Annotated in this window: 53 protein-coding genes, 1 tRNA gene and 2 pseudogenes (2 of these 56 cut by a window edge); 20 read left to right on the forward strand and 36 right to left on the reverse strand. The window is 60.8% G+C overall.

All coding sequences use genetic code 11. From position 1 onward, the window contains the following. Positions 1-1,698, forward strand: the 3' portion of a protein-coding gene (locus AS026_RS27945; RefSeq protein WP_018860468.1) for a M23 family metallopeptidase. 243 nt of this gene lie to the left of the window's left edge; 1,698 of the gene's 1,941 nt are visible here — the last part of the coding sequence; its start codon lies off the left edge, out of view; the stop codon is at positions 1,696-1,698. A gap of 55 nt (positions 1,699-1,753) precedes the next feature. Here AS026_RS27945 and clpB read toward each other — a convergent pair whose 3' ends face one another. The 12 genes from clpB to AS026_RS28005 form a co-directional block, all read right to left on the reverse strand. Further along, positions 1,754-4,357, reverse strand: coding sequence for an ATP-dependent chaperone ClpB (gene clpB / locus AS026_RS27950; RefSeq protein ID WP_025661666.1), 2,604 nt, complete (start codon positions 4,355-4,357; stop codon positions 1,754-1,756). A 251-nt stretch (positions 4,358-4,608) separates the two neighbouring features. Beyond that, entirely contained in the window at positions 4,609-4,947 is a 339-nt protein-coding gene (locus AS026_RS43730) for a DUF1214 domain-containing protein (protein WP_245307661.1), read from the reverse strand. Positions 4,948-4,949: 2 nt separating this feature from the next. Further along, complete coding sequence (locus AS026_RS43735; protein ID WP_245307663.1) at positions 4,950-5,318, reverse strand: hypothetical protein; 369 nt, start codon at positions 5,316-5,318, stop codon at positions 4,950-4,952. Then, entirely contained in the window at positions 5,281-5,568 is a 288-nt protein-coding gene (locus AS026_RS43740) for a hypothetical protein (protein WP_062373509.1), read from the reverse strand. Before AS026_RS43740 ends, AS026_RS43735 begins: the two co-directional genes overlap by 38 nt. 186 nt (positions 5,569-5,754) lie before the next feature. Then, the gene (locus AS026_RS27970; protein WP_018857873.1) at positions 5,755-7,410 is read right to left on the reverse strand and encodes an arylsulfatase; all 1,656 of its coding nucleotides are present in this window, start codon (positions 7,408-7,410) and stop codon (positions 5,755-5,757) included. 218 nt (positions 7,411-7,628) lie between these two features. Further along, entirely contained in the window at positions 7,629-8,405 is a 777-nt protein-coding gene (locus AS026_RS27975; protein ID WP_062373511.1) for a DUF4167 domain-containing protein, read from the reverse strand. A gap of 344 nt (positions 8,406-8,749) precedes the next feature. Beyond that, positions 8,750-9,631 carry a peptide chain release factor N(5)-glutamine methyltransferase gene (gene prmC / locus AS026_RS27980; RefSeq protein ID WP_025661664.1) on the reverse strand — a complete coding sequence of 294 codons (882 nt, stop codon included), beginning with the start codon at positions 9,629-9,631 and terminating at the stop codon, positions 8,750-8,752. Beyond that, positions 9,628-10,707 carry a peptide chain release factor 1 gene (prfA, locus tag AS026_RS27985; RefSeq protein ID WP_018857870.1) on the reverse strand — a complete coding sequence of 360 codons (1,080 nt, stop codon included), beginning with the start codon at positions 10,705-10,707 and terminating at the stop codon, positions 9,628-9,630. Before prfA ends, prmC begins: the two co-directional genes overlap by 4 nt. A 28-nt stretch (positions 10,708-10,735) precedes the next feature. Beyond that, on the reverse strand, positions 10,736-13,003 hold the full coding sequence (ptsP, locus tag AS026_RS27990; RefSeq protein WP_018857869.1) for a phosphoenolpyruvate--protein phosphotransferase: 2,268 nt from the start codon (positions 13,001-13,003) through the stop codon (positions 10,736-10,738). A gap of 90 nt (positions 13,004-13,093) precedes the next feature. After that, entirely contained in the window at positions 13,094-14,368 is a 1,275-nt protein-coding gene (locus AS026_RS27995) for an aspartate kinase (RefSeq protein ID WP_018857868.1), read from the reverse strand. A 317-nt stretch (positions 14,369-14,685) separates the two neighbouring features. Further along, positions 14,686-15,117 (reverse strand): MarR family winged helix-turn-helix transcriptional regulator, encoded by a 432-nt coding sequence (locus AS026_RS28000; RefSeq protein WP_062373514.1) that lies wholly within the window; start codon positions 15,115-15,117, stop codon positions 14,686-14,688. Positions 15,118-15,136: 19 nt separating this feature from the next. Continuing rightward, on the reverse strand, positions 15,137-15,583 hold the full coding sequence (locus tag AS026_RS28005) for a MarR family winged helix-turn-helix transcriptional regulator (protein ID WP_167354918.1): 447 nt from the start codon (positions 15,581-15,583) through the stop codon (positions 15,137-15,139). Between the two features lie 88 nt (positions 15,584-15,671). On the opposite strand from AS026_RS28005, the gene AS026_RS28010 reads away from it, so the two are divergent. Beyond that, entirely contained in the window at positions 15,672-17,564 is a 1,893-nt protein-coding gene (locus tag AS026_RS28010) for a chloride channel protein (protein ID WP_062373523.1), read from the forward strand. A gap of 132 nt (positions 17,565-17,696) precedes the next feature. Further along, positions 17,697-19,904: a CHASE2 domain-containing protein gene (locus tag AS026_RS28015; RefSeq protein WP_025661661.1), complete on the forward strand. Its 2,208-nt coding sequence runs from the start codon at positions 17,697-17,699 to the stop codon at positions 19,902-19,904. A gap of 42 nt (positions 19,905-19,946) precedes the next feature. Here AS026_RS28015 and AS026_RS28020 read toward each other — a convergent pair whose 3' ends face one another. Then, positions 19,947-20,906, reverse strand: a complete 960-nt coding sequence (locus tag AS026_RS28020; RefSeq protein ID WP_062373528.1) for a FecR family protein — start codon at positions 20,904-20,906, stop codon at positions 19,947-19,949. Between the two features lie 188 nt (positions 20,907-21,094). On the opposite strand from AS026_RS28020, the gene ubiG reads away from it, so the two are divergent. Then, on the forward strand, positions 21,095-21,841 hold the full coding sequence (ubiG, locus tag AS026_RS28025; protein WP_025661659.1) for a bifunctional 2-polyprenyl-6-hydroxyphenol methylase/3-demethylubiquinol 3-O-methyltransferase UbiG: 747 nt from the start codon (positions 21,095-21,097) through the stop codon (positions 21,839-21,841). 15 nt (positions 21,842-21,856) lie between these two features. Here the strand turns inward: ubiG and AS026_RS28030 are convergent, their stop codons facing one another. The 6 genes from AS026_RS28030 to AS026_RS28050 all read right to left on the reverse strand — a co-directional run bounded on the left by AS026_RS28030 (position 21,857) and on the right by AS026_RS28050 (position 25,790). Then, positions 21,857-22,732 (reverse strand): SDR family NAD(P)-dependent oxidoreductase, encoded by an 876-nt coding sequence (locus AS026_RS28030; protein WP_062373533.1) that lies wholly within the window; start codon positions 22,730-22,732, stop codon positions 21,857-21,859. Continuing rightward, positions 22,729-23,514 (reverse strand): hypothetical protein, encoded by a 786-nt coding sequence (locus tag AS026_RS28035; protein WP_062373536.1) that lies wholly within the window; start codon positions 23,512-23,514, stop codon positions 22,729-22,731. The genes AS026_RS28030 and AS026_RS28035 overlap by 4 nt, the downstream gene beginning before the upstream one ends. A 10-nt stretch (positions 23,515-23,524) precedes the next feature. After that, positions 23,525-24,112: a protein-S-isoprenylcysteine O-methyltransferase gene (locus AS026_RS28040; RefSeq protein WP_025661656.1), complete on the reverse strand. Its 588-nt coding sequence runs from the start codon at positions 24,110-24,112 to the stop codon at positions 23,525-23,527. A gap of 68 nt (positions 24,113-24,180) precedes the next feature. Beyond that, on the reverse strand, positions 24,181-24,759 hold the full coding sequence (locus tag AS026_RS28045) for a hypothetical protein (RefSeq protein ID WP_018857858.1): 579 nt from the start codon (positions 24,757-24,759) through the stop codon (positions 24,181-24,183). 150 nt (positions 24,760-24,909) lie between these two features. After that, positions 24,910-25,038: a hypothetical protein gene (locus AS026_RS40625; protein WP_037075964.1), complete on the reverse strand. Its 129-nt coding sequence runs from the start codon at positions 25,036-25,038 to the stop codon at positions 24,910-24,912. A gap of 170 nt (positions 25,039-25,208) precedes the next feature. Continuing rightward, a complete protein-coding gene (locus AS026_RS28050) occupies positions 25,209-25,790 on the reverse strand; it encodes a L,D-transpeptidase (RefSeq protein WP_062373540.1) in 582 nt (193 codons plus the stop codon). Between the two features lie 295 nt (positions 25,791-26,085). On the opposite strand from AS026_RS28050, the gene AS026_RS28055 reads away from it, so the two are divergent. Beyond that, a complete protein-coding gene (locus tag AS026_RS28055) occupies positions 26,086-26,841 on the forward strand; it encodes an SDR family NAD(P)-dependent oxidoreductase (RefSeq protein ID WP_062373546.1) in 756 nt (251 codons plus the stop codon). Position 26,842: 1 nt separating this feature from the next. Here AS026_RS28055 and AS026_RS28060 read toward each other — a convergent pair whose 3' ends face one another. The 4 genes and pseudogenes from AS026_RS28060 to AS026_RS28075 all read right to left on the reverse strand — a co-directional run bounded on the left by AS026_RS28060 (position 26,843) and on the right by AS026_RS28075 (position 29,174). Further along, on the reverse strand, positions 26,843-27,271 hold the full coding sequence (locus AS026_RS28060) for a DUF1178 family protein (protein WP_018857855.1): 429 nt from the start codon (positions 27,269-27,271) through the stop codon (positions 26,843-26,845). Next, positions 27,268-28,125 (reverse strand): carbon-nitrogen hydrolase family protein, encoded by an 858-nt coding sequence (locus AS026_RS28065; protein WP_062373551.1) that lies wholly within the window; start codon positions 28,123-28,125, stop codon positions 27,268-27,270. The genes AS026_RS28060 and AS026_RS28065 overlap by 4 nt, the downstream gene beginning before the upstream one ends. 9 nt (positions 28,126-28,134) lie before the next feature. Further along, complete coding sequence (grxC, locus tag AS026_RS28070) at positions 28,135-28,392, reverse strand: glutaredoxin 3 (protein WP_018857853.1); 258 nt, start codon at positions 28,390-28,392, stop codon at positions 28,135-28,137. A 31-nt stretch (positions 28,393-28,423) separates the two neighbouring features. Then, a pseudogene (locus AS026_RS28075) lies at positions 28,424-29,174 on the reverse strand (ComF family protein). Between the two features lie 118 nt (positions 29,175-29,292). Here AS026_RS28075 and AS026_RS28080 point away from each other — a divergent pair. Beyond that, on the forward strand, positions 29,293-30,177 hold the full coding sequence (locus AS026_RS28080; protein WP_025661652.1) for a methyltransferase domain-containing protein: 885 nt from the start codon (positions 29,293-29,295) through the stop codon (positions 30,175-30,177). Between the two features lie 8 nt (positions 30,178-30,185). On the opposite strand, the gene AS026_RS28085 is transcribed toward AS026_RS28080, so the two are convergent. The 6 genes from AS026_RS28085 to AS026_RS28110 form a co-directional block, all read right to left on the reverse strand. Beyond that, positions 30,186-30,350, reverse strand: a complete 165-nt coding sequence (locus AS026_RS28085) for a Flp family type IVb pilin (protein WP_025661651.1) — start codon at positions 30,348-30,350, stop codon at positions 30,186-30,188. A 66-nt stretch (positions 30,351-30,416) separates the two neighbouring features. Further along, entirely contained in the window at positions 30,417-30,734 is a 318-nt protein-coding gene (locus tag AS026_RS28090) for a hypothetical protein (protein ID WP_018857849.1), read from the reverse strand. A 123-nt stretch (positions 30,735-30,857) separates the two neighbouring features. Then, positions 30,858-31,271 (reverse strand): 8-oxo-dGTP diphosphatase MutT, encoded by a 414-nt coding sequence (gene mutT / locus AS026_RS28095; RefSeq protein ID WP_025661650.1) that lies wholly within the window; start codon positions 31,269-31,271, stop codon positions 30,858-30,860. Further along, positions 31,268-32,089 carry a GNAT family N-acetyltransferase gene (locus AS026_RS28100; RefSeq protein ID WP_051085593.1) on the reverse strand — a complete coding sequence of 274 codons (822 nt, stop codon included), beginning with the start codon at positions 32,087-32,089 and terminating at the stop codon, positions 31,268-31,270. Before AS026_RS28100 ends, mutT begins: the two co-directional genes overlap by 4 nt. Then, entirely contained in the window at positions 32,058-33,299 is a 1,242-nt protein-coding gene (gene argJ / locus AS026_RS28105; RefSeq protein ID WP_025661648.1) for a bifunctional glutamate N-acetyltransferase/amino-acid acetyltransferase ArgJ, read from the reverse strand. Before argJ ends, AS026_RS28100 begins: the two co-directional genes overlap by 32 nt. 120 nt (positions 33,300-33,419) lie before the next feature. Further along, positions 33,420-34,307: a peptidylprolyl isomerase gene (locus tag AS026_RS28110; protein ID WP_018857845.1), complete on the reverse strand. Its 888-nt coding sequence runs from the start codon at positions 34,305-34,307 to the stop codon at positions 33,420-33,422. 246 nt (positions 34,308-34,553) lie between these two features. On the opposite strand from AS026_RS28110, the gene secA reads away from it, so the two are divergent. The 5 genes from secA (at position 34,554) to AS026_RS28135 (ending at position 42,031) form a co-directional block, all read left to right on the forward strand. Next, positions 34,554-37,268, forward strand: coding sequence for a preprotein translocase subunit SecA (gene secA / locus AS026_RS28115; RefSeq protein WP_018857844.1), 2,715 nt, complete (start codon positions 34,554-34,556; stop codon positions 37,266-37,268). Positions 37,269-37,458: 190 nt separating this feature from the next. Then, the gene (locus tag AS026_RS28120; RefSeq protein WP_062373585.1) at positions 37,459-38,079 is read left to right on the forward strand and encodes a C39 family peptidase; all 621 of its coding nucleotides are present in this window, start codon (positions 37,459-37,461) and stop codon (positions 38,077-38,079) included. 35 nt (positions 38,080-38,114) lie between these two features. Continuing rightward, a complete protein-coding gene (locus AS026_RS28125; protein WP_062373555.1) occupies positions 38,115-39,218 on the forward strand; it encodes a D-alanine--D-alanine ligase family protein in 1,104 nt (367 codons plus the stop codon). A gap of 109 nt (positions 39,219-39,327) precedes the next feature. Then, positions 39,328-40,737: a lipopolysaccharide biosynthesis protein gene (locus AS026_RS28130; protein WP_062373558.1), complete on the forward strand. Its 1,410-nt coding sequence runs from the start codon at positions 39,328-39,330 to the stop codon at positions 40,735-40,737. 4 nt (positions 40,738-40,741) lie between these two features. Next, complete coding sequence (locus AS026_RS28135; RefSeq protein WP_018857840.1) at positions 40,742-42,031, forward strand: GNAT family N-acetyltransferase; 1,290 nt, start codon at positions 40,742-40,744, stop codon at positions 42,029-42,031. Between the two features lie 21 nt (positions 42,032-42,052). Here AS026_RS28135 and AS026_RS28140 read toward each other — a convergent pair whose 3' ends face one another. Then, entirely contained in the window at positions 42,053-43,681 is a 1,629-nt protein-coding gene (locus tag AS026_RS28140; protein WP_062373563.1) for an AMP-binding protein, read from the reverse strand. Positions 43,682-43,858: 177 nt separating this feature from the next. Between AS026_RS28140 and AS026_RS28145 the strand changes: the two genes are divergently transcribed. Both AS026_RS28145 and AS026_RS28150 read left to right on the forward strand, forming a co-directional pair. After that, positions 43,859-44,839, forward strand: coding sequence for an aldo/keto reductase (locus AS026_RS28145; protein WP_018857838.1), 981 nt, complete (start codon positions 43,859-43,861; stop codon positions 44,837-44,839). Between the two features lie 75 nt (positions 44,840-44,914). Next, the gene (locus AS026_RS28150; protein WP_062373590.1) at positions 44,915-45,709 is read left to right on the forward strand and encodes a class I SAM-dependent methyltransferase; all 795 of its coding nucleotides are present in this window, start codon (positions 44,915-44,917) and stop codon (positions 45,707-45,709) included. Here AS026_RS28150 and AS026_RS28155 read toward each other — a convergent pair. Further along, positions 45,706-46,290 carry a TetR/AcrR family transcriptional regulator gene (locus AS026_RS28155; RefSeq protein WP_025661640.1) on the reverse strand — a complete coding sequence of 195 codons (585 nt, stop codon included), beginning with the start codon at positions 46,288-46,290 and terminating at the stop codon, positions 45,706-45,708. The genes AS026_RS28150 and AS026_RS28155 overlap by 4 nt on opposite strands. A 124-nt stretch (positions 46,291-46,414) precedes the next feature. Here AS026_RS28155 and AS026_RS28160 point away from each other — a divergent pair, with 124 nt between their 5' ends. Both AS026_RS28160 and AS026_RS28165 read left to right on the forward strand, forming a co-directional pair. Continuing rightward, a complete protein-coding gene (locus AS026_RS28160) occupies positions 46,415-47,713 on the forward strand; it encodes an MFS transporter (protein ID WP_025661639.1) in 1,299 nt (432 codons plus the stop codon). Positions 47,714-47,833: 120 nt separating this feature from the next. Next, a tRNA-Leu gene (locus AS026_RS28165) sits at positions 47,834-47,918 on the forward strand. A gap of 80 nt (positions 47,919-47,998) precedes the next feature. On the opposite strand, the pseudogene AS026_RS28170 reads toward AS026_RS28165, so the two are convergent. Then, positions 47,999-48,888 (reverse strand): annotated as a pseudogene (locus AS026_RS28170) (Hint domain-containing protein). 369 nt (positions 48,889-49,257) lie between these two features. Beyond that, positions 49,258-50,271 (reverse strand): glycosyltransferase family 39 protein, encoded by a 1,014-nt coding sequence (locus tag AS026_RS28175; protein ID WP_245307665.1) that lies wholly within the window; start codon positions 50,269-50,271, stop codon positions 49,258-49,260. 394 nt (positions 50,272-50,665) lie between these two features. Between AS026_RS28175 and AS026_RS28180 the strand changes: the two genes are divergently transcribed. The 3 genes from AS026_RS28180 (at position 50,666) to AS026_RS28190 (ending at position 53,670) form a co-directional block, all read left to right on the forward strand. After that, positions 50,666-52,417 (forward strand): cation:proton antiporter domain-containing protein, encoded by a 1,752-nt coding sequence (locus tag AS026_RS28180; protein ID WP_025661636.1) that lies wholly within the window; start codon positions 50,666-50,668, stop codon positions 52,415-52,417. A gap of 121 nt (positions 52,418-52,538) precedes the next feature. Continuing rightward, a complete protein-coding gene (locus tag AS026_RS28185) occupies positions 52,539-53,135 on the forward strand; it encodes a YqaA family protein (RefSeq protein WP_025661635.1) in 597 nt (198 codons plus the stop codon). A 22-nt stretch (positions 53,136-53,157) separates the two neighbouring features. Beyond that, entirely contained in the window at positions 53,158-53,670 is a 513-nt protein-coding gene (locus tag AS026_RS28190) for a disulfide bond formation protein B (protein WP_062373567.1), read from the forward strand. Positions 53,671-53,691: 21 nt separating this feature from the next. Here AS026_RS28190 and AS026_RS28195 read toward each other — a convergent pair whose 3' ends face one another. Together AS026_RS28195 and AS026_RS28200 are read right to left on the reverse strand one after the other, a co-directional pair. Further along, the gene (locus AS026_RS28195) at positions 53,692-54,249 is read right to left on the reverse strand and encodes an HNH endonuclease (RefSeq protein ID WP_007790722.1); all 558 of its coding nucleotides are present in this window, start codon (positions 54,247-54,249) and stop codon (positions 53,692-53,694) included. A 111-nt stretch (positions 54,250-54,360) separates the two neighbouring features. After that, positions 54,361-55,047: a DNA-3-methyladenine glycosylase family protein gene (locus AS026_RS28200; RefSeq protein WP_018857814.1), complete on the reverse strand. Its 687-nt coding sequence runs from the start codon at positions 55,045-55,047 to the stop codon at positions 54,361-54,363. Here AS026_RS28200 and gluQRS point away from each other — a divergent pair. After that, positions 55,046-55,927 (forward strand): tRNA glutamyl-Q(34) synthetase GluQRS, encoded by an 882-nt coding sequence (gene gluQRS / locus AS026_RS28205; RefSeq protein WP_062373570.1) that lies wholly within the window; start codon positions 55,046-55,048, stop codon positions 55,925-55,927. The two genes, AS026_RS28200 and gluQRS, sit on opposite strands and share 2 nt — an antisense overlap. Here the strand turns inward: gluQRS and AS026_RS28210 are convergent. After that, positions 55,892-56,806 (reverse strand): YihY/virulence factor BrkB family protein, encoded by a 915-nt coding sequence (locus tag AS026_RS28210; protein ID WP_018857812.1) that lies wholly within the window; start codon positions 56,804-56,806, stop codon positions 55,892-55,894. The two genes, gluQRS and AS026_RS28210, sit on opposite strands and share 36 nt — an antisense overlap. A gap of 77 nt (positions 56,807-56,883) precedes the next feature. Between AS026_RS28210 and AS026_RS28215 the strand changes: the two genes are divergently transcribed. Continuing rightward, positions 56,884-57,142, forward strand: partial view of an SDR family oxidoreductase gene (locus tag AS026_RS28215; RefSeq protein ID WP_018857811.1) — the 5' portion only. It continues 575 nt past the right edge of the window; 259 of the gene's 834 nt are visible here — the first part of the coding sequence; it begins with the start codon at positions 56,884-56,886; its stop codon lies beyond the right edge, outside the window.

Genomic DNA, 57,142 nt, shown 5'->3' on the forward strand with positions numbered 1-57,142 from the left:
GATGTAACGCGCGGCAGCCGTTTGATTGCAGCCGCGATTGCCGCCAAGCCGTCGGACCGCAAGATCATGGAAGTCTCGACCGTCGTGCACGAGGGCGACAAGGAGGTCGTCCGCCGGCAGCCCTTCGCGCGTGTGAAGATGACGCTTGCCGCCAACCACGTCGCGACCGAGGACTATCCGAGCTTCAATCCGCTGACGATCTTCTCGGCGGACGAGCCGGACGCGCAGCCGACCGTTCGCACCGGGCAGATCTACGGTTCAGACGTGGAGTCCGAAGTCAGCCTGAAGACCGTGGCCTATCCCACGACGAGATCCGATCTCCAGGTGGCGCCCGGCATGACGCTCGACGAGATCGAGGAGAATGTGCGCTCCAACGGCTCAATCCTGACCGACGGCGCCGCCCAAGTGGCAGCACTCTACTATGTCGACCCACGCCGCTTCTCCAACGACGATAACGACGTTGACCTGACAGCCGGCCTGACGGCGCGCGTCCTCGAGCAGAACATGACGGTCTCCGCACCGGAATCGATCACGCCGCAGACCGAGGAATTCGCCGACGACATCATCCCGGTGCGCCAGTCGACCTCGATCATCAAGGCGATGACGGACTCGGGCTATCCCGAACTGCAGGCCAAGGGGCTGGCAGGCTACCTCTCACCGATGATCGGATCGGACGACCTCTCCAAGGGCGATGTGTTGCGCATCGGCATCCTGCAGAAAGGCGAACAAGCAAAGATCATCCGCGCCAGCATCTATCGCGGCACGCGCCATCTTGTCACCGTGGCGCTTGACGACCACGATCGGTTCGTGGCCGGCCGTGAACCACCTGAGATCGACGCAGTCACGACCGCCTTCGACGACAATTCGACATCGGTCCCGTCCAACCAGAATCTGCCACGCGTCTATGACGGCATTTATCGTGCCGCACTGTCCTACGGCATGACCAAGGACATGACCGCCCTGATCATCAAGCTGCTGGCAAGCAGCGTCGATTTCCAGGCGGAGCTGCGGCCGACCGACACGCTGGAAGCCTTCTTTTCCGTCGCCGATTCCAGCGGTCAGGCAACGGAGGATTCCGAGCTTCTCTATGTGAACGCGCGTTTCGGCGACACACAGACCCGCTTCTACCGCTTCCAGGATGCGGAAGATGGGTCGATCGACTACTTCGATCAGGACGGCAAGAGCATTCGGCAATTCCTGCTGCGCAATCCCGTTCCGAACGGCATCTTCAAGTCAGGCTTCGGCATGCGCCGGCACCCGATCCTGGGCTTTGCCCGCATGCATACGGGCGTCGATTGGGCGGCACCGCGCGGCACGGCGATTATCGCAGTCGGCAACGGAACGGTCGAGAAGGCCGGCTGGGATTCCGGCGGTTATGGCAACCAGACCATCGTCCGCCACGCCAACGGCTACGAATCCTCCTACAATCACCAGAGCGCCATCGCCAAGGGCGTCGTTCCCGGCTCCAAGGTACGTCAGGGCCAGGTAATCGGCTGGGTTGGAACGACCGGTGAATCCACCGGTCCGCATCTGCACTACGAGATGATCGTCAACGGCACCAAGGTCGATCCGCTGCGTGTGCGCCTGCCAGGCGGCAAGTCGTTGAAGGGTGAGGCGTTGGCAAAATTCGAGGACGAGCGACAGCGCATCGACACCCTCCTCGGCAACCAGCCGCCGCCACAAGTGGCAAGCAAGTAGCGTCCATCAAAAATGGCGGCCCGGGGCCGCCATTTTCTTTCCTGCTGTCGAGGCCTTAGGCCGCTTCGTTGACCGCGGAATTCCGCGTCCCGAACAGCAGCCGATCCGTACCGCCTGTGATCTTCACCGTCGAACCATCCGGAACCTGCCCGGAAAGGATCTGTTCGGCGAGCGGATCCTGCACGTATTTCTGGATCACCCGCTTCAGCGGCCGCGCACCATAGACCGGATCGTAACCCTTGTTGGCGAGCCAATTGCGGGCATCGTCATCGAGCTCGAGCGTGATCTTGCGTTCGGCAAGCAATGCCACCAGACGCTTCAACTGGATATCGACGATCGCGCCCATTTCCTCGCGCTTCAGGCGATGGAACAGGATGATCTCATCGATGCGGTTTAGGAACTCCGGCCGGAAGTGACCGCGCACGACGTCCAGCACCTGCTCGCGGATCTCATCTGTGTCATGACCGTCGGGTAGCTCTGTCAACATCGTAGCACCGAGGTTCGACGTCATGATGATCATCGTGTTGCGGAAATCGACTGTCCGGCCCTGACCGTCGGTCAGGCGACCGTCGTCGAGCACCTGTAGCAGCACGTTGAAGACGTCAGGATGCGCCTTTTCGATCTCGTCGAAAAGAACGACCTGATACGGCCGCCGGCGAACGGCTTCCGTCAGCGAACCACCTTCCTCATAGCCGACATAGCCGGGAGGCGCGCCTATCAGCCTGGCCACCGAGTGCTTCTCCATGTACTCCGACATATCCATGCGCACCATCGCCGTTTCGTCGTCGAAGAGGAAGCGGGCAAGCGCCTTGGTCAGCTCCGTCTTGCCGACGCCGGTCGGGCCGAGGAAGATGAACGAGCCGATCGGCCGGTTCGGATCCTGCAGGCCGGCGCGGGCGCGGCGCACCGCCCGCGACACGGCCTGAACCGCATCACCCTGGCCGATCACCGATTTCGCCAGCTCGTCTTCCATACGCAGAAGCTTGTCGCGTTCGCCTTCCAGCATCTTGTCGACAGGGATACCGGTCCAGCGGGAAACGACATGCGCGATGTTGTCGGGGATGACGACCTCCTGCACCATGGCGCTGCGATCGCTGTCCTGCTGTTCGGCCTCCGTGAGCTTCTTTTCCAGTTCCGGAATGACGCCGTAGGTCAACTCGCCGGCGCGCTGAAACTCACCCTTGCGCTGGGCGATCGCCAGATCGTTGCGGGCCTCATCCAGCTGCTTCTTCAGATCGGCAGCGAGGCCGAGCTTCTGCTTTTCCGCCTGCCAGCGGGCCGTCAGGGCGTCGGCTTCTTCCTCGAGGCCAGTCAACTCGGTTTCAAGCCGCGTCAGCCGGTCGGCAGACGCCGTATCGGTTTCCTTCTTCAGCGCTTCGCGCTCGATCTTCAGCTGCATGATGCGGCGATCGAGTTCGTCCAGCTCTTCAGGCTTGGAATCCACCTGCATGCGCAGCCGCGCAGCGGCTTCGTCCATCAGGTCGATCGCCTTGTCGGGCAGGAAGCGGTCGGTGATGTAGCGGTTGGAAAGCGTCGCAGCCGCAACCAGGGCCGAATCCGAGATACGGACCTTGTGATGCTGCTCGTACTTTTCCTTCAAGCCACGCAAGATCGAAATCGTGTCCTCGACCGTCGGCTCCTCAACCATGACAGGCTGGAAGCGGCGGGCAAGGGCCGGATCTTTCTCGACGTGCTTGCGGTATTCGTCGAGCGTCGTCGCACCGACGCAGTGCAACTCGCCACGCGCAAGCGCAGGCTTCAGGAGGTTGGAGGCGTCCATCGCCCCATCCGCCTTGCCGGCACCAACCAGCGTGTGCATTTCGTCGATGAAGAGAATGATCTCGCCGTTTTCGGCCTGCACCTCGTTAAGCACGGCTTTCAGCCGCTCCTCGAACTCGCCGCGATATTTCGCGCCGGCGATCAGCGCGCCCATGTCGAGCGCCATCAACTTCTTGTCCTTGAGTGATTCAGGCACGTCGCCATTGACGATACGCAGTGCCAGGCCTTCGACAATGGCGGTCTTGCCGACGCCAGGCTCGCCGATCAGCACGGGGTTGTTCTTGGTGCGGCGGGAGAGAACCTGGATCGTGCGGCGGATTTCGTCGTCACGGCCAATGACCGGATCGAGCTTGCCCTCGCGAGCTTCGCCGGTCAGATCGCGGGCATACTTCTTCAGCGAGTCGAAGCCTTGTTCGGCGTTCGAGCTGTCAGCGGTGCGGCCCTTGCGAATTTCATTGATGACTTGGTTGAGCGCCAGCGCGGTCACACCGGCATTCTTCAGCGTCGTCGACGTCGAAGCCGAAGACTCGATCGCCAATGCCTGCAGGAGGCGCTCGACCGTGACGAAGCTGTCGCCGGCCTTCTTCGCTGCCTCTTCGGCAGTGGAAAGCACCTTGGCAAGCGGCTGCGCGAGATAGATCTGCCCGTTGCCGCCGGATACCTTCGGCAGCTTGGCAAGTGCGGCATCGTTGGCAAGGCGCGCCGCTTTGGGATCACCGCCGGCGCGCTCGATCAGCGAGGCGGCCATGCCCTGGTCGTCGTCGAGCAGCACTTTCAGTACATGTTCGGGTGTGAACTGCTGGTGTCCCTGCGCAAGCGCATAGGTTTGGGCGGACTGAATAAAACCGCGCACCCGCTCGGAGTATTTTTCGATATTCATGCTGTACCTCCATGGATCGCCCTGCCCTCATAAGGCACAGGCCGATGACTGAGATTGAGCTCCCTTAAATGGCAAGCCCATTGTTCCGCCGCGGTTGGGAATTGCGGCTGACGAACCTGGGCTGGATATGGTGGAGGATTTCAAAAGTTTAAAGAGGCGATGACGTGAAAAACCCCGGCCTTTGCGACCGGGGGTTCTCATTTCATGTCTTGTCTCCGCCGGAGCCATGTCGGCTGCCGGCAGCCATCCAATCACCTGATTTCTTGGATGTCGTTGGGCTTCCAGGAGCGCTCAAAGGCCGGCTGCGTGGGTCCGTAGATGCGGATGTAGCTGAACCAGCCACGTCCGGACTGGGTTTTGATCCAACGGCCTTCGCCATCCTTCGGCGCCGTTGGACCAAAATAGAGGTCGACCGGCTTTGACGTGTCGATGTCCTTCAACTCAAAGAGCGAGCGGAGCGCCGCCTTGTCCTGATCCGTCTGCACGTCGGAGCGAGTCTGCGCGTCATAGAGCGTCACGGACCAGAACAGCTTGCCCGGGACGGCTGGGGAATCGTCAGCTTGTAGTTCTTGCTCCGTCCAGAAACGCACCGCTAGCGTCGCGAGCACCGAGCCAATAGAGCCGAGCCCGCGCCGGCCGAACGGTGGAACATTGCGGGCGACGTGACGATCGCCTGTGCGAACCAGCGATCATGTGCCTCCAGATCGACGCCCATCGGCGTCTCGAACTGGGCAGCGTTGGGAACCAGGCCGACCCACTCCCATTTGCGGTCCGGCCACGCAAAGCGGTCCGGCCGATCGCTATCGAACGCCGATACGAGAAGCTGCTCACGACCAACCTTCGCAGCTTTTTCGAGGATGGCTTTCGTACGGGCATCAGGTGCGAACGGCTTGCCCTTTCGATACCGAGCGTCGCAAGCAGCCCTACATCGGTGTGAATTTCTCGACGAGGGGTTCCTCATCGATCATCCGCTTCAATACCTCCCAGAACTGGATGCTGTCCTCCCACTTGAGAGAAGTGCTGTCCATTGCCTTCTCGGTGGTGTCGACGATCGCGATTGGCTTCGGCTTGCTGGCCGTACTCAGAGGGTAGACCTTGATGGCGTGCAGCGCCTTCAGCGCCTTGTCCTGGTCGCCACCGACCGGCAGAGCGCGCGCGGCAAGCAGAACTTTGTAGGTGGCCGACTTCCCGACATGGTAGCCCTTTGGCACCTTGCCCTTGTAGTCCGGCGGCAGGATGAGGTGCTTTCCACCCTTTCCGCCATCCGGCCGGGGAGATTATGGTCGTTGATCAGGCCGATATAGGCGCCCGGCGGCAACTCAACCACCATCGGACCGTCCCTCTTTGGTGAGGACAGCCCGCGCCGTTTGGCCGGCGCGGGCTGTCGCGGTGTTTGCCTATTGCGGGGCAAGCCGCTCGAGTTCATTCAACCGCTTCAGTGCCGCTTGCTGGCGAAGCAGTCCGTAGTTGATGCCGCTGGCATTGAGCGAGCTGCCTTCCTGATACGGGAACTGGTCGAAGTCTGAGAAGAAGTCCTTGATCTTCCCCTGGATCGGAACGAGCAGCCACATGTTCCTTGCAAGGAACTCGATCGCTCCGCCGCCGTCCTCCATGCCACGCTCGTAGGGGTCCATTCGCAGGTTGGCGATCATAGCCCATGCTGGGACTTCACGGGTGGCCGTGGCAATGTTGCCGTGGCTCGCGATGGCAAAGCTCAGCTTCCAGTCGTTCCAGCGAAGCGCATTGAGATTGCCGCCCTGATCGAAGTAGTAGACGACATCGCGCGGGCCGCTCTGAGCCTCACCCTTCAGGAAAGGCAAAAGATCATAGCCGTCCAGGTGAACCTTGAAATCCTTGGTCCCTGACTTGAACCCGGCCTTCATCTGCTCCTTGATGTCGGATATCCCGGCGGCGCTCGCGAATGTCGGCATCCAATCCATTAGCGTAACGATCTCATTCACCTCGGTCCCGGGTTTGACGACGCCCGGCCAGCGAACCATCATCGGAATGCGGAAGCCGCCCTCCCATGTCGTGCCCTTTTCACCGTGGAACGGCGTCTGGGCACCATCAGGCCACAAGGCAAGCTCGGCGCCGTTGTCGGTCGTGTAGAGAACGATAGTGTTGTCGGCGATGCCGAGCTGATCCAGCTGCTCGAGAAGCTGGCCGACGTGACCGTCGTGCTCCACCATACCGTCGGCATGAATGCCCTTGCCGGTTTTTCCAAGCGAGTCCGGCTTCAGATGGGTGAAGACGTGCATGCGGGTCGAGTTGAACCAGCAGAAGAACGGCTTGTCAGCTTTCGCTTGCCGATCGATGAAGTTCTTGGCGGCAGCCAGGAATTCCTCATCGACCGTCTCCATACGCTTCGTGTTGAGCGCACCGGTATCTTCGATCTTGCCGTCCGCAGTTGACTTGATCACGCCACGCGGACCGAACTGCCGGCGGAACGCCGGGTCCTTCGGGTAGAAGTAGCCTTCTGGCTCTTCCTCGGCGTTGAGGTGGTAGAGGTTGCCGAAGAACTCGTCGAAGCCATGCTTGGTCGGCAGGTGCTGGTCCTGGTCGCCGAGGTGGTTCTTGCCGAACTGGCCGGTCGCATAGCCCTGCGTCTTCAGCACGTCGGCAATCGTCGGCATCCAGTCCTGAATGCCGTGCGGATCGCCGGGCATGCCGATCGTCAAGAGGCCGGTGCGGAATGGTTCTTGCCCGAGAATGAAGGAGGCGCGGCCCGCAGTGCAGCTCTGCTGGCCATAGGAATCGGTGAAGATTGCGCCTTCCCTGGCGATGCGGTCGATATTGGGCGTGCGATAGCCCATCAGCCCCATCGTGTAGGCGCTGATCTGCGGTATGCCGATGTCATCGCCGAAGATGACAAGAATATTCGGCTTCTTGCCGGATGGTGCCGCCGCCGTCTGCGCCTGGGCTGCTGCGGAACTCACCATGCTGGCGACCGTGGCGGCCCCGGCGGCAAGGGCTGTTGACCCTATCAGCAGATTACGGCGCGTGAGGTTGCTGGCGTCGGAGGAGGATGATCGTACGCTGTCGTCGCTGGCCATTTCGCGTGTCTCCCGTCAAACGTGAACTTTTGGAATGTTGTCTGGTGATGAGATGCATCGGCGCGAACCAAAGAGGCATAGCCACAGCGTAGACGTAAGTACGTTACGGTAAATACACGACACTTTAACGGTCGGAGGCGAGACGGCGGCAGAAACGAAAAAGGCCGCTCCAAAGAGCGGCCTTTTATCCATTAGCTCGGATCGTTGAAGCGATCCGGTTATTCCGAAGCGGCATCCGCCAAAACAGGCGCATCGCCGGAACCTTCACCCTCGGCCGGAGCCTCGCCTTCCGCAGCGCGGCGCGGACGACGCGGACGGCTACCGGCAGCAGTGCGGCGACGCGGCTGACGCTCGCGCGGCTGGCCTGCAGCACTTTCCTCGTCCATCGAAACCTCTGCCGGAATACCTTCGATCTCCGGCTGCGGGCCGCTGCCATCGTTCACCTCGGGCTGCGGCGCTTCAGCTGCGACAGGGGCCGGCTGCTGTTCCTGGCGACGCGGCTGGCGGTCTTCGTTGCGGCGCGGCTGCTCGTCGTTGCGACGCTGCGACTGTTCTTCCGAACGGCGCTGCTGATGCTCGTGCTGGTGACGCGGTGGCTGGACGATGACAACATCGTCATTGTCGATGGCTTCGACATCGTCACCATCGCGCTCCGCACCTTCACTGAATTCGTTGCGGTCGTCGCGCTGGAAGCGCTCCTGCATCTGCGCCTGAGCGGCTGCAATGATGCGGTTATAGTGTTCGGCGTGCTGCAGGTAGTTTTCAGCGATAACGCGATCGCCCGAACTCTGCGCGTCGCGCGCAAGTTGTGCGTACTTTTCAGCGATATGCTGCGCGGTACCACGAATCTTAACGTCTGGGCCGGAGCTGTCGTAGGTCCGCGTCAACGGGTTGCCGCCCTTGCGGTTGAAATTGTTGTTATTGTTATTTCCGCCGCCGCCGCCGTTGTTATTGCCACGCCCGCGACCGCGCTTGTTCTGCTGTCCTGGCCTCATAGATCGTTCACCTGAATTCTCTGTTTGTTGTGGAGTTATGGCACCAACGGCCGTGGCCGGTTCACCGGCTCAGAGCCCTCGTGCCGCAAGCATACTGCGCCTTCGCGCCAACCTGCCGCTTGTTCTCAAGTCAGTTTGACTGATTCACGCATTGGGTCGTATTCAACCTTTGAAGCTCTCGTTTAAAAGAGCGGACCCCCGAGGCCGAGTTAGTTTCGAACGTCTCACCGTTCTGTCCTATCTCTCCAACGCGTGGGGTCAACCTATATTGCTTCCCGTGGAAATCCAAGCCTTTTCTTCGCAATGACACCAATGTCCTGTTCAATGCTTAAAGTCGTCGCGCATCACTTGAGCGCGAACACAAGCGCCCGGTCATTCTGGCCGTAATCCTTTACGGATTCCAGAAGCTTGAAGCCTTCAGCCTCGAAAACGTCTGTCACGTCGTTTCGCTGGTCGTAGCCGATCTCAAGTCCCACAACGCCGTTCGGCTTTATGAACCTTGCCGCATCCTTGGCGATGGTTCTGTAGGCGTCAAGCCCATCCCGGCCGCCATCCAGTGCGGCATGGGGGTCAAATTTCGTCACTTCGGGAGCGAGAGTGTGAACGACCTTAGAAGCGATATAGGGCGGATTTGAGACAATCGCGTGAAACGAGCCGTGGATATTCTGAAACCAACTGGATTGAATGGCTTCGAAGCGATCCTGCAATCCGTTTCTTTCCGCGTTTGATTTCGCCGTCTTCAATGCATCAGCCGATATATCGCTGCCGACGCCTGACGCTTCCGGACATTCGCTCAACAGAGCAAGGCATATCGCCCCGGTTCCGGTTCCTAGGTCCAGAATATGGATATGGCCCTCGGTATTTGCAAGGTCGCGCAGATAAGGAAGCATCGTATCGACGAGAATTTCCGTATCAGGCCGTGGCTCAAGGGTTTCCGCAGACAAAGACAGCGGCAGGCCATAGAATTCCCGTTCGCCGAGAATGCGGTGAACAGGCTCATGCGCCAGCCGGCGTTCGATGGCTTGCTCGATCATTGCCATCTGCTCTGTGCTGACGGTTTCGCCGCCACGCGTTACGATGGCGGTCGTCGAAAGTCCAAGCAGCCCTGCGACGAGCATACGGGCATCAGCCGAAGCACTGTCGACACCGGCTTCAGTGAAACGACGGCGAGCCTCGGCCAGCATTTGGGAAACCGTAGCCTCGGCCTGTTTCCCGCTCATGCTCATTGCTGCTCGCCGAGTTGCGCCAACTGGCTTGCCTGATAGTCGGCCATCAGCGCGTCGACCACCTCGTCGATCTCGCCGATCATCATCCGGTCGAGCTTGTAGAGTGTCAGATTGATCCGGTGGTCCGTCACCCGCCCCTGTGGGAAGTTGTAGGTGCGGATGCGTTCGGAGCGATCGCCGGAACCGACCTGGCTCTTGCGATCGGCGGAACGCTCGCTTTCGGCCCGTTGACGCTCGGCGTCGTAGAGACGCGAACGCAGAACCTGCATCGCCTTGGCGCGGTTCTGATGCTGCGATTTCTCGGAACTGGTGACGACGATGCCGGTCGGCAGATGGGTGATGCGCACCGCTGAGTCGGTGGTGTTGACGTGCTGGCCGCCAGCGCCGGATGAGCGCATCGTATCGATGCGGATGTCTTCTGGCCGGATCTCGATGTCGATTTCCTCCGCCTCCGGCAGAACCGCGACGGTCGCGGCCGAAGTGTGGATGCGACCGCCGGCTTCCGTTTCCGGCACGCGCTGGACACGGTGAACACCGGATTCAAACTTCAGCTTGGCAAATACGCCCTTGCCGGTGATGGTCGCGATGATTTCCTTGAAGCCGCCCGCCTCGCCTTCGCTCGACGACAGGACTTCGACCTTCCAGCCGTGGGCGGCTGCATAGCGCTCATACATCCGGAACAAATCACCAGCAAAGAGTGCGGCTTCCGAACCGCCGGTGCCAGCGCGGATTTCCAAAATAGCGCTCTTCTCGTCTGCTGCATCCTTCGGCAGCAGCAAGATCTGGATTTCCTGCTCCAGCGCCTCCAGCCGCTCCTTCACCTCGGGCAGCTCCAGTTCGGCCAGATCGCGCATCTCACGGTCCACCGACTTGTCGTTCAGCAGGGTTTCGAGGTCCGCAAGCTCGGCAATTGCCTTCTCGAAGGCGCGGATCTTCGTGACGACGGGCTGCAACTCGGAATATTCGGAGGCGAGCTTGACGTAGACGTCAGCCGAGGGGCCAGCCGACATGCGCGCTTCGATCTCGCCAAAACGGCGTTCCAGCTCGCGCATCTTTTCAACGGGAAGCTTCGCCACCCTTCACTCCGATTCTGCTTGTCTTGACCTAAAGAGGAATATTGTGAGCTTCCGCGAAGTGGGCAAGCACATCGCGGATCGAAGTCGCCGACTTGGTGTCGTCAAGCGCCTCGTTCATCACTTTCGCCAGCGTCTCAACCTCGAGACCGAGCAGCATCGCCTTGACCGGACCGATCGATGCCGGCGACATCGAGACCGAACGGAAGCCTATGCCGAGAAGCGCCATCGCCGAGATTGGCTTGCCGGCAAGCTCGCCGCACAAGGTCACGGGCGTGTTGTTGCGCTCGCCTGCCCGCACGATGTCGCGCAGGATCCTAAGGAACGGTTTGCCAAGCGGATCGAAGCGGTCGGACACGCGCGCATTGCCGCGATCGACCGCCATCGAAAACTGGAAGAGGTCATTCGACCCGACCGAGACGAAATCGACCGCCGACATCAGCTCGTCGAGCTGCCAAAGCAGCGCCGGCACCTCCAGCATCGCCCCGAACTGCAGCTTGCGCGGCAGGCCGTGGCCGAAGCGCGAAAGGTGCTGAACCTCCTTCTGCAGCAGTTCTCGCACGGCGGCGATCTCGGAAACCTCGGTTACCATTGGCACCATCAGCTTCAGCTCGATGCCGGCCGCCGCCTTCAGCATGGCGCGCAGCTGCGTGCGCAGCAGGCCCGGACGATCGAGCGAAAGGCGGATTGCCCGCCAGCCGAGCGCCGGATTTTCTTCCTCATGGCCGCGGAAATAGGGAACGACCTTGTCGCCGCCGATATCAAGCGTGCGGAATGTCACAACTCGTCCGGCCGCCTGCTTCAGCACATTGCGATAAAACAGCTCCTGCTCTTCCGCCTTCGGCATGTTGGAGGCGATCATGAACTGCAGCTCGGTGCGGAACAGGCCAATGCCTTCAGCACCCGAGTCCGAAAGCTGCGGCAAATCGACCAGCAGCCCGGCGTTCATCATCAACGATACGCGCTGGCCGTCCCTGGTGCGCGACTCGACCGAGCGCAGCGCCCGGAACTGCTCCTGGCGGCGGGCGCGGAACCGTACCTTTTCCTCGTAGGAGCGCTGATGCTCCGGCATGGGGCGAAGGTGCACATGCCCGCCATCGCCGTCGATGATGACGGCATCGCCGTTTTCGGCGAGCGCCACCACGCCAGCGGCCTGGCCGATCACAGGAATGCCCATGGCACGCGCGACGATCACCACATGGCTCGTCACCGCACCTTCTTCCAGCACGAGCCCGCGCACATTGGCACGCGGATAGTCCAACAACTCAGCCGCACCCATGGCACGCGCCAGGATGATGGCGTCGCTTGGGAAACCGTCCCCCGCTGTGCGGCCGGTATAGCCGGTCAACTGCCGCAGCAGGCGGTTCGCGAGATCTTCGAAATCGTGCATCCGTTCCCGCAGATAGGGATCGGTCATGCGGATCATGCGCGCCTTGGTGTCGCTCTGCACCTTCTCGACGGCGGCTTCCGCGGTCAAACCGTTACGGATTGCTTCCTCGAGCTTGCGCACCCAGCCCTGGTCATGGGCGAACATGCGATAGGTTTCGAGAACCTCGCGGTGCTCGCCCTCCATCGAAACGTCGCGCTGCGACAGAAGGTCATCGATCGAGATGCGGAGCGACCCGAGCGCCTCGCCCAGGCGGCGGATTTCCTTCTCGGAATCCTCATTCAAAAGGTTGGTGACGACGATACGCGGCTCATGCAGCACGACGTAGCCGAGGCCGATGCCTTCATTATAGGTGTCGCCGTCGATGGTCACCGAACGCGTCAGGTCGAGTTCGAGCCCGGGCTTGGTGATCTTCTTGAGTTCGCCGGTGGCGATCATCTCGGCAAGCACCATCGCGGTCGTCTCGAGCGCTTCGAGCTCTTCTTCGCGGTAGGTGCGGCTCGCCTTGTTCTGCACGACCAAAACGCCGAGCGAGCGGCCGGTGCGCAGGATCGGCACGCCGAGGAACGAGTGGTAGATCTCTTCGCCGGTCTCCGGCAGGTAGCGGAACGCCGGGTGCGATTGCGCGTCGGAGAGATTGAGAGGCTGCGCCGATGCCGCGATCGTACCGACCAGACCTTGTCCCATCTTGAGCTGGGACAGGTGGACCGCTTCCTTCTTCAGACCTTCGGTTGCATAGAGCTCGAGAACGCCGTCAGCGCGCAGCACATAGACGGAGCAAACCTCCGCCACCATGTTGCCTGCAATCTGGCGAACGATCCGATCGAGACGCTCCTGCGGCTCCAGCGGCTCCGCCATCAACTCGCGCAGCCGCTTGAGCAGCACGCGCGGACCGCCGGAAAGGTCTCTCATTGCGTCTCAAGCTCCAAAACAAACATCAAAGCCTCGCGGCCGACAGCCGCGTGACTTCACAACTTGAACGCGCGGCAGACTCGTTCAGAATCAGTTCTTATCGAGACCGTAGCAGGAATGCAAAGTCCTGACAGCGAGTTCCGCATAAGGACCATCAATCAGGATCGAAATTTTGATCTCAGAGGTGGTGATCGCCTTGATGTTGATGCCCTTGTCGGCCAGCGCCTTGAAAGCGGTGGCGGCAACGCCGGCGTGGCTGCGCATGCCGATACCGATGACCGACACTTTCACCAGGCCCGCTTCGTTCTGAACGACGTCGTACCCGATCTTTTCCTTGTTCTCGCCGAGAACCTTGATCGCCTTGTCGACATCACCCGAAGGAACCGTGAAGGTCATGTCGGTCTTCGAGCCGTCTTCCGAGATGTTCTGGACGATCATGTCGACATTGATGTGGCTTTCGGCCAGCGGTCCGAAGATCGCAGCGGAAACGCCCGGCCGGTCGGCAAGACGGCGAAGCGAGATCTGAGCCTCATCCTTGGCATAGGCGATGCCGGTGACTACTTCCTGTTCCACGATTTCATCCTCGTCACAAATCAGCGTTCCGGGCGGATTCAAGAAGTCACCCATGCCCGGAGCATCGGGATCTTCGAAAGAGGAGCGCACGAAGGTACGGACCTTGTGCACCATGGCAAGCTCGACGGAGCGAACCTGCAGAACCTTGGCGCCGAGCGACGCCATTTCGAGCATTTCCTCGAAGGCGATCTTCTTCAGGCGGCGTGCCTGCGGCACGATGCGCGGATCGGTCGTGTAGACGCCATCAACGTCGGTATAGATATCGCAGCGATCGGCCTTGACCGCAGCCGCGATCGCAACTGCCGACGTATCGGAGCCGCCGCGGCCGAGCGTCGCGATGCGGTTGTCGGGCCCGAGGCCCTGGAAGCCGGCGATGACGGCAACCTGCCCCTCACCCATACGCTTGATGATGTCGGAGCCATCGATATCGAGGATGCGGGCGGCGCCATGGGCGTTGTCGGTACGGATCGGAATCTGCCAACCCTGCCAAGAGCGGGCATTGATATCCATCGCCTGCAGCGCGATCGCGAGCAAGCCGGAGGTCACCTGCTCGCCCGATGCAACAACGGCATCATATTCGCGCGCATCGTAAAAAGGTGAATTGGCGCCGACGACCTTTGGCGTGCCTTGCACCCACCCGACCAGCTCGTTGGTCTTGCCGGACATGGCGGAGACGACCACCGCCACTTCGTGGCCGGCGTCGACTTCACGTTTCACATGGCGGGCAACGTTCTTGATGCGGTCCAGATCAGCGACGGACGTTCCGCCGAATTTCATTACGATGCGTGCCATATGCCTCTACCACGACCTAGCGCCGAGAGAGACCAAAGCCAGACCCGGCATCACGAACCCTGCATGGAGCCGCATGGCCGAAGAGCCCGGAATTGGGAGTTTCTGGAACCCTTCTAGAGCCTTGCACCCCAAGGGCCCAAGTTGCCGCGTCTCTTAGCGAGTTTGTGGGGGGGTGGCAAGGTGTGGAAAGGAGAATGCGACACCCTGGAACTGGCGGGTAAAAGTGGCAGCTGCCACCCCGGCTAGGCCTCCTCAGCCTCGAGGGCGTTGGGCAGCGGAGCAGAGGAGAGAAATCTGCCGGAGGTCTGAGACTCCCTTCAACGCTCGATTTCGTCCTGCAGCTTCCTGAGGATGTCAATCAGCTGCGGCGCCATCTCCCGGATTTCCGTCAGATGGATAGCAGTCAGGCGCTTCAACACACCCTCTGCCTTGTCGGTGAGCTCCAATGTCTGCCGGCGCTTGTCGTTCGGATCCGTGCGACGCGACACGTAGCCGGCTGTGACCAGACGTCCAACGAGCTCCGTTGCCGAATGGGGCGCGATCAGCAGCCGTTCAGCAAGCATTCCGATCGTCATCGAGTCTTCGCCGCGATGGCCCTTGATCGACAGCAATGCCTGATGCTGTTGCGTTGGGAGCCCCTCCTCTTGTGCCGCGGACGTGCTGAAATCCATGAAGCGGCGCAAGGTGTAGCGCAGATTGGACAAGGCCTCATAGTCGGCGTCGGTCAGTCGTTCTCCGGGTGTCCTCAATGCAGATCCCTCGTGGCCATCATTGCATCCATGCGGCGACTTCCATTCTTCGATGATCCTGGAGCACGCGCAACGAAAGCATGAGTTCGGGAGCCATCTCCCGGATCTCGTAAAGATGCGCAGGCGTCAGCCGTCGCAATATCTCTTCCGCCTTGTCTGTCAACCGCACAATAGTCCGGCGCCTCTGCTTCACTTCGATAGTGACATAGCCACGTCCCTCAAGCGAGCGCGTAAGTTCGGCTGCAGATGCAGCCGGGACGAAGAGTCGCGCCGCCAAGGTTGAAACGCTCATCTGTTCTCCGCTTCCCAGTCCCTTGATCGCGAGTAGTGCCTGATGCTGTTGCGGCGATAGACCGAGCTTCTCCGCCGCCTTGGTGCTGCGCTGGCGAAATTTTCGAATTCTGTACCTCAGGTTGGCCAACGCGGCATAATCAACATCCGATAAGCTGCCGTTTTTGCCCGACACCATTTCTGCCTCCAGATCTGCTTGTTGATTTATATCGTATCACGATATATTTTCAACGTCGAACAGAAGCGTTTCAACGGGATCCTCCATGTACGAGCAATCGACCCCTCACCGGCCACATGACTTTACCGGCGGCCTCTCGCGGCGCGAGGCCGGGGACTTTACGACGGACAAACGCGTTCTCGCGCTGGTCGGCATGGCCGTGGTGGTCGGCTCCGGCGGTGCGTTCGCCGCCTGGGTCCTGGTGGGCCTGATTTCGCTGGTCACCAGTCTCGTGTGGTTCGGGCGTTTCAGTATTGCCGCCACCTCGCTTGCTGATGCACCGCGCTCCGTATGGATGGTTGCCATTCCCATCCTTGGCGGCCTTGTTATCGGGCTGATGGCCCGCTTCGGATCCAAGAAGATCCGCGGTCACGGCATCCCCGAGGCAATCGAGACGATCCTGATTGGTGGCAGCCGGATGTCGCCGAAGGTGGCGATTCTCAAGCCGCTCTCGTCGGCGATCTCCATCGGCACCGGCGGACCTTTTGGCGCCGAAGGGCCGATCATCATGACGGGCGGCGCCATCGGATCGCTCTTCGCGCAATGCTTCCACTTGAGCTCGGCCGAGCGCAAGACGCTCCTCGTCGCGGGTGCGGCCGCCGGCATGACCGCAATCTTCGGCTCACCGATTGCCGCAGTCATGCTCGCCGTAGAATTGCTGCTCTTCGAATGGAAGCCCAGAAGCTTCATCCCCGTTGCCATCGCGGCCTGCGTGTCGATCTGCTGGCGCCCCTTCCTGTTCCAGGCGGGCCCTCTTTTTCCCAAGCAATTTCACATGGACCTTCCCTGGTGGGGCATCGCGTTCTGCGCTGCGATGGGGATTATTGCGGGGCTGCAATCCGGCCTGTTGACGACGATGCTCTACAAGATCGAAGATCTCTTCGAGGCCCTGCCGATCCATTGGATGTGGTGCCCGGCGATTGGCGGGTTGATCATCGGCCTCGGCGGCTTAATCGAGCCTCGCGCCCTCGGAGTCGGCTACGACATCATCGAAGGATTGCTGAACAGCACTCTTCTGCCGTCGGCCGTGTTGGCGGTCCTGCTTGTGAAAGCGTTCATCTGGCTTGTGGCGCTGTCATCGGGCACATCCGGTGGCGTACTCGCGCCGCTGCTGATCTTCGGAGGAGCCCTCGGATGGCTGGTCGGCCTGGTGCTTCCCGGCGACCCGGGATTCTGGGCCCTGCTGGGCATGGCCGCAATGATGGGAGGAACGATGCGCGCACCGCTGACGGGCACGTTCTTTGCGGTCGAACTCACCGGCGACGTTTCGATGCTGGTACCCCTCCTGGCGGCCACGGTAGCAGCCTACGTGGTGACGGTTCTCCTTCTTCGCCGGTCGATCCTCACCGAAAAGATCGCCCGGCGCGGCCAACACATCACGCGAGAATACGGCATTGATCCCTTCGAATTGACGCGTGCGCGCGAGATCATGATCAAGGAGGTCGACACGCTTGCAGCAAGCATGACAGTCGGCAATGCCTGCGCCTTCTTCGCGACGCCTGCAAGAACGCACCGGGTTTATCCGGTCGTTGACGGCAGCGGTGTCCTCAAGGGACTGGTCTCCGGTAGCGATGCGTTGCGATGGCAGGACGCAGCCGCGTTTTCCGACCAACGTCTCGACGACATGGTGTCCGACGCATCTATCCCCGCGGCACATCCTGACGATACGGTCGGATATGTCGCTGACCTGATGTTGACGACTGGCTCCGGCCGCATCCCGATCGTGGATCCACAGACCGCCAAGCTTCATGGCTTGATTGCGCGGAAGGACCTACTGCGCCTTCGAAGCACGCTGCGAGCAACGGAGACCGAGCGAAGGCCCTTTCTTGGGCCGCGCAGAGCAAATGACGAGCGCATGCTGACGTTGGAGAATTCAGAGGCTGCAGCTTCGCAGACCAACAACCCGCATCGCCTGGGCAAGGAGTTTCCGACCGACTGAACAGCGTCGCTGATTTGCTCGAAAGGCGCAGTTGCATCGCGCGGTGGAAACAGGCAGCCTAGTCGCGCCCGGAAATGCGCCTCCTTTATCGCCGGCGCCACTTGGTTCCAGGCCCGAGGGCTCCGATTGCATATGACGCGTGCGCAGCAAATCGGCGTTATTATTGGCCTCGCCATCGTCGCGGCGTTCACGATGCTGCGGGCAAGCGATCCACCACTGCTGCGGCAAATCCGCGACGTCACATTTGATGAATATCAGCGGATCTCACCGCGCGCCTTTGAGCCGACACCGGTCCGCATCATCGATATCGACGAGGCCTCGCTCAAGGAATTCGGCCAGTGGCCCTGGCCGCGCGACCGGCTGGCGCTTCTCGTGGAGCGCCTGTCCGATCTGGGAGCCGCCGCGATCGCCTTCGATGTGCTGTTTGCAGAACCGGACCGTCTCTCGCCGCGCACTGTCATGCGCGATGTCGCCGGCGTCGACCCGACGTTGCTGAGCCGGCTACCCGACAATGACGAGCTTTTCGCCCAAGCGATCGCCGGACGCCCCGTGGTGCTCGGCTTCGGCCTGACGACGGAGGGTAACTATCGGCCACCGGTCAAAGCAGGCTTCGCTTTCACCGGCGAGAGCCCCGTCAACGCGCCGCCCCGGCTCGACGCAGCGACACCGGTACGCCCGCAATTGCAGCTCAATGCGACAGGTCTCGGCCACATCAGCCTCAATCCCGGCAATCCCTCCGCTGTCGTACGCAAGGTCCCGCTCTTTCTGACGGATGGGGAGCAGCTCTATCCGAATCTGGCGATCGAGGCGCTGCGTGTCGCCCAGGGCGCTTCGACCTATGTGTTGGCAGCCGCCCCCGAGGCTCCCGATACACTGACATCGGTCAAGATCGGTGAGTTCGTCATACCGGTGACTGCGAGCGGTGAGTTGTGGCTGTATATAAGTCCTGATGTCCCGCAACGCTATATCTCCGCCGGCAAGATCCTGGCGCCACAAGGCGTCGATCCGCAGGTCGCTGCCGCCATCGAAGGAAGCATCGTCTTTGTCGGCACATCCTCGGCTGGTCTGCAGGATATCCGCACGACGGCGCTCGGCCAGAACGTCCCTGGTGTTTCCATGCATGCCCAAACCGTCGAACAGATCCTGACCGGCCACTTTCTCTCCCGGCCCGATTGGGCGGATGGACTGGAAATTCTTGCGATTGCCATACTGGGTACGCTCCTGGTGGTGCTGACGACCTTCGTCAGCCCGGCTGTGGCGCTTGCCTGCGGCCTATGCCTGACGGCATTGGCGCTTGCGGCCTCCTGGTTTGCCTTTTCCGCCTGGGGCCTGTTGCTCGATCCGCTCGCGCCGATCATTGCCGGCTCAATCACCCATTTCGCCGCCACCTCTTTCCGCATCCTCGTTATCGACCGCGAGCGGCGCGCAGTCCGCCGTGCCTTCGGGCAGTATCTCTCACCCTCGCTGCTCTTTCGGATCGAGCACAGCCGCGATGCGATGCGGCTCGGCGGCGACGACCGCGAACTGACGGTGATGTTCGTCGACGTGCGCGGCTTCACCGAACTCAGCGAACGACTGCAGCCAGCCGAAGTCGTCCGCTTCCTGAATACGCTGCTCGATGCGTTGAGCCGCCACGTGACGGCCAATGAAGGGACGCTCGACAAATTCATCGGCGACTCGATCATGGCCTTCTGGAACGCCCCGGTGGACGTCAAAAATCATCCTGCCAAGGCAGTCCGCGCCGCCCTTGCCATGCGTGAGACGCTCGCTTCGCTCAACGCATCCGATGCTTTCGGTTTCGGCCCGGAGTATCAGGTCGGTATCGGCGTCGGTATTCACACCGGCCTTGCCTGCGTCGGCAACATGGGGGCCGAAACACGCTTCAACTATTCCGCCGTCGGCGACGCCGTCAACGTCGCGGCGCGCATCGAATCCGCCTGCAAGGAAGTTGGCTTCGACATTCTCGTTTCGGAAACCACGGCTGGCGAACTGGCGCATTTCGCACTCCTCGACGCCGGTCTGCTCGGACTGAAAGGCAAGAGCAGCCGGGCGCGCCTCTATGCCGTTGTCGGTGGCGAGCACGTTCGCGGTTCAAGTGCATTTGCCGAGATGCATCGCATTCATACGGAGCTTGTCGCCGCGCTCCGCGCCCATTCGGCGGAGACACGCAAGCTGCTCAATATCGCCAAGCTCAAGTCAGCCGAGCTAACCGCGACCCTGCCCCAATTCTATAGCCGCCTCGGGCGGCGGGCGGACCACTTCCGTGACAGTCCCGGCAATGACGATGACGGTATTGGCGCGGCTCTGCCGCATGAAACCAAGCTTCACCTCGAACCCTGATTGCGGCTCTTACGACCACGACCCATCGCGATCGTGGTCTCATCATCGCCAATTGCGCCCACGGTCGCGGTCAAAAGAGCCTCGACCGAAGTGATCCCAACCGCGATGGTGATCCCAGTCGTGATGGTGGTCACGGTCGTGGTGGTGATGGTGATCAGGCTTGTCCGGCTTGTCGGGTGGATCCGGCATGTCCGGGGGCTGTTGCGGTGTCTGCGGCAATTGGGACGGTTGAGGTGCCTGTGGCGCCTGCTGCGGCGCCTGGGGTGCCTGCGGCGCCGGCCGCTCCTGCCGCTGCGGCTGGGGCCGGTCCTGACGGTCCTGGCGCAGGGACGCCAGCCCGCAACTGGTGCGAATGCCGCCGAGCGCGCCCGAAAGCTGCTGATCGCCGGACAGGAAGGGCAACGCTCGCGGATTACTCAGTGTCTGCAGCGTGCTGCGATCGACCTTGCTCGGATCCGTCATTCGGCCGCCGCGGGTTGCGACCACGCAGTCGCATTGCTGACGCAACTGCTTGCAGCCCCCTGGGCCGCAGAAACTTGCGGCACCGTTCAACAACACGATCGCCGTCGTACCGTTCGGGCCGACGTAGAAATCGAACGCCGTTCCGCGCACTCCGATCGTGCCGGCCGGAGTTACAATCGAGTAGGCCGACGAGGCTGAATTGCCGCTGATCCAGCGGAACGTGCCTTTCGCCGCCTTGATCGAAAGCCTCTTCACGGAGGCCGAATCGTCATAAACGAACTTGTCGATCACGACCGTCGACCCCGCACCGACAGCCAGTTTGGTGCCATCCTTGAAGATGAATTGTCCAAGGCCGGACTGCGATGTGCGGATGCGCTCGTCCTTATGGACGGGGGATCGCACAACCAGCGGGCCGGTCTCGCCTGAAACCTCGGTTCGAATCAGTGTTGCCTGCCCAACCGGCTCGGCGGAGAAAGCCTGCAGCGGACCGAATAAAGCAAAGAAGACACCTGCAGCGACAGCACCACAGAAGCGAGACATGGTCGACCCCCGATAAACTGTCAGTATATTAGCATATTGTTAACTTTAACGTCTTCTCATCTTCTTGGTGTAGGGAGTACGGCTTTCGCCTTCACCGGGAGTTGCTTGCGACACCACGCCCGCGGTCAGCTCTTGACTTCCTCACAGCTTCGTCCGACTTCACTCAGAACGAATGCGAGGACAAAAGCATGAGCGAAGCGGCAAAAAGCACGATCGACCAGGAAGAGGTGGACCGCTTTTCGGCGATGGCGGCCGAATGGTGGAGCCCCACCGGTAAGTTCAAGCCACTGCACAAGTTCAACCCCGTGCGGCTCGCCTATATTCGCGATAAGGCAGCGGAAAACTTCGGCCGCGACATTCGTTCCCCAAGGCCGTTAGAGGGTCTTCGCGTCCTCGACATTGGCTGCGGTGGCGGTTTGCTCTCGGAGCCGGTGGCCCGCATGGGTGCCAGCGTCGTCGGTGCAGATCCATCGGAAAAGAACATCGGCATCGCTTCGACCCATGCGAAAGCCTCAGGCGTATCCGTCGATTACCGTGCCGTCACGGCCGAACAGCTTGCAGAGGCCGGCGAAACCTTCGACATCGTTCTCAACATGGAGGTCGTGGAACACGTCGCCGACGTCGATTTCTTCCTGGGCACCTGCGCAAAGATGGTTCGCCCGGGTGGCTTGATGTTCGTCGCAACGATCAACCGGACGATGAAGGCCGCCGCGCTCGCCATCTTTGCGGCAGAAAATATCCTGCGGTGGCTGCCGCGCGGCACTCATCAATATGAGAAGCTGGTCCGTCCCGAAGAGATCGAAAAGCCGGTTGCGGACAATGGCCTTTCGATCATCGATCGCACGGGCGTCTTCTTCAATCCGCTGTCAAACCAGTGGAATCTGTCGAAGGACATGGATGTGAACTACATGATGCTGGCGAAACGCCCTGGCTAATATAGGTCGCGAGGATCAGACCCCTCGACGCGCCTGTCTCGAGCCACAGCAGTCCTTGAAAGGCTTGCCCGAGCCGCATGGACACAGGTCGCGACTGCGCCGTTGCAGGCGACCGATCAAGGGCACCTTCACGGCCGATGGCAGCGACGATGCCACGAAGGCGACCAGCTTCGCCGAAAGGCTTGGAATCACCAGACGGCGTCCGGCTTTGAACCCGCGCCAGGCGCGCTCGGCCACATAGTCCGAGCTGAGCTTGGGCAGGATCTTGAACAGAGCCGCCCGACCAGCACCAGACCGCTCCAGAAACTCCGTCGCAACGGGCCCAGGCGCAACGCAGGTAACCCTCACGCCGGTTGATCTGACCTCTTGATGCAGCGCCTCCGAGAAGGAGCGGACGAAGGCCTTGCTGGCGTAGTACAGTGCCATGTTCGGACCCGGCGTGAAACCCGCAATGGAGCCGAGATTGAGCACGCCGCCGCGGCCACGCGCCACCATACCCGGCAGGAAGTGCAGGGTCATGTCAGTGAGTGCCCGGATGTTAAGGTCGACCATGCCAAGCTGGTCGGCAATCGGCAGTGTCGTTGCCGCACCGCGCAAACCATAGCCGGCGCTGTTGACCAGCACCTCGCAAACAAGGCCGTTGGCCGTAAGGAAGTCCTTCAGCCGCGCCGATGCGTCGGCCGCAAGCAGGTCGAGCGAGAGGGTGAATGCTTGGCCGCCTGCCGTTTTCACATCATCCGCAGCCGCCGCCAGTCCATCCAGCGACCGCGCAACGAGGACGACCGTCGCACCTTCTCGGGCCGCCACCTTGGCAATCGCCCGGCCGATGCCACGGGACCCACCGACCACGACGACGGCGGGGCGCAATGCTTCACGCTGTTCGTCTGTCATGGTGCCATCCCCGACACCGCCCCATCGGGGATCGCTTCGCCTGAAGGCATCCCGCGGACTTCGTCGGCAATCGCCCCATTCAGGATACTTTCGAAGCGAACGAGCGCACGGGCAACGTTCGCGCCATCCATGACCCGGTGATCATAGTGGATGCGCACGGTGACCGTTCCGTCTTCGGAGATCGGGCCATAATTGAAAATGGTGGTCAGCGGCGTTAGAGGGTTCAACGACTCCGCCCCCAGGCCCGAATAGACCGACAGCTGGAATGTGCCGAAGCGCCGTCCGCGCTGACGGCCAAGGTTCAGCCCAAGCCACATCAGGAGCCATCGGATCGGGCCGGGTGCGCGCGCAAATTTCAGCGCCCTGCGGAATTCCTTGATCTCATGGATCGGCTTTGATCTGGCTGCAAGAAAATGTCCCTCGATCTCGGCAATGGACCGATGCTCCGGATCCTTGATCGTGCTCAGCAGAACGATTCGCTCGCCCTCATGCTCGCGCTCATGCGCAACGGAGGCGACACTGACCGGATATTCGTAGAGTTGCGGCCGGGGCAGCTTGACATAGGCACGCCGCAACTCCGCCACGTCCTGGCTGAGAAGGGCATAGCCCTTCAGGAACAACACCGTCCAGGACGTCTTGCTCCGCTGCGCCATCCTCGCTTGCTGTAGCGGCGCGAGTTTCATCTGCCGCTGCACCGTGACGCGCGGCACGCCGATCGAGAACCGCATCAGGTCTCCGACCAGACGTCGTGATGGCGAAAGCTTGACGGCGCGTCCCCGCATCCTGCGTCCTCTAGTAGATGTAGGGGATAATTCGCTTCGTCCGGTCCATGTAGGCGCGGTACTCGGGACCGAAAATCTCCAGCATCATCCGCTCCTCCTTGTCTACCCGCAAAAAGAAGAGGACTGCGAAGCCGATCAGGCCCGCCAGCCCAACGACCCAATTCGCGAGAAGAAAGGCCTGGCCAAGCGCCATCAGCAGAAAGGAGGTGTACATCGGATGACGGACGAGCGCGTAGGGGCCGTGGGAAATCAGCTCGTGTTTCTCGCGAATCTGCAGCGTGATCGACCAGTTGCGGCCAAGCGCCTTGTGCGTCCTGCGGAAGACCCACATGGCCGTGAAAAACAATAGAGCACCGAGAATCACTGCCCACAGATGAGCCGGGTAGTCGGCGGCTGCTGGCTTTCCGGTTGCGACGTAGAAGCCTGGAATAAAGGCAAGCCCTATCAACGCAGCCGTAAGACCCGCCGCCTCCACACCGGAGCGCCGGTCGCTGACGACCCTCGTGCGCCTCGCGCGGCGTTCCGAAGGATAGCGAATGGCATACCAGGCGATGATGCCAAGCACCCACACGATTTTGCCAATGAGAGCGACGCTCAATTCAGATCACCGGAGCCCTTCTACGCCTGCCATCGATGGTGCCGAACGACCCGACGGCTCGCTCCGCATCACGTATTCATCTCTCGGAGCTTTGTAATGAACTCTTGCGGACGAAGCCAGATGCTAGGCGTCTTGTATCCCATGGAACTTGCGATCTCGCCGACGAAATTGTTGCAATTGTCGACGGTGGCCTGCCACATCTTCGATTTGGCCTGCAGGTCACGAATGTAAGCGACGGTCTTGTTGTACTCCGCTTCGGTGAGCAGGATGCGCCAGCTTGCCGAACGATAGGCTTCTTCAAGATCGCCATCCGTGGCCCCGGTCGACGCCGGAACGGGGATGAAATGCCCGAGTACGTAAGGCGCGGCGTCGGGAGAAGCCGGCGCAAGCCCGGCGACCTGCGGATTGATCATTCCGCCAGCCTTGTTCAGGCGTCCGAACACCGCATAGGTATGGCCATAGGTCAGCGCATAGCGTGAACGGAATTCGATGAAATACTGCCCCTCGCGCTGGGAGGCTTTAGCGACTTGTGCACCGCTGGCGTTCGAGGTGTACCTCGGTTGCGGTGGCTTGTCGTCAGATTGGCAGGATGTGAGCGCGAGCGCGGTGAGAATCAGGAGGGATAGGTGGCCTTTAGCAAGCGTCATGCTACGCTTCATCTCCGAGATCGAAGAGCACAGACACCCAAACAGAAATGCCAGCCTAGGGTTGCGCATTTGCGCATTAGGCAGCCTGGCTCCGACAACGATTTGGGGGAGGGGCCACAAAGTCCCTCCCCCTTACTCAAAAGTCAGATGTTACTTGGTGATCGGGGCTTCTGCCACCGGTGGCGGGGCTTTGCCCTTGCCCTTACCAACTGCTCCGCAAGCCGTCAGGCTCGAAACGGAAAACAAAGCAACAAGGCACATGATTAGGATTCTGCTCATCAAGTAGTTCCTCTCCGTTAGCATGGAATAGGTTATCGAAGGCAACGATTCTACTAATAGCGGTAAATTAGCGACAAGCCAAGTGCAGAAAGGGCACACCTAGCCGTCGCGTCGCACAGGCGACGCGCAAAGCTAACAGAGGGTGGCAATATCGATACAAAATGTAAGTATCATATGACCAAAACGCCGGTCCCAATGGGCGCCCGGCCGTAGAGGTGAACGATGTCTTCATTGGTCATGCGGATGCAACCATTCGACACGGCCTGTCCGATCAGCCAGGGCTCGTTCGTTCCGTGGATCCGGAAATAGGTATCCCGCCCGCCTTGGTAAAGATAAAGCGCCGCGGCGCCCAGAGGGTTGTTTTCCCCTCCGGGAACGCCCCCAGCATACTGCGCCAAACGCGGCTTGCGTTCGATCATGCTCGCGGTCGGCGTCCACGATGGCCACTCGGCCTTCCGCCCGACAACGGCATTGCCCTTCAGAGTAAGACCTTCCTCGCCGACTGCCACGCCATAGCGTGTCGCGCGGCCTTCGTCCTCAACGTAGTAGAGGTAACGTTCGTAGGTGTTGACGACGATACTGCCCGGCGCCTCGCCGCCCGAATATGCAACCTCACGCCGCCGGTTGCGGTAGCTGACGCCATTCGAAGAAAAGGGAGACCCTATCGGCCAACTCGCCGTGGTGCATCCAGAGGTCATCAATGCCACACAGCCCAAGACTAGGCCACGGCGCGTAATATGGTCGTTATCCATCGTTACCTGCTGATTATGGTGAGCCCTATCGCTTTCCTTTAGCATCCTGTTGTATTCAGGCCAAGTCATCGGTGGACCGCTCAAGCGCTCTTCTGTGCAGAAACCTCCCTATCGTTGTATAAGTTCTTCATAATGTCGCCCTGTCGGAGGGCGCCTCTTGCGGCAATGGGCGCCGCGAAGCTAGGTTGAGACGCTTCGCGCCGCGGCGCCGGCGCGTATCGCGGGGGCTTCCGGGAGGTTGGCAGCTGTTCGCGTTTGAATTGATCTTGTCGCAGGGGAGCGATAGCAAATAACGATGAATCTTGGTTTCGAAGGAAAAGTAGCGATCGTCACCGGCGCCGGCTCAGGCATTGGCGCGGCCATCTCCCGTCAGTTGGCCGAGGAGGGCGCGGAAGTTGTCGTCGCCGATATCAATGTCGAAGCAGCGGAGCGGGTTGCAACGGAGATTCGCGAAAAAGGAGGCAAATCTCGCCATTTTGCGGTCGACGTGACCGATGCTGCAGCTGTTGAAAAGCTGGTCAAAACGGTCGCCGAAACCTGCGGCGGCCTCCATCTTGCGGTCAACAATGCCGGCGTCGACGGCGTGCGCAGGGCGACGGGAGATTATCCGCTCGACAACTGGCACAAGCTGATGGACGTCAACCTCAACGGCGTTTTCTACTGCATGAAATACGAGATCGGAGCGATGCTGGCCCGCGGCGGCGGTGCGATCGTCAATGTATCCTCCGTGCTCGGTGCCGTCGCACTGCCGATCGCATGCGCCTATACGGCGGCTAAACACGGCGTCGTGGGACTGACAAAGGCGGCGGCGATAGAATATGCCCGCCTGGGAATCCGCATCAATGCGGTCGGTCCCGGCTGGATCGAGACACCACTCTCATCGGAACATCGTGATATTGCGAGCAGCCGTCGCATGGAAGCACTGCAGCCGATGGGCCGGCGCGGCACGCCCGAAGAAGTGGCAGCTCTCGTCTGTTTCTTATTGTCGGAGCAGGCAAGCTTCATCACCGGCAGCTACCATCTCGTGGATGGCGCCTACAGCGCGCACTAGCTCAATTCACATCGTCGGGCAAAACAGGCAGGGCCGCGATTTCGATGCCTTCGTCCAAAAGCGCTTGGGCCTCATCCATCGTGGTCTGCCCGATGATGCCGCGGGCGTCGCTTTCCCCGTAATGTATCTTGCGGGCCTCCTCGGGAAACCGCGTTCCGACATCCTCGGAATTGGCCCTGATCGTCGCAACAGCCTCTTTCAGCTTCTGGAACGCGTCACGCCGCATCGTATCCATCGCCAGCGTCTGCATTTCATCCTTCTTGCGCGCCGTCGAAACCGAAGGCGCCATCAGGAGCTTGGAGATGGATGCGGAGTTGCAGGCAGGACAGGTCAGGAATCCTGATGCGATCTGGCGATCGAAATCGGCACTTTCGGAAAACCAGCCTTCGAATTCGTGGGCATTTTCACAACGCAGCGAATAACGGATCAAGCGGCCACGCCTCCTGCGACTGCCCCTGGAACCCTCTCGATTGAGAAATCACGGCCGTTTTTCAGATTGGGAATCTTGTCATGAGCTGACTTGACGGCCGCCGTATCAATGTCGGCAAGGATGACGGCTTCGCCCTCCGGCCCGGCCGAAGCCAGAACGCGGCCCCAGGGATCGACGATCATCGAATGACCAAAGGTCTCACGCCCGTCCTCGTGGCGCCCGGCCTGAGCAGCGGCAATCACAAAAACGCCATTCTCGATCGCGCGTGCCCGAAGCAGGATTTCCCAATGTGCTTCGCCGGTCTGCTTCGTGAAGGCAGCAGGCACCGTCATCACTTCGGCGCCGGCAACAGCCTGGGCGCGGAAAAGGGTGGGGAAGCGAACGTCATAACAGATCGCAAAGCCCATTTCAGCAAAGGGAAGCGACAACACGCGCGCCTCGGACCCCGGCCGGTAGGCAGCGCTCTCGCGCCAGCTTTCGCCGTTGTCGAGATCGACATCGAACATATGGATCTTGTCGTAACGATTAAGGATCTTGCCATCAGGCCCGAAGAGGTAGCCGCGGTTGGCAAGCTTGCCGTCATCGAGCGCAATAGCGGTCGAGCCCACATGCATGAAGATGCCGAGCTCCCGGGCCAATTCCGAACCCGTCCGCACGATGACGTCATTGGTTTCGTCGCGAAGCAGTGCCTTGGCAGCGGCACGATCGCGCTGCAGCATGCCTGTCATCTCAGGTGTCTGCACATAGATCGCGCCCTGGCCCGCAGCGTCGCGGACGAGGCGCGCCATCGCGGCAGCGTTCCTCTCGGGATCGACGCCGGAGCACATCTGGATGGCGGCAGCCGTAAACGTCATCGCACTTCCTTACGCGGCAAGCAGAGGATCAAGCCCGCCGGCCCGATCCAGCGCATAGAGATCATCGCATCCGCCGACGTGCTGCTCGCCAATGAAAATCTGCGGGAACGTCGTGCGGCCGTTGGCCTTGCCGATCATTTCCTGGCGAAGTTCCGGCGCAAAGGTCGCATCGTGCTCGACGAAATCCACGCCCTTTTCGGACAGCAGCGATTTGGCACGCGCGCAGTAGCCGCAGGCTTGGCGCGTATAAATGGTCACGGGTGCCATGGGGTCTCCAGACAATACGGTTATCTTTTCGTCATATAGTTTCTGAAAGAGCCCTTGCAAAGGTCAAAACCGTGATGTCCGCCGCTCCGGCCTTGCGCAGTACTTTTTGCCGCCGCGGCAACCGTGGCACCGGTCGTGTAGACATCATCGACAAGGACAAGCCGCTTGCCGAAGACGTCGTTGTCCCGCGCCTTGGCAATGGCAAAGACACCGCGAACATTTTCCTCGCGCGCCTCTGCGCCGAGACCCACCTGAGGGCGGGTGCGTTTGACGCGCATCAGCGTTGCCGGCAGAAGCGCCCTTCCGGATCGCTGCGCCAGATGACGCGCCAGCTCTGCAGCCTGGTTGAATTTGCGCGAGAACATGCGGCTTCGATGCAGCGGTACCGGCAGGATGGCGTCACACCGCTCCACCATCCCGTCACTCGCGCGTATGATCCATTCGGCCATCATTGGCGCGAGATCTGTTCGGTCGCGGTATTTCAGGCCATGCACCAACTGGCGCACCGGCTCGTCATGAAAGGCGGCTGACCGCAGCCGGTCGAACGGCGGCGGATTGGCAATCGCCTCGGAGCTGAGAATGCCGGAACCGAGATCATGCGAGAACGGTATCCCGAGGATTTCGCAATACGGCCGTTCGATGAAGCACAGTCCGGACCAGCACGTCGGACAAAGGCCGTTGTGGCGACCGGTGGCGATGCCGCAAACCACGCATCCCGGCGGATAGACAAGGTCGACCAAGCGCCCGAAGGGACGCATTAGAAGCGTCCCATCCAACTTCATAGGCGATCGTCGTCTCCCAAGCCCCCACTGCCCCAACCCTCTCGCGAAAGCTTAGCGCGTTTCGCCTTCGAGGAAAATCGCCTTGCAGCACCGGTTCTGCGGGACTATGCACTGCGCCATGGATATGATCTTCGACCAGGCCCGGATCGCAGTAAACCGGCATCGCGCCCGTCTCCACCATGACCCTAAGGCGACCTTCCTTCTCGATATCGCCGCGGAAGAACTCGGCGAGCGTCTTGCCGTGGTCGAACGGACCTTCGAACATGCGGTCGAGCTGCATGGCGCCACCGGGGCTGCGGCCCGCGCTGCGATCGCAACCGGCAAGGTCAGGCAACTGACACGGGTCGAAAGCGAGCACGCCTATGCGGAAGCGGGCGAGGCTATCATCGAGGCTGCTCTGGAAGAGGTTCCCCTGGAGCCACAGTCGGCAAACCTCGTGCTGGCCCCGCTCAGCCTTCACTTGACCAACGACACGCCGGGCGTCTTCATCCAGATCCGTCGCGCCTTGAAACCCGATGGGCTCTTTCTTGCCGCGATCCCTGGATCGGGCACATTGCAGGAGCTTCGCGAGATCCTGCTGGCGACAGAAATCGAAATGACCGGAGGTGCGAGCCCACGGGTCATCCCTTTCGCCGACGTGCGCGACGTCGGCGGTCTCATGCAGCGCGCCGGTTTCGCCCTGCCCGTGATCGATGCAGAGACCTATACGGTCCGCTACGACTCGATCTTTCCGCTGATGAAAGACCTGCGGGCGATGGGAATGACCAATCCGCTTCTTGCGCGCAGCCGCAAACCTCTGACGCGCGCCTTCTTCCTACGGGCGGCTGAAATCTATGCCGAGCGATACGCCGATCCGGACGGCCGGATCAGGGCAACCTTCTCGATCATCTATGTCTCGGGATGGGCACCGCACGAAAGCCAGCAGAAGCCGCTTCGCCCAGGATCGGCGAAGGTGAGGCTCGCCGATGCGCTGAAGGTCGAGGAGCATAAGCTGAAGCAGTAGAAATCGGCTCAGTTCGGGAACTGGTTGGCGATATTGCTCAAAAGGCCGTTGATATCGCCACCAAGCGCCCGCGCTCCACCGATGAGAGCCACGGATATGAGGGCCGCAATCAGGCCGTATTCGATCGCGGCCGCGCCACGGACGTCTGCCAGAAATGCCCTTATTAGTCGCATGCCAACCTCGGCGCTAAAGCGGCAGTCCTTCATCACGTTGCGTCTGCCGCGGCAGCAACGCCAGTATCAGCAACCAGCTCCGCTTCCGTAACCCTGAACCACGCAAACAGAACCCGGCGTTTCCTGAAGCACGCTGCGGCGGATCGTGTAGCGTTTGCCGTTCTCGGTCTTCGGTATCGAGCCCGTTGTCATCGTATCGAATTCCGACGGCGCGCTGGCAAAGACGCTCGACCTGGACTTGTCAGCAAGCATCGGCGTCAAGATCAAAGTCAGGGCAACAACGGCCGTGCCAAACAGCAGCGCAATATTCAGCACTCCCGTTCTGCTCGATCCAGTCGAGGCCTGTTCTTTCTCTCTAACAGCTTTCCAGAAATCGTCGTCCATGCGTCAAGCCTTCTACACACACGCCAGTTGCTTGATTGAGGCCGATATTTGGCAGAAGGTGTTAAACGATCGATTAATATCCACACCCAAATTGGACGCTTATAGGATAATAATCAGAAGTTCCTAAAGTAAATCCTGCAACATCGGGATCAGGGGCTCGTCAGCGGGCGGCATCGGGTAGTCGCGCAGAGCTTGCGGCTTCACCCATTTCAACGCCTGCCCCTCTTTCCCGTGCGGAATTCCTTCATAGCGCCGGCAGACATAGAGCGGCATCAGCAGATGGAATTTCTCATAGGTATGGCTCGCGAAAGTCAGGGGCGCCAGGCAGGCGACCTTGGTCGTGATCCCGAGCTCCTCGTGAAGCTCGCGCACCAATGATGCCTCCGGCGTCTCGCCCGGCTCCACTTTGCCACCGGGAAACTCCCAAAGCCCCGCAAGCGATTTTCCCTCGGGGCGTTGCGCCAACAGAATTCGCCCGTCGGCATCGATCAGGGCACAAGCGGCAACGAGAAGGATGTTTCGGGCTGCCTCGCTCATCGTGACGGCTCCTGCCGCCAGTAGGAATAGCGGTAGGCTTCACGGAAGCCGAGCCGTTCGTAGAGTGCCAGGGCCGGAGCGTTCGTCGCCTTCACCTGCAACCAGGCGGAACGGGCGGTGCGCATCCTGGCCCAGCGCAGGGCCGATGTCAGGATTTCCATGCCAAGGCCCTCGCGGCGGCGCTCCTTGGCGACGGAGAGCGACATGATGCCGGCGAGGTCGTTGTCCTGAACGCAGAGAACAGTCGCAAGCGGCCCCGTTTCCGCATCTTCGATCATGAACAGGCCCGACGGCGGCTTGATCGCATTGATGATTTCGGCGAGCGCCGGCTTGAGCTTGGACGAGACGCCGTCGGTTGCCAGATTGGCATCCACGAAACGGCCAATATCGTGAGTCGGCAGATGATCGAGCGTATCCGGCAGTTCCGCATGCGCAAGATCGCAGGTCATGACGATCGTCTCGTCGAAGGATGACCACTGCTGTTCCCGCACGAGGTCGATCAATACCGGCGAGGCGAGCGGCGTCTGACGCAGAACTGCCGGGCGGCCATAGGCTTCGAACTTGCGGCCTGCCTTGGCAAGACGGATTTCGACATCGCGGTGATCTGAAGGATCGAGCGGCACGATCGAATTCAGCCGATTGGACGGATGCCCCGCCGTCAGCCGTATCTGCCAACTGCCGTCGTACTGCACGGATGAGGCTGGCCAAGCCCGGAAGCCGACAGCCTCCAGCCTGCGCACGAGTGGCAGATTTGCCTTCTTGGATAATGCTTCAGTCAATGAAAAATCAGCTCCGGTAGTCACCGTTGATGGCGACATACTCCTTTGTAAGGTCGCACGTCCATACCGTGGCGGTGCCGTTTCCAAGACCGATGTCGACCTTCACAGGAATATCCTGCTTTTTCATGACGTTGGTTGCAGCTTGCTCGGAATAGACGGCGTCGCGCTCGCCGTTGACGGCAACACGCACATCGCCGAACCAGATAGCCAGCCGATCGCGGTCGGCCATTTCACCGGACTTGCCGACGGCCATGACAATACGGCCCCAGTTGGCGTCCTCGCCGGCGGCCGCGGTCTTGACCAGCGGCGAATTGGCGATCGACAGCGCGATCTTCTTGGCCGCAGCATCGCTTTCGGCCCCAGTCACCGTGATCTCCAGCATCTTCGTCGCACCTTCGCCGTCGCGCACGACCTGCAGGGCAAGATCCTTCAGAAGATCATTGAGCGCAGCGCGGAACGAGGCAAGGCGGGCGTCATCGGCGCTCTCGACCCGAGCCTGACCGTACTCGGCAGCCGCGCCGGTGGCAAACAGCATCAACGTATCAGAGGTCGAGGTATCGCTGTCGACCGTCATCGAATTGAACGTCGGATCAACGCCCGCGGATAGGAGCGACTGCAAGGCGGCGGGAGCAATATCGGCATCGGTGACCACGAAGGAAAGCATGGTCGCCATATCAGGCGCAATCATGCCGGCGCCCTTGGCAATGCCATTGATCGTCACCTTCACGCCGCCGATCTCGGCACTGCGGGTGGCGACCTTCGGATAGGTGTCTGTGGTCATGATCGCCTTGGCGGCCTCGAACCAGAAGTCACCGGTCGCATCCTTGTGCATCTGGTCGAGAACGCCAGAGAACTTCGTCGCGTCCAGCGGTTCCCCGATGACACCGGTCGACGCGAGGTAGACCTCGTTCTCGCCGCAACCGACGGCAGCCGCTGCCGACTTTGCCGTCAGGGCAGTCGCGTCGCGCCCCTTCAAACCAGTGAAAGCATTCGCATTGCCGGAATTGACGACGACAGCGCGTGCTGTGCCATGCGGCAGGTTTGCGCGGCAGAAATCGACCGGCGCCGAAGGGCACTTCGAGCGCGTAAAAACGCCCGCGACTGCGGCCGGCTTGTCGAACACCATCATCAGCACGTCGGTGCGGTTCTTGTACTTGATGCCGGCTGAGGCAGTGGCCATGCGCACGCCGCTCAGGGCGGGCACATTGGCATATGATTTCGGAGCGAGCGGAGAAACGGAACCGGACATGGCAATCGACCTGGTGGCTGGAAGGATTTTCAGGGCGAAGTATAAGCCGGCTCGCCCTGCAGAAATACGACAACTGCTATAGTGAAGGGCCCGGAAGAACCGGGCCCTAAACTTTGGATTTTACTGCTGCGGCTGCGCGGCGGGTTCATCACCCGGCTGCGGCTGCTTGTTGGCGTCGTCATAGCCCTTGCGCAGCGCTTCGTCGGTGATCTCGACCTTGGACTTTTCCTTGGCAGAGGCGAGAAGCGCAAGGTACTTGTCGCGCATGACGAGCTGGCGAACCTGGTCCTTGACCTGATCGAAGGCTGGTGGAGCGGCGTCGCGCTTATCTTCGACCAGGATAACGTGATAGCCGAAATCGGTCTTCACGGGGGTCTTGGTGTAGGTGCCCTTGTCAAGGGCGAAGGCGGCCTCTTCGAATTCCTTGACCATGCGGCCCTTGGTGAAATAGCCGAGATCGCCACCGTCAGCCTTGTTCGGATCGGTGGACTTTTCCTTCGCCAGATCCGCGAAGCTCTTGCCGGCGTCCAGCTGCTTGATGACGTCCTTGGCCTCGTCCTCGGTCTTCACGAGAATGTGGCGGGCGTGAACTTCTTCCTGCTTCGGAAGTGCTGCGACTTCCTTGTCGTAGCGCGCCTTGACGTCCGCGTCGGTCACCGTGTCGACGACGTGCTTCTTGAAGTAGGCGTTGTGCAGTTCGCGATCAGCGAGATACTGCATGCGCTTCTTGAATTCGGCGTTCTGGTCGAGCTTTTCGGCCGTTGCGTCCAGCGCCAGCAGCTTGACGTCGATGGCGGCGGACAGGGCGGCGATCTTCTTCTGGTCGTCCGGCAGCTGGGCGAGCTGCGGGTCGAGATTGGCAACGGCCAGATCGAGATCGGACTGATGAATCTCGACATCGCCGACCTTGGCGACGACGGCATCCGGCTTGTCTTCCGCACGGACCGGCGCCTGGAACGCAACGAAGGTTGCGAACGCCATCACAGCGATTTTGTTGTAGTTCAACATCAAATAACCCTTCACAGTTACACCCACCGGCTTCAGCTTCGTGAATTCAGCCTGAAACAGCCATCAACACTGGAATGTGGCCTTTGTATATCAGCCAAATCCGTTGACATCATTCGACCCCCCTCTTATCTGTCACGCAACCTCGCGTCCAGAACAGTTTCCTGGCGTTTCGAGACGTGTGCCTGAAATTCGGCCGGGCAGCGGATAAGAAAAGCCGGGGAATATTATTGAGAAAGGACCAGTCATATGGTCAGCTTTGGCGGTATAGCCCGCAAAATATTTGGCTCTGCCAATGATCGCCGCGTGCGGTCCTTCCAGCCGAAAGTCGCAGCCATCAACGCCATCGAAGAAAAGACGAAGGCTTTGAGCGACGAGCAGCTGGCTGCCCAGACCGTCGAATTCCGCAAGATGCTGGCAGACGGCAAGACGCTCGACGACATCCTTGTGCCTGCGTTCGCCGTTGTGCGTGAGGCTTCGCGCCGCGTTCTCGGCCTGCGACCTTTTGACGTACAGCTGATCGGCGGCATGATCCTTCATGACGGCGACATCGCGGAAATGAAGACCGGTGAGGGCAAGACGCTTGTTGCCACGTTGCCGGTCTACTTGAACGCACTCGCCGGCAAGGGCGTCCACGTTGTCACCGTGAACGACTACCTCGCCCGCCGCGACGCCGCGACCATGGGCAAGATCTATGGCTTCCTCGGCCTGACCACGGGCGTCATCGTCCACGGCCTGTCGGACGAGGAGCGCGCTGCCGCCTATAACTGCGACATCACTTACGCGACCAACAACGAACTCGGCTTCGACTATCTGCGCGATAACATGAAGTACGAGAAGAACCAGATGGTCCAGCGCGGCCACAACTTCGCGATCGTCGACGAAGTGGACTCGATCCTCGTCGACGAAGCGCGCACGCCGCTGATCATTTCCGGTCCGCTGGACGACCGCTCCGACCTCTACAACACGATCGACGCCTTCATTCCGCAACTGAGCGAAGGCGACTACGAGATCGACGAAAAGCAGCGCTCAGCCAACTTCTCCGAAGAAGGCACCGAGAAGCTGGAAAACCTGTTGCGCCAGGCTGGCCTGCTGAAGGGCCAGTCGCTCTACGACATCGAGAACGTGGCGATCGTCCACCACGTCAACAACGCGCTCAAGGCCCACAAGCTGTTCCAGCGCGACAAGGACTACATTGTCCGCAACGACGAGATCGTCATCATCGACGAGTTCACCGGCCGCATGATGCCGGGCCGCCGCTACTCGGAAGGCCAGCACCAGGCTCTGGAAGCCAAGGAAAGGGTGACCATCCAGCCGGAAAACCAGACGCTGGCGCAGATCACTTTCCAGAATTACTTCCGTATGTACGGCAAACTCGCCGGCATGACCGGTACGGCGCAGACGGAAGCGGAAGAATTCGGCAACATCTACGGCCTCGAGGTTGTCGAAGTGCCGACCAACCTGCCGATCAAGCGTACCGACGAAGACGACGAGGTCTATCGGACCTTTGAAGAGAAATACAAGGCTATCATTGCCGAGATCGCGGACGCTCAGAAGCGCGGCCAGCCGGTTCTCGTCGGCACGACCTCGATCGAAAAGTCGGAACTGCTCGCCGAGATGATGCGCAAGCAGGGCTTCAAGGACTTCCAGGTCCTGAACGCCCGCTACCACGAGCAGGAAGCGTATATTGTCGCGCAGGCCGGCGTGCCGGGTGCGGTAACGATCGCCACCAACATGGCGGGCCGCGGTACGGACATTCAGCTCGGCGGCAACCTTGAAATGCGTGTCGAACGCGATCTTGGCGAGATCGAGCCCGGCCCCGAGCGCGACGCAAAGATCGAAGGGATCCGCGAAGAGATCAAGCAGCTCAAGGAGCAGGCACTTGCCGCCGGTGGCCTTTATGTCATCGCGACCGAGCGCCACGAGAGCCGCCGCATCGACAACCAGCTGCGCGGCCGTTCCGGCCGTCAGGGCGACCCTGGCCGTTCCAAGTTCTACCTGTCGCTTCAGGACGACCTGATGCGCATCTTCGGTTCCGACCGCATGGATAGCATGCTGCAGAAGCTCGGTCTCAAGGAGGGCGAAGCCATCGTTCATCCCTGGATCAACAAGGCTCTGGAGCGCGCGCAAAAGAAGGTCGAAGCCCGCAACTTCGACATCCGCAAAAACCTCCTGAAATACGACGACGTCCTGAACGATCAGCGCAAGGTGATCTTCGAACAGCGCCTCGAGTTGATGGAAGCGGCCAATATTTCCGAAACCGTCTCCGACATGCGCCGCGAGGTCATCGACGATCTCGTCGAGAAGCACATCCCCGAGCGCGCCTATGCCGAGAAGTGGGATGCCGTTGGCCTGAAGGAGCGGACAGCAGCCTTGCTCAACCTCGATCTGCCGGTTGAGGACTGGGTTAAGGAGGAAGGTATCGGCGAGGACAGCATTCGCGAGCGCTTGACGGAAGCATCCAATGCGGCTTTCACGGAAAAGGCCGAACGCTTTGGCGACGACATCATGCACTATGTCGAGCGCTCGATCGTCATGCAGACGCTCGACCACCTGTGGCGCGAGCATATCGTCAACCTCGACCACCTGCGCTCCGTCATCGGCTTCCGTGGCTACGCACAGCGCGATCCGCTGCAGGAATACAAGTCGGAAGCGTTCGAGCTCTTCACCTCGCTCCTGAACAACCTGCGTGAAGCCGTCACCGCACAGCTGATGCGCGTCGAACTCGTGCAGCAGGCACCTGCGGAGCCGGAACCTCCGTTCATGCAGGCGCACCACCTCGATCCGAATACGGGCGAAGACGATTTCGCGCCCGCGTTCCTGGCCTCGGAAGTGGTTGTCGCCCCGGAAAACCGCAATCCGACCGACCCGTCGACCTGGGGTCATGTCGGCCGCAACGAGCCTTGCCCCTGTGGCTCCGGCAAGAAGTTCAAGCATTGCCACGGCGCCTTCGCACAGGCTTGAGCCGGCCGGTAAGCTAGAAACAAGGCCCTCGCGACGGAAACGTCGCGAGGTTTTTTTGTCCGCCCAGTTGTCGCTCGCGCCCAGCCCCTTCACAACTCCTGATTTAATAATCAGCGCACACTTCAGCCACAGAACTGTCGCTTTGTTCGCCGAGTTTGCGACCATATTCATTTTGATTGCCGAGGAAGAGATGAACGCTTTCGCCCGAGCGGTTCCCTATTTCAGCCAGTGGGAAACGGCGTCGATGACGCTGCCTGTGCTTGAAAGCGGCTCGTCTGCATTATTGAGCGATCCGCTCTGGCACCAGTCTGGCGCCGAGACGGTCGAAGAATATGCCCGCTGGGCGGTCAATATCTGCGGCATGGCATGCCTGAAGATGGCACTTGCCGCACGCGGCGAGATGCACCGGACCATCGACCTGGCGCGGGCCTGCACTGCTTTTGGCGGGTACGTCGTCAACGAGGCGGATCACTCGATCAAGGGATTGATCTATGCGCCGTTCGTCACCTTCGTCGGGCGGGCCTTCGGCCTCAAGGCCGAGACAATCACCAATCTGCCGACCACTGATATTCCCGATTTGCTTCGCAGGAACACATTCTTCATCGCCTCGGTCAACAGCCAGATCCGGTGGCCGGATCGCGAGCCGCCGTCGCGCGGCGGCCATCTCGTACTGGTAACGGCGGCATCGCCCGGAACGATCCGTTTCCACAATCCATCCGGCCATGACGCTCAAAGCCAGGCAGACGTCGTACTGCCGCTCCCAACCTTCGACCGCTTCTTCGCCAATCGCGGCGTGGCCATCATTCTCTGACAACCTCAACAGACCCATCCGGGCAGAAAATCATCATGCCGAACACGCGTTCTACGGAAACTGACCGGCCCACAGCCTCGCGCCTGCGGGTCGCTGTCCTCTTCGGCGGGCGTTCGCCCGAGCACGATGTCTCAATCCTGTCGGCAATCAATGTCGTCAATGCGCTCGATCGTGACCGCTACGACGTTCTTCCCATCTACGTGACGAAGGAAGGGCGGTGGTTGCTGATGGCACGGCAGACGGAACTGTCGACCGCAGCAACCGTCGGCGACGCTCCGGAATTGACGCTGCTGCCCGGCGGTCGGGGCCGCCTGCTAGCCATTCCCGCGAATGCAGCTCCATACGAAGTTCCGCCGATCAACATCCTGTTTCCCGTCCTGCATGGCATGCACGGCGAGGACGGATCGGTACAGGGACTGGCCGCCGTCGCCCGCGTGCCGCTCGCAGGCTGTGGCATCCTCGGCTCGGCAACGGCCATCGACAAGGATATCGCCAAGCGCCTGTTGAAGGAGGCTGGTCTACCGGTCGCGAAGGCCGTCTGCATCGAACAAGGCGCGGAGCCGCCCTTCGCTGATGTTGTAAAAAAACTCGGCCTTCCGCTTTTCATCAAGCCCGCGCGCCAGGGCTCTTCCGTCGGCGTCAGTAAGGTAGCCGACGCCGACAGCTACGCCGCCGCCCTCGCCGAAGGCTTCAGGCACGACCGCAAGCTGCTGGCAGAGGAATTTATCACCGGCCGCGAGATTGAATTCAGCGTGCTCGAACACGCCGATGGTTCGCTCTTCGTATCACTGCCCGGCGAGATAGTGCCCGCCGAAACCCACGGCTTTTATAGCTACGAGGCCAAGTATATCGACGAGAATGGCGCAGCGCTCAGAGTTCCCGCACAACTGCCGACGGAGATCGGGGAAGAACTGCGCCGCACAGCGACCAATGCCTTCAAAGCGCTCGGCTGCGATGGAATGGCGAGGGTCGATTTCTTTCTCACGCCCGACATGTGCTTCGTCGTCAACGAACTCAACACCATACCCGGCTTCACCAATATTAGCATGTATGCCAAGGCCATGGCCGCCAGTGGCGTCAGCTATGCCGAGGTTCTCGACCGACTGATCGAACGTGCGCTTTCCCATGCAGGCCGCTGATTTCTGGCGTTCCAGCCGTTGGCACGAATGACGGTGTCACAACCGTTTCTTAACGCCGTTCTGCCAAGACTTCGACGACGATTTGCCTGAAGAGTTTTGCGTGTTTGTGATGGCGGTCATTGAGACGGCGGAAAAGATGCTGCCTGCGGGTCTGCGCCCGGCGGGAAGTCGCCTGCTGCGCTCGTTTGTGACCGCTCTGACTGCGCGCGGCGATAAGGCTACAGCTCAGCGCATGGCGCTGACCGCCTTTTCCATCCGCATCGTCAGCGCCGCCCTCGCCTTTCTGTCGCAAATCGTATTGGCCCGCCTCATGGGCGAATATGAGTACGGAATTTTTGTATTCGTCTGGGTGCTGATCGTCCTCTTCGGCGATCTTTCATGCCTGGGCTTCCACACCGCCGTCGTGCGGTTCCTGCCGCAATACAAGGCGGCCGGCTCTTTTGAGAAGATCCGCGGACTGACCGGCACCGCCCGCATCTTCGGATTGCTCTCTGGCACGGCCGCTCTTGTCATCGGCATGATCGCCCTGCATCTCTTCCGCGACAGGATCGAGGGTTATTATGTCATCCCGATCTTCCTCGGACTGGTCGCCATGCCGATGATCGCCCTCGGTGATATTCTCGAAGGCACGTCGCGGGCCAATCACTGGCCTGTCATGGCGTTGAGTCCTGCTTACATCGTACGGCCGGTCCTCATCATTCTTTTCATGCTGACTGCGATCGGGCTTGGCGCGCCGCGCACCGCGATGACGGCGATGCAGGCCGCACTCATCGCGACCTATGTCACCACCGTCGGCCAATACGTCGCAACGCTCTTGCGACTGCGCCGCCATTACCAAGAGGGTCCGCGCGAGGTCGACTTTCTCGGTTGGCTTGGTGTCGCCTTCCCAATCTTCCTTATCGAGGGGGTCAGCTTCCTGTTGACCAATTCTGATGTGGTCGTGGTCGGCATCTTCCTCGAACCGCACGACGTCGCGATCTATTTCGCCGCCGCCAAGACGATGGCGCTGGTCCACTTCATCAATTTCTCCGTGAAGGCGGCATCCGGTCCGCGCTTTTCAAGCCTCATCGCCGAGGGGACACGCGAGCAGCTCGCGGCTGCTGCGATCGACGCCGCGCAATGGACCTTCTGGCCCGCGCTCGCCATCGGCCTGGCCGTTGTCGCCGCCGGCCATTTTCTGCTCTCGCTCTTTGGCGGCGCTTTCACCGCCGGCTATATCGTGATGGCAATCCTGCTGGCGGGCATCCTCGCCAAGGCCCTGGTCGGACCAGCGGAAACGCTGCTGATGATGGCTGGCAAGCAGAACGTCTGCGTTCTGCTCTATGCCGGAGCGCTGGCAGCGAACATCAGCCTCAACCTGCTCCTCATCCCAAGACTGGGTATCGAGGGTGCGGCGATCGCCACGGCCTCGGCCATGGGCGTCGAAGCCATCCTCCTGCATTTTGCCGTCCGGCGCGCGCTTGGAATTATGCTTTTCGCATTTGCCACGCCTCCGGCCAAAACAGACATGGAAGCCTGATATAATGGTGCGCATTCCTCCAGCTACCGAAACGACCGATGTCACGACGAACCGCATGGTTCACGAGCTAGCGGCTCTCGATTTCGACATGCCACGGCCGGATGCGCGCGTTGAAGTCGGCCGTCCGGGCCGTGAACTCTGCCTCTATTCCGGCAAGCTCGGCTACGAACTGCAGGAAGAGCTCGATTTCCTCTCCAACCGAGCGATGGAGCCGAATGTCTTCTTCACCGGTCGCTTCCTCGCCCCGGCCATGCCGCGGCTGGATGATAGAGAGGTGAACTTCGCCCTGTTGCGGGATCTGAGCGACACGCGAAGCCGGATGCGCTTCCTGATGCCGTTCTCCATCGAAAAACCCGGCTTCGCCGTCGGCCCCTCGATCGTACGGGTCTGGTCGAACGGCTTTGCACCGCTCGGCACGCCGCTGGTCGATACCGAGGATGCAGGCGAAACGCTGGACAATCTCTATGACGGCCTGACCCATCGGGACCTGCGCCTGCCCCCAATTCTCGTGCTGCCGGATGTCAGGCTGAACGGGCTCTTTGCCCGCATGGCAAGGGCGGTCGCCATCGGCCGCAACCTGCCGATCACCATCGCCAATCCCTATCAGCGCGCCATGCTGCAGAGCGACGAGGAAGCAACCGTCTATCTGCGCGACGCGATTTCTTCGTCGCATCTGAAGGAGATGCGGCGGCAATGGCGTCTGCTCGAGGACTTGGGCACGGTGGTTTATAACGTCGCCCGCCAGGCGCGTGAAGTCCACGCGCGTTTCGAAGAGTTCCTTGCGCTCGAGGCCGGCGGCTGGAAGGGCAAGAAGCGCAGTGCGCTGGTGACCGATCGCTACCACACCGCCTTTGCCCGAGAGGCGGTTTCCAACCTCGCCGCCGTCGATGCCGTTCGTGTCCACACGATCGACCTCAACGGCAAGGCAATCGCCTCGATGGTGGTCTTGATGATGGGCGGCGAGGCCTACACCTGGAAGACGGCCTACGACGAAGCCTATGCGCGCTACTCGCCAGGCAAGTTGCTGATGGGCGAGGTGACCGAATGGCACCTTGACGACGCCAACATCGTTCGTTCCGACTCCTGCGCCATCCCCGATCACCCGATGATCAATCGCTTCTGGAAGGAGCGGGAGGAGATGGGCACGATGGTAATCGGGCTGAACCAGAACGGCGACCGGGACGTGCGCCAGGTGGCCGCCCAGCTCCATATGTACAGCAGCACCCGCAACGTCGCGAAGATGCTGCGACAGAAGATCATGTCACTCGCCCGGCGTGGAAAGTCTCCCCAGTGACGTCAGGTCACGCCAAAGCCGTCAGCCGGCAGCGGCCCGCTCCCTGAGCAGGCGCCGGATGACCTTGCCTGTCGTGGTCAGCGGCAGTTCCGGGACAAATTCCACTTCGCGCGGATACTCGTGCATCGAAAGCCGCAACTTCACCCATTCGCTGATCTCGGACGCCAGCTGTTGGCTTGGCTCGAATCCTGGCGCCAGCACGACATAGGCCTTGACGATCTCGGTGCGAACGGGATCGGGCTTGCCGATGGCTGCGGCCAGCTGCACGGCGGGATGGCCGATGAGGCAGTCCTCGATTTCGGCTGGCCCAATCCGATAGCCTGAGGAGGTGATGACATCGTCATCCCGCCCGAAGAAGGTGACGTAGCCGTCCGCATCCTGGCGCCCGATATCGCCTGTCAGAAGCCAATCGCCGACAAACTTCCGCTCGGTCGCCCCGACGTCGTCCCAATAGCCGAGAAACATCACGGGATCCGGGCGGCGGATGGCAATCTGCCCAGCTTCGCCAACAGGAAGCTCCTTGCCGGCTTCGCTGACGATGGCCACACGATGCCCGGGTACCGGGCGTCCGATTGCGCCGGGACGACTGATTCCGATCGCGGCGCTCGACGAAAGCACGAAATTGCACTCCGTCTGGCCGTAGAACTCGTTGACCGTAATCCCGAGCGTCCGCTTGACCCATTCCAGCGTTTCGGCACCGAGCGACTCGCCCGCTGCGCCGATGGTGCGCAAGACGAGATCATATTTGGCACGTGGATCTGGCACCGATTTCAGTAGCCGCAAGGCCGTCGGCGGAATGAAACCGTTGCGCACCTTCATTTCGGCCATGATGCGATAAGCCATGTCGGCATCGAATTTCTGCGCCGGCGAGGAGACGACGGGAACACCGAGCAACAGGCTGGGCAGCAGCGCATTCAGCAAACCGCCAGCCCAGGCCCAGTCCGAAGGTGTCCAGACCTTGTCTCCGGCCTGCGGAAATCCCTCATGGGCAAACTGCATGCCCGGTATGTGCCCCGCCAGCACCTGATGACCGTGAAGCGCGCCCTTCGGCGGACCGGTCGTTCCCGACGTGAAGATCATCAGCGCCGGATCGTGGGGCGCGGTTTTCGCGACCTCGAACACCGGGGGATGGCTTTCGACCAGCGCTGAAAAGTATCGCACGCCCTGTCGATCGCCGTCGACGCAGATCACTTCGGAAAGGTCAGGTAGTCGCTCGCGGATATGGCTGATGCGGTCGAGCCCGAATGTGTTGGTGATGACGACGAAAGCGCCCGCGGTCCGCAGCCGGTATTCCAGCGCCTCGACGCCGAAGAGCAAGGCCAACGGCAGTGCGATCGCGCCGATCTTGTAGATTGCAACATGGGCGATAACGGTCTCGAACGACTGCGGCAGGAGCAGGGCGACCCGATCACCTTTCGTTACCCCCAAAGACACCAGCGCATTGGCGAGCGACGCCGACCGGTCGGCCAGCTCGCGGTAGGTCATGGAGAGATGATTGCCGTCAGGGCTGAAGTGCTCAAGGCAAACGCGATCAGGCGTCCGCGCCGCCCATTCGTCGCTCACCGCGCGGCCGATATTGAAATCCTCCGGTATTTCCCAGGCGAAATCACGGTAAAGGTCTTCGTAGCGATCGCGCTGCGGTAGTCTCATCGGCGAAAATCCAGTCAAATGCTGCAGCAGCTAACACCGAGAGCCCGGCACACGCAAGCGCGAGACCTTGCGATGGCTTCTCGATGGTCACAAAACTTTTGTGTGAGGAGCAGACACTTTCAAGCTTGCCGCGCTAGATCAAAGGGCGCTGGGTAGCGACTCGTTTGGAGCAATTTCATGGATTACGTCAAATTTGGCGGCACTGGCTTGGAAGTGTCGAAGATCTGCCTGGGTTGCATGACCTTCGGCGAACCTGGCCGTGGCAACCACAGTTGGACACTCGGCGAAGAAGACAGCCGGGCATTGATCAGACAGGCGCTCGATCTCGGCATCAACTTCCTCGACACCGCCAACACCTATTCGGACGGCTCCTCGGAGGAGATCGTCGGGCGCGCGATCCAGGACTTTTCAAAGCGGGACGAGATCGTGCTCGCGACCAAGGTCTTTAACCGCATGCGTCCGGGGCCGAACGGCGCCGGCCTGTCGCGCAAGGCGATCTTCGACGAGATCGACAACAGCCTGCGTCGCCTTGGCACCGACTATGTCGACCTCTATCAGATCCACCGGTTCGATTATACGACGCCGATCGAAGAAACGCTGGAAGCCCTGCATGATGTCGTGAAGGCAGGCAAGGCGCGCTATATCGGCGCCTCCTCCATGTATGCCTGGCAATTCGCCAAGATGCTCTATACCTCGCGCGCCAATGGCTGGACGCCATTCGTCAGCATGCAAGATCATCTGAACCTGCTCTACCGGGAGGAAGAGCGCGAAATGCTGCCCTTCTGCCAGGATCAGAAGATCGCCGTCATTCCCTGGAGCCCGCTCGCCCGCGGTCGGCTGACGCGCGACTGGGATGAGAAGACGACCCGCAGCGAGACGGACGAATTCGGCAAGACGCTCTACAAGCAGGCGGAAGACGCCGATCGTACCATCATCGGCGTTGTCGGAAAGCTGGCCGAAAAACATGGTGTCTCCCGTGCCCAGATTGCGACCGCCTGGATCCTGCAGAAGGGCGCCGTCACGGCGCCGATCATCGGCGCGTCGAAAGCCAAGCACTTGGCCGACGCCGTCGCCGCACTGTCCGTAAAGCTGGCCCCAGAAGACGTCGCCGCGCTCGAGGAACCCTATGTTCCCCACAGGGTCGAAGGTTTCAAATAACGCGACAGTTTGGAGAGTTGCCGGTCGCGGGCGTTGAGCCGGCGACCGCGGCCACTTCCGTTCAAGGATATTGCCATGACGACGATCCCCTTCGAAGCGCGCCGCTTTCAATCCACGGCCGCCTACTACACGCGCTATCGCGTTCCCTATCCCGATCAACTCATCGGGCAGGTTGCCAAGCGCGCCGGCCTCGTGGCCGGCGAGCGTGTGCTTGACCTTGGTTGCGGCCCCGGTCAGCTCGGCATTGCCTTCGCGCGGCTGGCCGGAGCAACGGTCACTGGCCTCGATCCGGAACCGGAAATGCTGGAGGCGGCGCGGACGGATGCAGCCGCCGTCGGTGTCAACGTCACCTTCATCAAGGGCTCTTCATACGATCTCGGCCCGCGCTTTGCGCCGCTCAAGATGACGGTCATGGGGCGTTCGTTTCACTGGATGGACCGCCCCGCGACGCTGAAGGCTCTCGATGAAATCACCGTGACTGACGGTTGCGTGGTGCTGTTCGGCGATCGCCACATCTCCTCGACGCCCGACTGGCGGCAGGCCGTCAACGAGATCGCCGAGAGCTTCGCACCGGAGCGCAATGCCAATCGCGAACGGCGGAAAAGCCCGGATTGGATTGAGCATGAAAGCATCCTCCTTCGCTCGCCCTTCGGTGATCTGGAGCGGATCTCCGTTGTGAGGGAGCGCAAGCTCTGCCTCGACGATATCGTTGGCCGCGCCTTCTCGACCTCGGTGACATCGCCACAGGCGCTTGGCGCAAAGACGGCAGCCTTCGAGGCCGAGCTTCGCGCCACCCTCCTCAAGCTTTCGCCCGAGGGCAGCTTCCTGGAGGTGGTGGAGATCGGCGGCCTGATCGCACGCCGCGGCTAGCCCTCGGTCCTGTTCTCAAGGGAAAGTGCATCGCGAGTCGCATAGAGAAAGCTGTCGGAGAGTTCACGGCTCTCGACGGCTCGCGCCAGGATCACCGCACCCATCATCGCTGCAAGTGTCGTAAAGCCCTTCTCGCGCCGTTCGTCTGGCGTTTTACCGGACACAATCTCGGACAAAATATCAACGAGCATCGAAAGCCCATCGTTGAATGTCTCGCGCATCGCACCGTGACTGCGACTGACTTCCTGCGCAAGCGAAGCGAAAACGCAGCTGCCGCCTGGGTCGTCAACGCTGCAGCGCGACAGATAGTGATTGAGCAGCGCATCCAACGGCCGCTCCGGCGCCGACGCGATGATCTCGTTCCAGCGAATCTTCACCTTCTCGATCAATGCGCGGCTCACTTCCAGCGCCAGTTCTTCCTTGGATTCGAAATGGCCGTAGAACCCGCCATGCGTCATCCCGGCAGCCTTCATGATCTCGGCGACGCCGATGCCGTCGAAACCCTTTTCACGGAACAGCACCCCGGCAACCGTCAGGATTTTCTCGCGATTCTCGGCAAATTTCTCTCGGCTGACCCGCATTCGGTTCTCCGCAATTAGCAGCTTGACAATTTATATGACGCCCATCATCAATACACAACAATTATGATGACCATCATCTAAAAGCTTCCGATAGTCTCCGGCAACCTCAAAACGGAACGGCCACATGGTATCGACTGCACTTGCTTCATCTCTGGCGCGACGCAACATCCACTATGGATGGGTGGTCGTTGCAGCAACCTTCCTGACCATGCTGGTGACCGCTGGCGCGATGGGCGCCCCCGGCGTCCTCATCAAGCCGCTCCAGGACGAGTTCGGCTGGGAAACTTCGCAGATATCTTCCGCGCTCGCCGTCCGGCTGATTCTGTTCGGGCTTATGGGACCGTTCTCGGCCGCTTTCATGAACTATTTCGGCATCCGCAAGGTTATCGTCTTCGCCATGATCCTGATCGGCGGCGGCTTCGTCGGCTCGCTCTTCATGAGCGAACTCTGGCAGTTGCTCCTGCTCTGGGGAATCGTCGTCGGCTTCGGCACCGGGCTGACCGCAATGGTGCTCGCCGCTACCGTATCCGCCCGCTGGTTCACCAAGCATCGCGGCCTCGTGGTAGGCATGCTGTCGGCGAGTTCTGCGACGGGACAGCTGGTCTTCCTGCCACTGATGGCGGAGCTGACGGAACGCTACGGTTGGCGCGCAACAGTCTTTCTGGTCTGCGGCATGATCATGTTCGCCGCACTCATCGTACTGGCCTTCATGCGCGACCGCCCTTCCGACCTCAACCTGCCCGCCTTCGGCGAGGCACATATCACGCCACCGCCGCCAACCGAATCCGGGCTGCTGGCGATGCTGGCAACGCCGGTCACGGTTCTCAAGGAGATCTCCGGCACCTCGACCTTCTGGATCCTGTTTGCCACCTTCTTCATCTGCGGTCTCAGCACCAACGGCCTGATCCAGACGCATTTCGTCACGCTCTGCGGTGACTTCGGTATCATGCCGGTGGCTGCAGCCAGTGTTCTTGCCGTGATGGGCATCTTCGATTTCTTCGGCACGATCGGCTCCGGCTGGCTTTCGGACCGCTTCGACAATCGCTGGCTGCTCTTCTGGTACTACGGCCTGCGTGGCCTGTCGCTGCTGTTCCTACCCTTCAGCAATTTCAGCTTCTACGGACTGTCGATCTTCGCGATCTTCTATGGCCTCGACTGGATCGCCACCGTGCCGCCGACCGTCAAGCTTGCCGCCGACCGTTTCGGTCGCGAAAAGGCGGGCCTCGTCTTCGGCTGGGTTTTCACAGGCCATCAGCTGGGAGCAGCGACCGCCGCCTACGGCGCCGGCTGGTCGCGCACTGAACTGCAGAGCTATCTGCCCGCCTTCTTCATTGCCGGCGCCTTCTGCCTGCTCGCTTCCGTCCTCGCGATCACGCTGAAGAAGTCCGCCGTCCATCAACCCGCCGCCGCCGTCGCGCATTGATACCGTTTCCGGCCGAACGTCGCGAGCCGGAAACTCCAACAAATCAAGCCGAGAACTTCGCCCGCCGTCTTGCGCGCGCGGGCGAACGCATGCTAGACAGCCGCCTCGTCGGTATCCGTTGCCCCATTGGCGGAATTGGTAGACGCGCTCGACTCAAAATCGAGTTTCGAAAGAAGTGCTGGTTCGACCCCGGCATGGGGCACCATCCCGACAATACGCCAGTGATCTGACTTCATTTTTTTTGGCGTTTTGTCTCAAGCACGCAAAACCTCGAAATCAGTCTCACTAGGCGGACAGCTCTTTGGCTTGCGCATTGATCTTCCCGCAGGCATCCTCGAACGGATCACGCATTGGCACCAGAGGCGAGGCGCCGAGGAGAAGAAGGGCTTTCAGATGTTGCCATCCGCCTTCCTCGCCCAGAACCGTCGCATAGGATGTCATCGGCTCGCGTAGCTCACCAGCATACAGGCGTTCGTATTCCGCGAAATTTCCGAAATTGTCGCGATTGCTGTCCGAGGGGTGGAAGGTTTCTGCCGCAGCGCCTTCAGCAAGGATTACTTGGTGTGTCGCGAGCAGGACGGCGTAATACTCAATCGTCATATCGTCGCACGGTGCGATCGGCGCGATTGTTGTGCCGTTTACGAGATCCTTCACTCGGATAAGTACGCTATTCAGGAACAGAGCATGGCCGGGTGACAGGTAGAGATCGGAACGTGGCGTGCCATCGCCCAGTGCATCACTTGCCACTCGAATCGGTACGACGCCTTCCTGCCAGCACGCGCCTCGCTTCGTAAATACCTGCCGACCGACCCACTTGATTGGGCTGGTTTCTCCTTCCAGAAGAACAACGCGATCCCCCGTCTGCAGGTCCTCGACACGCTTTTCGCCGCAATCCGTAAGGATTGACGTCCCACGCAGAAAGCACTGCGCACCGCCGCCAGAGTTGCCATTCCCGCCAGAGTTGCCATTCCCGCCAGAGTTGCCATTTCCGCCGGAGTTGCCATTTCCGCCCGAGTTCCCGTTCCCGTTACGTGGGCCCGCTCTCACCGGCAAAGACGACGCTGCCATTGTAAGGACCGCCACGCTTGCAAGGCGAGCGCCAGCAGCAGCCGCCACGCCCAGAAACCGTCGGCGGCGGTATTGCGTGGCAGATTCGGATCTTGGAAATAAGGCATCCTGACGCTCCTTGCTAAACGGGATCGAAACAGCGTTGGACAATCGATAATACGCCTTCCACCTTTTCTCGCTAAGTCGGCAGAAAGGCTTAGTACGAAACGTGCTTATCCAGGGACCGGAGCTTCTCGTCCAATGTAGGGGCTGTGAGGCGCGCTTTAGCCGATGAATTCGGGCCCGCGACAGACATCGCGGAGAAGGACATAACGATCCCCTAAGCTATTGCTATGTCTGATAATTTCGAAGGGTCATAATTTCGCGCGCTTGCCACACCCCGGCATGCGGCAGCCACTGGCAGATGCCACGCAAGATCAGCGCTCGATCCGCTCCGCCCGCGTCTCGGCAAGACGAGCGGCATCGCATGACATGCTTTAGTGGAAGCTCCCAACGAAAACGACGCCCAGGGAGATAAAGATCACCGCCCCCACAAGCGCGACAAGCTTCCCGATTGCGCCGGGGACCTGGACACCCGAGGCCTCGACCTTGAATGCCAGATAAAGCGGGAACGCCACGAAGAAGATCGAGATCCACTTCGGACGCATGATCGTCGCATCGACGGCGAGCATGATCACGTAGACCAGAAACATGCTGATGACGAGCATCCGGCCGATGACCCTCGTCCATTCGCTGCTGGTGCCAAGGATCGTCCGGATATGGCCACGATAGACAATGGCGAGGATAGCGAGCGTCAACGCCGAACATTTGACGATCGCTCCCAACAGCTCCCAGGCCGCAACCACTTGCTCGGGCATCCCGGCGCTAGCGGCTGCCCGCAAATTTTTCAGCGTGTCGCCGGTCGCCAAATCCAGATGGGTCACGATCCAATAAACATGCGGGGCCGCGACGATGAGACCAACCGCGATGGTCACCGCCAGCCGCCAGTTGAAGACCAATCGCCGCAGGCCAGGTTCGAGAAGGAGCGCTGCAACCGTCGCGACCGGGACGATCGCAAAGTTGTACTTGGCAAGGAATCCCAACCCGGCTGCTGCGCCGAGAAGTGCATAATTGCCGGTCGATGGTCGTTCCGCCATCAATGCCAGTGCGTAGAGAAAGAACGCGACGACAGCGAAGGCGCCGACGCTGTGAGTTAGATCCCGCTGCGAGAGCAGAAAGACCACAGGCAGGCTCAGGAAGCCGAGGGGGGCGATCCATGCAGTTTCGCGCTTGCCCATCACCTTGCGGGCCGCGAGACAGAGAAAGATGCAACTCAGCAGCAGCGTCCCGTTCTTTACGAAAGCCAGCGTGTCGACCGAGGCGCCGAAGATCTTGGCGAAATAGTAGAATAGCCAGTCGTAGAGCGGCGGCTGGTCGCCGTAGCCCAGTTGCAAGGCATGCGAGAGCCTGATCTGCTCTGCCTCGTCGGACGCCAGATCGCCACCACGCAAGAGTCAAAGAACGAAGCTGGCGCTAAAGTATGTGGCGAGCAGGAGCACGGGCAGGAGTGTGCTTAGACGCGTGGCACGCCGGGTGGAAAGGTATGAACTATCAACAGTATCAGTCAACTTCTGCCCGTATGCGCTCGGTCTAAACAAGTATTCAGGACGAAAATATGCAACTGCTCTAATGGAGAGTATAGCGCTTCACCTGCAATTTCAGGGGTTCTCCAGCATCGTTCAGAAGCTGGGTGTTGCCGCAGGGCAACGCTTTCTCATCTCGTCGTTTGCAACATTGCTGCCTCAATCGGGCTCTACCCAGCAATTGGCCCGACGCGGCAAATCAACTGTTTAATTTCTTCGGCGTTTCGGCCACACTGCGCCCGCCAAGAGGGAAAGCGCACGCGTGCATCAGGAAGTATCGCTTATTGCAACAGTTGCCGTGAGTTTCGTCTGCGCGGCGATACTCGGCTATCTCGCCGATCGAGTGCGTCTGCCGCCGCTTGTCGGATACTTGTTTGCAGGCATCGTGATGGGCCCTTTGACGCCCGGCTTCGTCGCTAATGCCGAGCTTGCCAGCCAGTTGGCGGAGATGGGCGTCATCCTGTTGATGTTCGGCGTTGGCTTGCATTTTTCGACCGCCGACCTGCTTGCCGTGCGCGGGATTGCCGTGCCGGGCGCAATCGCGCGGATCGTCGTCGTTACCCTGCTCGGTATCGGGCTCGCCAGCTGGTGGGGCTGGAACCTTGGGGCGGGAATCGTCCTTGGACTCAGCCTGTCAGTAGCAAGTACAGTTGTGCTGTTGAAAGCCCTGGAGGAGCGGAACCTGCTCAACTCCGCCAGCGGCCGCGTCGCCGTCGGCTGGCTGATCGTCGAAGACCTTGCCACGGTCCTGGCACTGGTGCTTCTGCCTGCCGTCGCCGAATTGCTCGGTGGTCATGCGACCGCGGGCGGCCTTGCCCACAACGCCGGGCTGCCGCTTCCGCTGACGATAGCGCTGACGCTGGTGAAGGTTGGTGCCTTTGCGGTTATGGCAATCTTTCTAGGGCCGAAGATCGTCCCTTGGCTCCTGACGCTCGTGGCGAGAACCGGTTCGCGCGAACTTTTCACCCTGACGGTCCTCGCAATAGCGCTTGGCATCGCGTTCGGCTCGGCGAAAGTCTTCGGCGTTTCGTTTGCGCTCGGCGCCTTCTTCGCAGGCGTGGTGATGAGCGAGTCCAACCTCAGCCATCGGGCCGCAGCCGATTCGCTGCCGCTTCAGAACGCCTTTTCGGTGCTGTTCTTCGTCTCGGTCGGCATGCTGTTCGATCCGTCGATCCTGGTGCGGCAGCCGATGGCTGTCATCAGCGCGCTGGCGCTGATTGTCGTCGGCAAGACCATCGTCTCCTTCCTCATCGTCGTCATGCTTCGCTATCCGATCGGCATGGCACTGACCGTGTCAGGCGGACTGGCGCAGATCGGCGAATTCTCGTTCATTCTCGCCAGCCTCGGCGTTTCTCTCGGGCTGCTGCCAAGTGACGGGCAGGACATCATCCTCGCATCCGCCATCATTTCGATCACGCTCAATCCGCTCGTCTGCTTGGGTGCCGAAGCGCTGCATACCCATGTGCACACCAGATGGCCGGTGCTCAGCAATCGCTTCGGCCGCCGCCGGCACGAGGCACTCGGCCGCGAGCTTGAAAAAATCCGAGCGATCAACGAAGCCCGCGAGCACAAGCATCAGCTCGAGATGGAAGAACTTATCGAAACCTTCCCGCTGTTTGCCAAGGTCGATGAAGATTCGCAGGAGGAGTTGCTGCTCCTCTTTCGGCCGAAATCCGCCCTGCCGGGCGAACGCGTGGTGCGCAAGGGCGACCGAGGCGATGGCATGTATTTCCTGTCATCGGGCGCAGTGGAAGTACAGCTACCGGGCGAGCCGATCCGGCTGGAGCCGGGCGCGTTCTTCGGCGAGATGGCGCTGCTCAGCGGCGGACGACGCACCGCGGACGTCGTTGCCGTGGATTTCTGCCAGTTCTTTGTGCTCGAAAGACGTGATTTCAACATGTTCACGGCAAAGCATCCCGTTCTGCGTCAGGCCGTCAGCGAAATGGCGCGCGAACGAACCGAAATGAACGTCATGCGGCAGAAGAGAGATCAGCCCTCCAGCGTCGACTCCTGAGCTCATCGCCGCCGTTTGATCACGAAGATTTTTGGCACGTCACCCTACGAACGACACAGCAAGCATTTACAGCGGCGCAGACGCCCCATAAAGCTCATGCGCTCGAAGCGAAAGGATCGGAATGCTCCGCAGACTCTACGACTGGACCATGTCACTCGCGGGCCGGAAATCGGCCGAAGTCTGGCTCGCCGTTATAGCCTTCGTCGAAAGTTCTGTCTTTCTGGTTCCTGCCGACGTTCTCTACCTGCCGATGGGGCTCGCAAAGCCGGAACGCGCCTATCGCTACGCGCTGGTCGCAACCGTTGCATCCGTCCTGGGCGGCATCGCCGGCTGGGCGCTCGGCTACTATGCCTATGATGCGATCGCTCGCCCGGTTCTGGAATTCTACGGAAAGCTTGGCGCCTTCGAGCAGCTCAGGCTCTATATCCACGATGAGTGGGAAATCCTGCTGTTGCTGCTCGTCACCTCCGGCCTGGCGCATCTGCCGCCGATCAAGGTCGTGACGATCCTTGCCGGCGTCATTCACATGAACCTTGGCTTCTTCGTTATTTCCGCGATCATCGCACGCGGTGCCCGCTTCTTCTTCCTCGCCTGGCTGCTGCGCCGCTATGGCGAGCCGATCCGCCACTTCATCGAGAAGCGCCTTGCGCAGGTTACAGGCATTGTTGCCGCCGTCGCCATCGCCCTCGGGATTGCCTATAAACTATTTGCCCACTGAGCTATTCGCGCGGAGTCCGTTCATGCCTGCCTCGTTTTCCCTTGCTCGCCCGGTCGTCGGCTACTCGCTGGTGCTCGCACTAGGCATGGCGGTCGTCGTCGGAACTGCACTTGGCTTTCAATATATCGGCGGCTACATCCCCTGCGCGCTCTGCCTGCTGCAGCGCCAGCCCTACTATTACGGCATTCCGGTCGCGATCCTCGGCGCGGTTGCCTCCGCAGTCGGCCTTCCGAGCTGGATCGGCCGGGCATTCCTGCTTGCCGCCGGCATGCTTATGATTGTCGGCGCCGGCATGGGCGTTTATCACTCCGGTGTCGAGTGGCAGTTCTGGGAAGGGCCGGCGACCTGCTCCACGACGGCAGGCAGCATGACGCAGAATGCCGGCGACCTGCTGGGCGAGCTGAACAGCATCAAGGGCCCCTCCTGCACAGACGCCGCGTTGCGCGTCCTCGGCCTCTCCTTCGCAGGCTGGAACGTGATCACAAGCCTTGTCCTGGCGGCTTTCGCCTTCATCGGCGTCCGTAAGACGGCCTGAGCCTGTCCGAGTAGAGACTGATCAGGGCTGCAGTTCGCTATCCCAGTAGAGGTAGTCGAGCCAGCTGTCGTGCAGGTAGTTCGGCGGGAAAAGCCTGCCGTTATTGTGCAGGTCTTGCACCGTCGGCTGGTACGGCTTCTGATTCGGGAACATGCCTGCCTGCTTCGGCAGCTTGCTGCCTTTTCTCAGATTGCAGGGGGAGCAGGCAGCAACGACATTTTGCCATGTCGTTTCGCCGCCATGGGCACGCGGGATGACGTGGTCGAAGGTCAGGTCATCGTGCTCGCCGCAATACTGGCATTCGAACTTGTCGCGCAGGAACACGTTGAAGCGCGTAAAGGCCGGGTTGCGGGAAGGCTGGACATAGGTCTTGAGGCAGACGACGCTCGGAAGCCGCATCGAAAAACTCGGCGAAGATACCGAATGCTCATATTCTGCAATGATATTCACACGGTCGAGAAATACCGCCTTGATCGCGTCCTGCCAGGACCAAAGCGACAAGGGGTAATAACTCAAGGGCCTGTAGTCAGCGTTCAGGACGAGCGCTGGCAGGGCCTGGGGGGAGACTGCAATCGTCAAGGGACTCTCCTGATCGATTCGGCATCTGCCCTCTTATATTAGGCCGGTTGTGACGGCATTGTGAAGTCTAATAAATTCAGGCATCAATCCTTGTATTTACTGCACGGTCACTCAGTCGACCGGCAGCATACCGCGACCGAGCTTGACGGCGTAATAGGCCCAGAATAGCCTCGCCGCGATCGATCGCCACGGTGACCATCCACCCGCCATGAACGCCAGCTCGCGAGCAGCTGGGCGAGCGCCGAGATCGAATGCCGCAGCCACGGCGTTCTGCAGGGCGACGTCGCCGGACGGAAAAACGTCCGCATGGCCGCCGCAGAACATCAGATAAACCTCGGCGGTCCAGGGACCGACGCCTTTGAGAGCCGTAAGCTTGGCCAGCGCCTGGTCGGGCGGCAGCGCAGAAAGCGCTGCAAGGTCGAGACGGCCCGAGGCAACCGCCTCGGCAATGCGCGAGAGCGTTTCGGCCTTGGCGCGCGAAAGACCGAACTCCCGCCAGGCCTCCGGATGGAGAAGCACATAATTATCAGCCGTCAGCACGCCTTCGCTCGGCCGCATCCGTTTCCAGATCGCTTCGGCGCTGGCTCTCGACACCATTTGCGAGACAATAATGTGCGCGAGCCCCTCGAATCCCGGTTCGCGCAGCCGCAAAGGAAGCGGGCCAGTCTCGGCCGCAATGGCAGCAAGTCTCGGATCCAGGTGAAGCAGCTTCTCCAGACCTTCTCTCACGTCATCGTCGCTGCGAATGATCAACACGCTTCCTCGCGATCCCATCGAATCCGTGGCAGAAGAAAGCATGACCGCGATTCCCCGTCAAAAGCCTGTCTTTCGTTTTGCGCCAAGCCCCAATGGCCCGCTGCATCTTGGCCATGCACTTTCTGCCTTTCTGAACAGAGACATGGCGGCGTCCGCAGGCGCACGCTTTCTGCTGCGTATAGAAGACATCGACCTGACGCGCTGCACACCCGAATTCGAGGCCGGCATTTACGCCGACCTCGAATGGCTCGCCATAGACTGGGAACGACCCGTGCGGCGGCAGTCGGAGCATTTCGCCGAATACCAGTCGGCGCTTGACCGGCTGGTCGACCTCGGCCTCGCCTATCCCGCCTTCATGACGCGGGGAGAGATCAAGACGCGCGTTGCCGCCGCCGAAGCCAATGGCACCCCCTGGCCGCGAGACCCCGACGGCTCGCCGCTCTATCCCCCCGACGATCGTCAACGCGCCGATTTCGACCGACGGCAGCTTCTCGCATCAGGCGTGAAACACGCCTGGCGGCTCGACATGAGCAAGGCTTTGGAGGCTGTCGGCGAGGCTCTTTTCTGGGAGGAAACAGGATACGGCGACCGTGGCACCATCGCCGCAAATCCAGGCGCGTGGGGAGACGTTGTCCTGTCGCGGTCGGATGCGCCGTCGAGCTACCATGTCTCGGTCGTCCTCGATGACGCGCTGCAGGGGATCACCCATGTGGTCCGTGGGCTCGATCTCTTTCACTCAACCTCGGTGCATAGATTGCTGCAGACGCTGCTCGGCCTGCCGGCGCCTGTCTACCATCACCATCGCCTGATCACCGACGAGGACGGACGCAAGCTTTCGAAGAGCCGAAGCGACACGGGGCTTTGCGAACTTCGCGACCGCGGCCTGTCACCGGCCGATATCCGTCACCTTGTCGGGCTTTGACGCCTTGGCCTGACCTCTGCCCAGGAAATTGTTCTTGAAGATCGCACGCACGCGGAACTTCAGGAGGGCGGCATTGATCTCGGCGCCGACAATGAAGATGACGCCGACCATATAAAGAAAGATCAGCACGATCATCACCGATGCCAGGCCGGCATAGGTCGCCGTATAATTGGCGAACGTCGCGAGGTAGTACGCGAAGATCAGGGCTCCCACCAGCCAGAGCAGCAGCGTTACCAACACCCCTGGCGCCACGTCGAATACCCGGCGCCGGCCCGCCGGCAGCCATAGGTGAACGACGAAAAGGCCGATAGTCAGCATGAACAGCGTGCCGTAGACGCGCCAGCTGAAAACAACCTCGAGCGTGTCGGCAAACAGCGGAAACCAATAGCGCGCGTAGTTCAGGGCAATCGGCACCGCCACCAGCAGGACGCTGACGGCGGCGAAAATGACCACGGCGATCATGACAAAACCAAGGCTCGCCAGGCGGGTGAGATACCACGGCCGCGTTTCCTGGACACGATAAGCGCGATTGAGCGAGATGCGCAGCGCCTCGACTCCGTTCGAAGCGAAGTAGGCCGCCGCCAGCACGGACACGGTCAGCAGACCGCCGCGCGGTATCGTCAGAACCTGGATTACCTGATCGACAAGCGGCTTGGCGATCGCCTCGGGCCAGGTGTCGAAGATGAGATGTATCGCCCTGTCCGAGAACTGGTCAGCGCCCAGGAAGGTCGCCAGTGTCGTCCCGAAGATTAGAAATGGAAAAACGGCGAGAAGCGTCGACAACGCGACATGGCTCGCCATCGCGAAGCCGTCATCCTCTATAAGGTGGCAGATAGCGTCGTAGACCACATCATAGAAGATGCGCATTATCTTCGGCATTCCGTCTCCCGGCTTTGATCGTTGTGTCGCCCGTTCGAATATGGGAAACCACTCCTATTTTGTACAGGAATCATTCCATGTCGGATCAGCGCACCATCATCGTGACCGGATGCTCTTCCGGGATCGGCGCGTACTGCGCCCGCGCGCTGAAGGCCGATGGCTGGCGGGTCTTCGCCACCGTGCGCAAGTTCGATGATCTGGCCGCCCTCCAAGCCGACGGCATCGAGGCCCTCCGCATGGACTATACGCGGCCCGATACGATCTCGGATCTCGTGCGCGACGTCAGCGAGCTGACGGGCGGACGCATCGACGCGCTGTTCAACAACGGCGCCTACG

The organism is Rhizobium altiplani, from assembly GCF_001542405.1.
GTDB lineage: Bacteria > Pseudomonadota > Alphaproteobacteria > Rhizobiales > Rhizobiaceae > Rhizobium > Rhizobium altiplani.

What these genes read in the sequence shown, in the direction of transcription:
- prmC (WP_025661664.1), bottom strand. Translation starts at nt 9,631, where the DNA reads ATGAGCATGAGCGGGAAACAGGCCGAGGCTACGGTTTCCCAAATGCTG.
- AS026_RS28155 (WP_025661640.1), bottom strand. Translation starts at nt 46,290, where the DNA reads ATGCGGGTCAGCCGAGAGAAATTTGCCGAGAATCGCGAGAAAATCCTG.
- AS026_RS28020 (WP_062373528.1), bottom strand. Translation starts at nt 20,906, where the DNA reads ATGTCTCGCTTCTGTGGTGCTGTCGCTGCAGGTGTCTTCTTTGCTTTA.
- AS026_RS28145 (WP_018857838.1), top strand. Translation starts at nt 43,859, where the DNA reads ATGGATTACGTCAAATTTGGCGGCACTGGCTTGGAAGTGTCGAAGATC.
- AS026_RS28035 (WP_062373536.1), bottom strand. Translation starts at nt 23,514, where the DNA reads ATGCGGGGACGCGCCGTCAAGCTTTCGCCATCACGACGTCTGGTCGGA.
- AS026_RS27970 (WP_018857873.1), bottom strand. Translation starts at nt 7,410, where the DNA reads ATGGCCAGCGACGACAGCGTACGATCATCCTCCTCCGACGCCAGCAAC.
- ubiG (WP_025661659.1), top strand. Translation starts at nt 21,095, where the DNA reads ATGAGCGAAGCGGCAAAAAGCACGATCGACCAGGAAGAGGTGGACCGC.
- AS026_RS40625 (WP_037075964.1), bottom strand. Translation starts at nt 25,038, where the DNA reads ATGAGCAGAATCCTAATCATGTGCCTTGTTGCTTTGTTTTCCGTTTCG.
- AS026_RS28045 (WP_018857858.1), bottom strand. Translation starts at nt 24,759, where the DNA reads ATGACGCTTGCTAAAGGCCACCTATCCCTCCTGATTCTCACCGCGCTC.
- clpB (WP_025661666.1), bottom strand. Translation starts at nt 4,357, where the DNA reads ATGAATATCGAAAAATACTCCGAGCGGGTGCGCGGTTTTATTCAGTCC.
- AS026_RS28160 (WP_025661639.1), top strand. Translation starts at nt 46,415, where the DNA reads ATGGTATCGACTGCACTTGCTTCATCTCTGGCGCGACGCAACATCCAC.
- AS026_RS28055 (WP_062373546.1), top strand. Translation starts at nt 26,086, where the DNA reads ATGAATCTTGGTTTCGAAGGAAAAGTAGCGATCGTCACCGGCGCCGGC.
- AS026_RS28210 (WP_018857812.1), bottom strand. Translation starts at nt 56,806, where the DNA reads ATGCCGAAGATAATGCGCATCTTCTATGATGTGGTCTACGACGCTATC.
- AS026_RS28050 (WP_062373540.1), bottom strand. Translation starts at nt 25,790, where the DNA reads ATGGATAACGACCATATTACGCGCCGTGGCCTAGTCTTGGGCTGTGTG.
- AS026_RS28185 (WP_025661635.1), top strand. Translation starts at nt 52,539, where the DNA reads ATGCTCCGCAGACTCTACGACTGGACCATGTCACTCGCGGGCCGGAAA.
- AS026_RS28085 (WP_025661651.1), bottom strand. Translation starts at nt 30,350, where the DNA reads ATGCGACTAATAAGGGCATTTCTGGCAGACGTCCGTGGCGCGGCCGCG.
- AS026_RS28100 (WP_051085593.1), bottom strand. Translation starts at nt 32,089, where the DNA reads ATGTCGCCATCAACGGTGACTACCGGAGCTGATTTTTCATTGACTGAA.
- grxC (WP_018857853.1), bottom strand. Translation starts at nt 28,392, where the DNA reads ATGGCACCCGTGACCATTTATACGCGCCAAGCCTGCGGCTACTGCGCG.
- AS026_RS28140 (WP_062373563.1), bottom strand. Translation starts at nt 43,681, where the DNA reads ATGAGACTACCGCAGCGCGATCGCTACGAAGACCTTTACCGTGATTTC.
- argJ (WP_025661648.1), bottom strand. Translation starts at nt 33,299, where the DNA reads ATGTCCGGTTCCGTTTCTCCGCTCGCTCCGAAATCATATGCCAATGTG.
- AS026_RS28125 (WP_062373555.1), top strand. Translation starts at nt 38,115, where the DNA reads ATGCCGAACACGCGTTCTACGGAAACTGACCGGCCCACAGCCTCGCGC.
- AS026_RS28135 (WP_018857840.1), top strand. Translation starts at nt 40,742, where the DNA reads ATGGTGCGCATTCCTCCAGCTACCGAAACGACCGATGTCACGACGAAC.
- AS026_RS28065 (WP_062373551.1), bottom strand. Translation starts at nt 28,125, where the DNA reads ATGACGTTTACGGCTGCCGCCATCCAGATGTGCTCCGGCGTCGATCCC.
- secA (WP_018857844.1), top strand. Translation starts at nt 34,554, where the DNA reads ATGGTCAGCTTTGGCGGTATAGCCCGCAAAATATTTGGCTCTGCCAAT.
- AS026_RS28015 (WP_025661661.1), top strand. Translation starts at nt 17,697, where the DNA reads ATGACGCGTGCGCAGCAAATCGGCGTTATTATTGGCCTCGCCATCGTC.
- AS026_RS28010 (WP_062373523.1), top strand. Translation starts at nt 15,672, where the DNA reads ATGTACGAGCAATCGACCCCTCACCGGCCACATGACTTTACCGGCGGC.
- AS026_RS28150 (WP_062373590.1), top strand. Translation starts at nt 44,915, where the DNA reads ATGACGACGATCCCCTTCGAAGCGCGCCGCTTTCAATCCACGGCCGCC.
- AS026_RS28120 (WP_062373585.1), top strand. Translation starts at nt 37,459, where the DNA reads ATGAACGCTTTCGCCCGAGCGGTTCCCTATTTCAGCCAGTGGGAAACG.
- AS026_RS28090 (WP_018857849.1), bottom strand. Translation starts at nt 30,734, where the DNA reads ATGGACGACGATTTCTGGAAAGCTGTTAGAGAGAAAGAACAGGCCTCG.
- AS026_RS43735 (WP_245307663.1), bottom strand. Translation starts at nt 5,318, where the DNA reads ATGAGGAACCCCTCGTCGAGAAATTCACACCGATGTAGGGCTGCTTGC.
- AS026_RS28080 (WP_025661652.1), top strand. Translation starts at nt 29,293, where the DNA reads ATGGATATGATCTTCGACCAGGCCCGGATCGCAGTAAACCGGCATCGC.
- gluQRS (WP_062373570.1), top strand. Translation starts at nt 55,046, where the DNA reads ATGACCGCGATTCCCCGTCAAAAGCCTGTCTTTCGTTTTGCGCCAAGC.
- mutT (WP_025661650.1), bottom strand. Translation starts at nt 31,271, where the DNA reads ATGAGCGAGGCAGCCCGAAACATCCTTCTCGTTGCCGCTTGTGCCCTG.
- AS026_RS28110 (WP_018857845.1), bottom strand. Translation starts at nt 34,307, where the DNA reads ATGTTGAACTACAACAAAATCGCTGTGATGGCGTTCGCAACCTTCGTT.
- AS026_RS27975 (WP_062373511.1), bottom strand. Translation starts at nt 8,405, where the DNA reads ATGAGGCCAGGACAGCAGAACAAGCGCGGTCGCGGGCGTGGCAATAAC.
- AS026_RS28200 (WP_018857814.1), bottom strand. Translation starts at nt 55,047, where the DNA reads ATGCTTTCTTCTGCCACGGATTCGATGGGATCGCGAGGAAGCGTGTTG.
- AS026_RS28190 (WP_062373567.1), top strand. Translation starts at nt 53,158, where the DNA reads ATGCCTGCCTCGTTTTCCCTTGCTCGCCCGGTCGTCGGCTACTCGCTG.
- ptsP (WP_018857869.1), bottom strand. Translation starts at nt 13,003, where the DNA reads ATGAGAGACCTTTCCGGCGGTCCGCGCGTGCTGCTCAAGCGGCTGCGC.
- AS026_RS28030 (WP_062373533.1), bottom strand. Translation starts at nt 22,732, where the DNA reads ATGACAGACGAACAGCGTGAAGCATTGCGCCCCGCCGTCGTCGTGGTC.
- AS026_RS27995 (WP_018857868.1), bottom strand. Translation starts at nt 14,368, where the DNA reads ATGGCACGCATCGTAATGAAATTCGGCGGAACGTCCGTCGCTGATCTG.
- AS026_RS28130 (WP_062373558.1), top strand. Translation starts at nt 39,328, where the DNA reads ATGGCGGTCATTGAGACGGCGGAAAAGATGCTGCCTGCGGGTCTGCGC.